The organism is Gemmatimonadota bacterium, from assembly GCA_009841265.1.
Lineage (GTDB): Bacteria > JAAXHH01 > JAAXHH01 > JAAXHH01 > JAAXHH01 > JAAXHH01.
Genome location: VXMB01000009.1, coordinates 1,412,216 through 1,469,886, shown reverse-complemented (window position 1 = coordinate 1,469,886; position 57,671 = coordinate 1,412,216). Strand labels below are relative to the sequence as shown.

Sequence of the window (57,671 nt, the reverse complement as noted above, 5' to 3'; positions counted from 1 at the left end):
ACGCATTGGCCGCAGTCCTTGTTGCGGCAGGTCTCGAGATCGATCTGCAACAGGCCCTGCTGGAGGACGGCCCGGTCTATGGAGGCTTTTTTTTCAGGCGTATCGATGAAAAGCAGGTTCGACATGGCCTGAATCACGCTGTTGTTAGCCTGCCGGCCGTATCCGGCGTACATTTCCCGGACGAGGTTCATCCGGTCCGACTGGCTGTCCCGGTCGGCCAGGGCATAGATGAATGGAAGAACCACGTCGACCATCATGCCCCGCTGGCGGTCGCGGCCGATCAGCGCTTTACGCGCCGTTCGCGAGGTCTCCCCGAACACCATGTGTTTCAGCCAGTAGTCGCCGGGCAGCGGCCGGATCATTTCCTCGAGCTTCCGCGCGGTCTGCCTCAGCAAGGCGACGGATCCCCGGTCGGCTCCGGCGGTCATCGGGCCGGCGATCAGCGTGTCCAGGCCATCCCGCAGGCCCGACGCGATAAAATAACTCATGGCGGCAAGCCGGACCGTGGGGAAGTTAAAGGGTCTCAGCCGGAAAAACAACCAGTCATGTTCCTGCATGGGACGGGCGGGAATGGACGGGCGGAAGGCTTCCCAGAGCGTTTCTATTTCCCTGACGTAGGGGTCGTCCGGGATTTCGCCGCCGTATGAGAGCCGCTGTGAGGGCAGCAGCCCGGCTGCCCCGAAAAGCAAGGCCTGCAGATCGATGATGCGATGGCCGCCTCCTGTGCCGATCAGGGCGCGGATCGTCGCCAGGGGCAGGCGTCGGGCAAGCGACTGGCAGGCATCGGTATTCTTCGTGTAACCCGCGGCTCGCATGGCGTACTCATAGAGCGTCTGTTCCGCAGAAACCTGTTTCATCCTCCCGGACATTTCCTCCGCCTTCTTCCGAAACCGATCGGATCCCTTCCGATCCAGCATCGCGTGAACGCGCTCGACCGACAGCAGTTTCATCAGGTTCTGGCAGGGGTAGCTGGCAGGGGCCGGGTCCTCCGTTTTTAACCGGTATTGTTTTTGTATCCGATCCAGGCCGTGCCTGAGGTGCTCGGATAACACCAGCGTGGGGACGTACTGCCCGTTCTGTTTCCTGACGGCCGGAAGCTTCTCGTCGTGCCACAGGACGACGTGCAGCATGACATTGTTGTAAAGCGGGTCGCTCGTATGGCCGTGCCGCCGCCAGTCGGCGGGTTTGATATGGATTTCCACGTCTCCCCTGAGGCGCTTCCCGGGTCCGAAGGACAGGACCGCCTGGAGGAAGTCGGGGCCGCTGTCGGGATTCAAGGTGCCGGGATGATGGACCCTGAGTGTCCGGCCGTCGGTGAGCCGGAGCCTTCCGGCCCGCCTGGCCCGCTCGGTCCGACCGGCCCGCCCCGTCCGCGACAGTCCCTTCTGCCACAGATGCCAGATGAGCGCTTCTGCGATATCCGAATCGGCGATTTGAAGCATACTACCTGTTTCAGCTTGTTCTTTCATGCCTGGTCTCTAACCCAATAGTCGGAAGAACATCATCAGTCTCGCATGCCGCATTCCGTAGGCGATGCGCGGCCCTTCGGTTGTCCTGGACATCAGACAAATGACACTGGTTTTTTCTGGCGATTGGGTTATAATCCGGTTTAAAGCCGGAAGGCGCCCCCGTTCATTCGAATCTCACGAGTCCGGTGACCGCGTGACCGCAGCCTATTCCATCCTGCAGATCATCAGCGTGCTGGTCTTCACCCTGTTGTTCGGGCTGTCGGCCATGTTGCTGTCCCCATTCAATCCATCGGGACGTCTGGTCCACTGGTTCGCCCGCTGGTGGGCGCGAACTCTGTTGTGGGTGGGCCGCGTGCCGGTCCGCCTCGAAGGGCTGGACAATATCCCAGGAGAGCAGCCGTGCGTGCTGGTCTCCAATCATGCGAGCGCGGCGGACATACCCATCCTGTTCGGTTCGCTGCCCATCCAGTTCAGGATCATCGCCAAGGATTCCCTATTCCACATACCAGTCCTGGGATGGTGCATGCGGCTGGCCGGCTACATCAGCATCAACCGCACCAATCCGAAGAAAGCCATGCGGAGTCTCAAGAAGGCGGCACGGCAGATCAGGGAAGGATTTCCAGCGGTGGTCTTCCCGGAAGGCACGAGAACGCGGACCGGCGAACTGCAGCCCTTCAAGGCCGGCGCTTTCCTGCTGGCCATAGAATCCGGCGTGCCCGTTGTGCCCGTGGGGATTTCCGGCAGCTTCGACATCCTCGTCCGCGGCAGTTTGAGAATCCGGCCGGACGCGCAGGTCGCCGTGCGCATCGGCAGGCCCATCGCGACCGAAGGCTATACGACGAAGGACCGGCGCGGGTTGGCCGAGCAGGCGAGGGAGGCCGTCGAAGAATGCCTGCGACGGGAAGGCCGGTAGGGATGGCGCGCCCGGCGGGTTCGGTTTTCAATGCAGGCAACGCGGTCCTGTTCGATCTCGATGACACCCTGGCCGACCGCGACCGGGCGCGCGACCGGTTCTTTTCGTTTCTGCTGGACACGTACTTCCCGGACCTGAAGCCGGAAGGAACCCGCTGGTCCGAGCGCATGGACATGCTGCGTGGCCTCGATCGGGGAGGCCGGGGCAGCAAGGCCGCGATCCACGACTATCTTTTCGGTGAGCGTCCTGTCATGCCGGCTACGTCCTTTGTCGAGCTGATGCGCAGCAGGCTCGCAACATACACCAGCTGGGCAGATGGAGCCGAGTCGCTGTTGAGATGCCTTCAGACCAGAAAGCACCCCATGGCCGTGGTCACCAATGGTTCTAAATCCCAGCGAGACAAAATCGAAGTCCTGGAAGCGTCGAGGTATTTCAAAGCGGTGCTCATTTCCGGGGAAGTGGGCATCGCCAAACCGGATCCCCGCATATTTCAGCAAGCGCTGTCCCGGTTGAACGCCGCGCCCGGCCAGTCCGTTTTCGTGGGGGACAGCATGGAGCACGATATAGCCGGCGCCAGGAACGCCGGGATGATGACGGTCTACATCAGGAAGGGAGAGGCGGAAGATCCCGATGACGCCTTGTGTGACCTGGTCGTTTCCGATCTCAGGGAACTGTCGGACCTGGTCATCGGTCTTGACGCCTGTAAATAAACCACCTTTGCAAGGAGCGAATTCAAAATGAGACGATCTCCCCTGACCTGGACACTGGTCCTTTGCATCGCCCTCTTCGTGCCCGGCTGCGCGGAAGATACCTCACCCGTAGAAGAGGCGGCGACGGCCTCGGATGCGGGCGCGACGTCCGGCACGGAAGTGGATGGCCTGCTGACGGATCACATGGCCGCCGAAGCCATGCTGACGGCGCACTTCGTGGCGGCCGCGGTAAAAGCGGGCATGAGTACGGAGGAGATTAACGGCGCACTGGCCTCGGTCGCCGATGCGTCCGCCATCAGTGAATTCTGGGTGAGCGACGAGACCGGCCAGGTGGTGTATACGAATATACCAGGAGTGGAGTTCGCATTCCCCACCGACCCGGACGACGAATCCCAGGCGGCGCCGTTCGCGGCGCTGCTGACCGGCAGCCAGTCTGTCGTCGACCAGGATTACATGCCCCGGGAACTGGACGGAATGGTCTTCAAGTACGTAGGCGCGGCCGGTGTGGACCAGGCGCGCATCGTGCAGGTAGGCGTTGCGGCGCCGGCGGATTCTGCCGCGCCCTGATCGATCGCGCGGGATCCATCCGGTCGCCGAACGATCGCCCTGGCGGTCCGGCTGGCCGGTGTTTCCTCCACTGAACGAACGGAACTATCGATGCACACCGTAACGGCAAGCGTCCACTACGAGATCACGCCGCCGTGGGCGATCCTCGAACGCAAGCTCATCGACACGATAGACGAAGCGGTCCATCCCTACATCGAGAAGTACACCCGTCCGGACGGGTCGCTGATCTGGGCGGATACCTGGTCCGGAAGCCGGGACGGGATGGATGATTTCTACGAAGCCTTCACGAATTTCGCCCAATGCTACAGCCTGGGTGGCGGCGACCATCTGCTGGAGGCGGCGGACCGGCACTGGGACGCCATCACCCGGCAGCTGACCCGCTTCGGGCGGATCTACCGGGAGTATGAACGGGGATACGACCAGTTTCACCAGAGCGAGAGCTATATCTACTTCTACCATCTCTGCCTTGCCGACCCCGTCAATCCCAAGCTACACGACCGCGCCCGGCGGTTCGCCGGCTTCTACCTGAACGAATTCCCCGACGCGATGAACTACGATCCGGTGCATCGCATCATCCGGGCGCCCCACAACGGCAGCGGCGGATCCGCCTGGGGGATGAGCGAGGACGACAGCGGGCTTACGTACAATCCCGGCGCCGGCATGCGGGTCTACGGCCTGCCGCTGAGCGACGTCCCGGGGATCACGCACGTGGACGAACTCCAGGACCCGGCGAAGGCACGGGCCATGGGCAGGGCCATGGCCGAGCGGTTCCGCGAAGGCGACGTGGGGAACAACCTGAGCGTCAACGGTCTCATCATGAACGCCTATCTGATGACCGGCGACGACAAGTACCGGGACTGGCTGCTGGAGTATACCGGTGCCTGGCTGGATCGAGCCAGGGAGAACGGCGGGCTCATGCCGGACAACGTGGGGCTGGACGGGCGCGTGGGAGCCCTGCACAACGGAAAATGGTACGGCGGCCTATACGGCTGGACGTGGCCCCACGGGTTCTACAACCTGGGGTTCGCCGCCATCACCGCGGCCAACAATGCCTATATGCTGACCGGCGACGCCGGCTGGTTCGACCTGCCGCGGGGCATGATCGACCGCGTGCTTGAGGCGGGGATCGACGCGGATTTCGACGAAATGGCGTCCCAGATCAGCATACGGGATCACTACATCGGCGTCGACCGCAGCCTCGGTCCCGACCGGCGGACCTTCCTCACGCCGTACCGCTACGGCGACCAGGGCTGGATGGACTACCAGCCCATGCCCGTGACCTATCCCCTGAACGTGTGGAACGTGTCGGAGGCCGAGGAGGACCGGGCACGCATGGATTTCCTGCGCGAGCGCAGCGGCTACGACTGGTCGGCCGTGGTGCCCTTCAGGGACAAGGGCGACATGCATCACGACGAGCCCTGGCTGCTCTACCTGCGGGGAGAGAATCCGGACTACCCTGAACGGATGCTGGCGGCCGCCCACGCCCTGGTCTGCCATCGGCTGGCGCAGATCCGCGCAGATGATTCGGACCTGGAAGCCGGGCCGGGCATTCATCTGTGGCAGCAGTTGCAGCCCGTGACCACCGAGGCCCTCGTGCAACTCACCATGGGATGTCCCCAGGTCATCTACTACGGCGGCATCCCCAACGCGCGGCTGCGCTACTATGACGCCGACCGCAAACGACCGGGGCTGCCGGCCGACACGGCCGCCCTCGTGGACCGGATCGAACCGTCCCGCGTGGGCGTGCACCTGGTCAACCTGCACCCCGCGGAAACCAGGCGGGTCATCCTGCAGGCCGGCGCCCTGTCCGAGCACGCCTTTCGCAGTGCTTCTTACGATGCGACCGACACGCCGTACCCCGGCGCCACGGGCGCCTACGCCGCGCCGAAGGCCTCGGTGAGCCACCCGTCGCTTCAGGTCGAAGATTCGCGTCTGCGCGTGGTGCTGCCGCCGGCCACCCGGATCCACCTGGACCTGGAGATGGCCCGGTACGTAAACCGGCCGCGGTACGAAACCGCCTGAGCAATCACCCGTTGAATTCGAACCGGCGGATGAGGTCCAGCTCCTCGGGGTCGAGCGGGGTGCCGTCGGGATGCATCATGTCGTGCTGCCAGACCGGCGGGGTGGGATCGCCCTGCTTCGACTCCCAGGCCAGGTAGGTCTGCGTCCTCCCCGCCACGAGTCCCCAGTTGTACCAGCCGATCCGGTTTTCCGCGAACACAGGGAGCATGTCCGCGAAGGTATTGCCGTGGTGCCGCCGCAGCCACTCGGTGCAGATCAAGGGCCGGCCGTGCGCACTGCACCGGGCGAGGCTGGGGCCGATGTCTCCGGCAGCCCCGTAGTAGTGGAAGGTGACGACGTCGGACAGCTCGAACAGCAATGCGGAGAGGTCATCTTCGAAGGCGTTCCAGGTCCACGGCCCCGTGGTGAGCGGCTGCATGGGGTCGGTGGAACGCGCCCAGGTGAAGGCGTCCTCGACGAGCGGCTGGCTCCGCAGGTCGTCGTCCGGTTCGTTGTACAGGTCCCATACCAACACGCGCGGGTCCGAACCGAAGCTGCCGACGATGTCCTTCACGTAGCGCTCGAGCCCCGGCCAGGCGTCCCGGTCGGCCAGGCGTTCGAACCCCGGACTCGGCACCCACTGGCTGTTGTGCACGCCGGGCACCGGGCCGTCCTGGGGTCCCAGGTAGGGATCGCGTCCCCCGAAGAAGCAATCGCAGAAGAGGATGACCATAGCGCTTACGCCGTGCCGCGACGCGATGGCCAGAAAGCGGTCCATCCGCTCCTTCAGACCTACGGGGTCGTCCTCCCAGACCAGGTATTGCACGAAGATCCGCACGCTGTTGTAGCCCGCCGCGGCAGCCCAGCCCAGTTCCTGGTCGATGGTTTCCGGGTCGAAAGTGGGCGCCTGCCACATCTCGGTCATGTTCACGGCCGTGCGCGGCAGGTAGTTGCAGCCGCGGATCACACCGGTGTCACGGTACCATGCGTGGGCTTTTTCAGGTGACCACTTATTCATGACATGCCTTTCCGGTTCATGCACGAACGTCGGGCTGCGCCTTCAGTCCGGAAGGTCTGCAAGGGACTTCAGAACGTCCGCGATCCGTCGAAGCGTCTGGGCCCGGTGGCTGATCCGGTTTTTCACTCCTGCGTCCAGTTCGGCGAAGGTGTTTTCGTAGCCCGCGGGCACGAACAGCGGATCGTAGCCGAATCCCGCGGCGCCCCGCGGCGCCTGAAGGATCCGGCCCTCGCAGGCCCCTTCCGCGGTCCAGGCGCGTCCGTCGGGAACCACGACCGCCATAACGCATCGAAACCGGGCCGTGCGTTCGGCGTCGGAAATCCCGTCCAGGGCGTCGAGCAAGCGCCGGATGTTGTCCAGGTCGGTGGCGTCCGTTCCGGCATACCGTGCCGAGTGGACGCCGGGCGCCCCGTCCAGGGCGTCCACCTCCAGGCCTGAATCGTCCGCCAGCGCGGTTCTTCCGGTGTACGACGAGACGGCCCGTGCCTTGATGAGGGCGTTCTCCTCGAAGGTGCTTCCCGTCTCTTCCGGTTCGGGACAGCCGGTAAAAAACGCGGCGGGCGCGACCCGCACGCCGGGGAGCAAAGCCTTGATCTCGGAGATCTTACCCGGGTTGCGCGTGGCAAGGACGAGGGTCATGTTCGTGGTCTAGTCCCGGGCCAACGCCTGTTTCTGAAGGTCGATCAACCGGTTTACGCCCTGTTTGCCGAGGTCGAGCATGGCGGCCAACTGGTCCGTTGAGAAGGGGTGGCGCTCGGCGGTGCCCTGGATTTCCACCAGGTCGCCGTCGCCGGTCATGACGAGGTTCATGTCGACGTCCGCCGTGGAGTCTTCGTCGTAGCACAGATCGAGCATGGACACGCCGCCGATGATGCCCACGCTGATGGCGGCGACCGCGTCACGGACGGGGTCGCGATCGATCAGCCCTCGCCGCGAAAGCCAGGACACCGCGTCGCGAAGCGCCACGTAACTGCCCGTGATCGACGCGGTCCGGGTTCCACCGTCGGCTTCGATGACGTCGCAATCGATGAGGATGGACCGTTCACCCAGGCCGTCCAGGTCGAATACGGCGCGGAGCGACCGCCCGATAAGCCGCTGGATCTCCTGCGTGCGACCGGAGACGCTGCCGCGCCGGCCGTCGCGGGACACCCGCGTGTTCGTGCTTCGCGGCAGCATGCCGTATTCCGCCGTGACCCAGCCTCTGCCGCTCCCTTTCAGAAAAGGCGGGACGCTCTCATCCACGCTCGCCGAACAAAGCACGGTCGTGCCGCCCATGGAAATCAGCGCGGATCCTTCAGCGTGCCGAAGGTAGTTGCGCCGGATATCGACGGGACGCAACTCGTCGGTCTCCCGGCCATCGATCCTGGACACAGGCGTCACGGCTACATCCTTTACTTTTGCGTGAATGCTTTTGCGTGGACGTACGGACGGTACCGTAGCACGGAGACCGCGCTACATGTTCTCTTCCTCTTCCGCGATGAGCGCGAGGGCGTCGCGGGGGTCTTCCGCGGCGATCAGCTGTTTTCGCAGGTTGTCGTGCCGAAGCAGGCGGGAAATATGGGCGAGCGCCCGGATATGGGGACCGGAGACGTTCAGGGGGGACACGAGCAGGAAGAAGAGGTAGACCGGCTGTTCGTCGAGGGACTGGAAATCGACGCCCTCCTTCTTGATCCCGAGCACCCCGACCAGCCTGTCGACGGCTTTGCACTTGCCGTGGGGAATGGCGACCCCCTTCCCGATCCCGGTGCTCATGATTTTCTCGCGTTCCAGGACGGCCTGGAGCACTTCCCGGTTGTCGCTGATACGGCCGGACGCGGTCAGTGCCGAGGCCAGTTCCTCGATCACTTCCTGTTTCTGCGTGGCCTTAAGGTTGACCAGGATAGCGTTTTCGTCCAACAGTTCCGTCAAGCTCATGCCGTGCTCCTGTATCCCGATCCTTCCCGAATAACGGAATCGCTTCAAAAACCTGTGTGATTCTATGTACCCGCCCCGGAATTGTCAATAACGATTTGGACGGCCTCCGGGTCCGGCGGTGAAGCGGACAATAAAAAAGCCGCCTGACCACGTCGTCAGACGGCTTCTTGTTCCCTGGCATTCTTCGGCAATGCGCCGGTTCAGCCGCCGGCCCGTTCCGCGAAACTGTCGGCCGTCATGTTGGCTGACTCGAGAAGCATTTTAAGATCATGCCATTTCTCGGCCGAATTCAGTTCATTCAATTGCACCGTCAGCGAGTCGGCAAATGCCGAGGCTTCCTGGGCGAGCGCACGGGCGGCCTGGCCGCGTCCCCGCTCGATGCTGCCCGAAATCTCCCCCCAGCGTTCCAGGAAAGCGGGCAGGGCTTCATCGACCTCGCGTCTGGTCAACTCCTTCTGTACTACGGATTCCTGGCTGGCCGATTCGACGAGCGCAATGGTGTTTTCGGCAGCGGTTTTCGCATCGCCGTATTCCTCCGCGGCCATGTGCGTCCGGGCCATTTCGAGCTCGGCGGCTGCCGCTTCGTATTCGGCCGGAGCGTACTTGTCGACCTCGGCTTCCATGGCGGCGGTAACTGCCCGCTCCGCTTCGTCCATGGCCTCGGTGGGCGGTCCCGCGCATGCAGCGGCCACGAAGAGGCATGCGACGACGCTCAGCGCGGTCAGAAAGGCCTGCTTGGACATGATAGAACCTCCTGTTCGAACCGGTAAATGAAGTATGTCGGATCGCTTGAATCGGTATCGAATTGACCGGGTAAGGCAATACTTCAGCAGTATAACTCAAATATAATAGAACGGTTCGAAAAGGTGTCCAGCAAAAAAGGCGTCAGGCACAAAAAACATGGCCTGCCAGGGGGATGAATCAGGTGGGCGGGGTCCGTGGTTGCCGGGTGCGCCGAGGGGGTGAACGGGGCCGTGATTACCCTTGACTTTCCGGCCTGCCGACCTTAGTGTGAAGGGTTCGATTCGGAAGCGGTCTCGTCCCGATGGACGGACTGTTGTGCAGCCGTCCATACGCCGAAAGGACCAACGCGAAGCATGGTGTCTGAAGACCTCCTCAGGAAGCAGTTGGATTTCGTGCTGCAGGATACCAGCTTCGACCTGGGCGAGAAATTCGAAGGCAAGGTCAGGGACAACTACCGGCTCAACGGGAAACGGATCATCGTGACCACCGATCGGATTTCCGCCTTCGACCGGGTGCTTTGCGCCCTTCCCTTCAAGGGCCAGGTCATCAACCAGACCGCGGTCTACTGGTTCGAACGGACCCGGCATATTATCGAGAACCACCTGATCGACGTGCCCGATCCGAACGTGCTCGTAGCCAGGGAATGCCAACTGATTCCGGTCGAGATGGTCGTCCGGGGGTATCTGACCGGCGTGACCACGACGTCGGCCTGGTACCACTATTCCCGGGGTAGCCGCGACTTCTGCGGCAACGCGCTGCCGGACGGCATGAAAAAGAACCAGGCCTTCGACCAGCCCATCATTACCCCTTCGACGAAGCCGGAGAAAGGCGCGCACGACGAGTCCATCTCGGCGGAAGAGGTGCTTCGCAGGGGCCTCGTGGACGAAGGCGCGTACCGGGAGATGGAAAGGGCGGCCCTGGCGCTTTTCGCCTTTGGGACCGAACGGGCGGCCGCCAACAACCTGATCCTGGTGGACACCAAGTACGAATTCGGCCTCTCCGAGGACCGGGTCGTGTTGATCGACGAGATTCACACCCCCGACTCTTCCAGATTCTGGATCAAGGATACCTATGAAGATCGATTCCGCCACGGCGAGGAACCGGAGAAGATGGACAAGGAATACGTCCGTGGATGGCTCGCTGACCGCGGTTTTCGCGGCGACGGTCCCATACCGCATATACCGGACGAGATCAGGATCGAAGCCGCCCGCCGTTACATTACAGCCTACGAGATGATCACCGCCAGGGCTTTCGAAGCCCGGAACGAGGATGTGTTGCAGCGGATCACCCACCGGCTGCGGAACCCCATGTAGCCGAACCGCTCTCGTATGCGCCTGCCAACCCTTCTGGACATCACGGAAGCATCCCCCGTCGTACAGCGGTATCTCGCGCTGGCCGCCGATGACGCCCGCACCGCGCGGGTGTCGGGGCTCGCCGGCTCTTCGCGGTCTCTGCTGCTCGCCCACGCGCACCGGAAACGGGGCGGCGCGACGCTGGTCATCGTGGAGGACACGGACGCCGCCGAGGAGATGTACGAGGATGTCTCCAGCCTGCTGGACCCCGATGACGTCGCGCTGTTTCCTCCGTGGGAGGTGCTGCCCTACGACCAGGTATCGCCGCCGGGGGACCTGTCGGGAAGGCGCCTGGGCGCGCTGCACGCCCTGATGAACAACCGGCCGCTGTTCGTCGTCGCGACGGTCCGGGCCGTCATGCAGCGCACCATGCCGCCGTCCGTGCTCGCCGGCGCCGTCCTCCAGGTCGCAGCGGGCGCCACCGTCCCCTTGAACGAACTTACCGCGAGGTGCAACCGGCTCGGTTACGAGCGGACGGACATGGTGCAGGCGCCGGGCCACTTCAGCGTGCGGGGAGGGATCGTCGACGTCTATCCTCACGGGATGGAACAGCCGTGCAGAATCGAGTTCTTCGGCGACGAGGTGGAATCGATCCGCCTGTTCGATATCTACACCCAGCGGTCTTCGCGGAACATCGACGAGATGACGGTGCTTCCGAACCGGGAAATGATCGACGATCCGGAAACGCGCGATGACGTGATACAACGGGTAGTGCGGGCCGGAGCATCGGTGTCGGTCGACGCGTCCGAACTGGTGGCACATATCGAGGACGGCGGCCTGTTCGAAGGCAGCGAACGCTACCTGCCCTACTTCCATCCCTCTGCCGCCACCATCATGAACTACCTGCCGGACCGTACGCTGATCGTCCGCTGCGAACCCGATGAACTGGCCCGCGAAGCCGAGTCGTTCGAGGCGGAATACGAAGACACCCACCTGCGGAGAACCGAGGCGGACGACCTGGTTCCCGGTCCGGAAGAAGCGATCCTGCGCTGGGCCGGCGTAATGGAGGAGTCGGTCTATTACGGCACGATGGACATGGTGCGCGGCACGCGGGCGGCCGAAGGGTGGCTCGCGGTCGGCTCCGAGGCCTCCGGCGTGTATCAGGGGGCGATGGACGTACTGAAGTCCCGGCTAAAGGAATGGAAGGCGGACAACGCCCGGGTCGTGGTGGTCTGCGACAACGAAGGACAGGCGGAGAGGCTGCGCGAGATCCTGGGCCCGGACGCTCCGGAGATCGACATGGCGGTCGGGCCGATGCACGCCGGGTTCATTTTGCCGGACCTGCCGCTCGTCGTGCTGACCGACGCGGAGATCTTCAACCGGTACCGGAGACGCCGCCGCAAGGTCTTCAAGGAAGGCGTGGTGATCGAGGATTTCACCAGCCTCAAAGAGGGGGACTTCGTCGTCCATATCGACCACGGTATCGGCCGGTACGTCGGGCTGAAACGCATAACAGTGGATGAACGGGAAAGGGACTGCCTGACCCTGATCTACGCCGGAGACGACCGGGTATTCATCCCCATCGAGCAGTTGCACCGGGTCCAGAAGTACGTCGGTTCTGACGGCGAGGCGCCCGCGCTGTCGAAACTGGGCGGGAAAGCCTGGGAACAGGCCAAGAAGCGTACGCGCAAGGCGGTCCGGGTGATCGCCGAAGACCTGGTCAAGCTCTATGCGGCCCGGCAGGCCAGCCCCGGGTTCGCCTTCTCGGCCGACACCCCCTGGCAGCGGGAAATGGAAGACTCCTTCATCTACGAAGATACGCCGGACCAGGAGCAGGCTTCCTCGGAAGTGAAGTCGGACATGGAGAAGGCGGTGCCCATGGACCGGCTGATCTGCGGCGACGTGGGCTACGGGAAGACCGAAGTGGCGATCCGCGCCGCGTTCAAGGCGGTGCTGGACGGGAAACAGGTCGCGGTACTGGCGCCGACCACCATCCTGGCGCAACAGCACCTGACCACCTTCACCGAGCGGCTCGCGGACTACCCGGTGAACATCCGCATGCTGAGCCGGTTCGTCCCGCCGAAGGAGCAGAAGGCCGTTGTCGCGGGGCTCAGGGAAGGCGATGTGGATATCGTCATCGGCACCCATCGGCTCATATCCGGCGACATCGACTTCAGCGACATGGGCCTGCTCGTGGTCGACGAGGAACAGCGGTTCGGCGTGGTCCACAAGGAACGGCTCAAGCAGCTGAAGACCTCCGTGGACGTCATGACCATGACCGCTACGCCCATCCCGCGGACGCTCCACATGTCGCTGGTCTCCGCCCGCGACATGTCCCTCATCACCACCCCGCCCAGGGATCGGCTGCCGGTGCACACCGAGGTGGTGCGCTTCAACGAGGAGGTGATCTGCGAGGCGATCATGCGGGAGGTGGACCGCGGCGGACAGGTCTTCTTCGTCCACAACCGGGTCCAGTCCATCGAGGCGGTCGCCGAGTTTCTCCGGCGCCTTCTGCCCCAGGTGTCTTTCGTCGTGGGCCACGGACAGATGCAGGAACGGGAACTGGAACAGGTCATGATCGATTTCCTGGACCGCAAGTACGACTGCCTCGTGTCCACCATGATCATCGAATCCGGGCTGGACATCCCCAGCGTGAATACCATCCTGGTAAACCGCGCGGACCGGTTCGGACTGGCCCAGCTGTACCAGCTCCGGGGACGCGTAGGGCGGTCCAATCACCGGGCCTACGCCTACCTGATGATACCCGCCGCCGGCACGGTGACCCCCGACGCCCGCAAGCGGTTGGCCGTGATCGCCGAGTATACCGCGCTCGGGTCGGGGTTCCACATCGCCATGCGGGACCTGGAGATCCGGGGCGCCGGTAACCTGCTGGGCACGGAGCAGCACGGGTTCATCTCCTCCATCGGTTTCGATCTGTACTGCCGTCTGTTGAAAGAGGCGATGCAGGACCTCAAGGGCGAGACGCGGGAAGAGGCGCCCGAAGCCGAAGTCGAACTGCAGGTAGGTGCTTTCATCCCGGATGACTATATCGCGGACCGGAAGCTCAAAGTCGGCTTCTACCAGCGGCTTTCCCGGGTGGAAGACGAGCAGGAGGTCGCCTCGCTGCGTGAAGAGATGCAGGACCGGTTCGGCCGGTTGCCCGATCCGGTGCGCGTCCTCTTCGACCTGGTTTCCATTCGGCAGATCGCGGCGAGGATCGGATTGCTGCAGCTCAGGGTGCGCGGGAGCGAGATGACCGTGGCCTATCGGGACGGTCTCTATCCATCGCGGGACCGTATCGCCCGGGTGACGGACGATCCCGCGCTGGACATCGAATTCCCCCACGGAGACGGTTTCCGGATCAGGGCCGGACTGACCGGCAAAACGGAAGCCGAACGGGTCGATCTGGCCAAAAACCTGTTGCTCAAACTCCTGTAATTGGTTTATGATACATGCCCGGTTGCCGAAGTTTGACCTGCCCGCTGGAGTAAGAATATCAGCATGAAATCCGCGGTCTGTTGTACCGTTATGCTGAACGTGGCGCTTGTCTTGACACAGTGCCAGTGCAGCTCGATTCCGGAAGACTCCGATTCGGTTGTCGCGAGGGTGAACCAGTCCACGCTGACGGTCGATGAACTGGATGCCGAACTGGAAGCCACGGCGTTGTTCGCCGCTACGCCCCAGATGAGAAAGGACCGGGTGTCCGACTGGGTCCGGACCGAGCTGCTCTACCAGGAAGCCCTGCGGCTGAATCTGGACAGCGACGTCAAGACGGTCCGGGACCTGGACAGGATGCGTCGGGAGCACCTGGCCAACGTCATGCTGGAACACATGGCCGCCGATTCGGCGATCGTGGTGTCCGACGAAGAGGTCGAGGCCTATTTCGAGGCCAATCGACAGGAATTCGTTTATCTCGAACCGGAACTCAGGGTCTCGGTGATCGTTCTACCGGACGTGACCACGGCCCGGCAGGTCCGTAACCAGTTGTCGCGCCGGAGCGCTACCTTCGAGGAACTGGCGCGGACGCGGTCCATTCACGTGTCTTCGGTCGATGGCGGGGACCTGGGTTTCCTGAAAAGGGCGGATATCAGCGACGTTTCGGTGCAGGAAATCGTCTTTTCCCTGAGTGCCGGCCAGGTTTCGCGGCCCGTACTTTCGGAAAACGGTTCGTTTATATTCAGGGTCGCGGAGCGTCGCGAAACCGGCACGCTGCCGCCGCTGGACGAGGTCCGCGGCGAGATCGTCAACCGGGTACTGCGGGACAAGCGCCGCGAACTGGTCAGGCGGTACGTCGATGCGTTGCGGCAATCGGCCGACGTGGAAATTCATGACGGGAACCTGATGCGGCCGGAACCCGGCGCGCCGTAGCACGGGCGCCGCAGACCGGGCGCCGCAGACCGGCACAGGAGGAGCATGACCTACCAATCGATCCCCCGGTATTACCCGCTGCTGCTGTTACTTGCACTGATTCTGGCGGGACGCCCGGTCCAGGGCCAGCAACTGGTGGACTACGTCGTCGCCGTCGTGGACAACGAGATCATCCTCTACTCCGACGTCCTCGAAGCGGTGAAGATGTACCGCATGCAGGAGACGGAGCAGGAGCCGGAAGACCTCCCGAACCAGTTGTTGAAGGGCATGATCGACACGCGCGTCGTGCTCGCGTATGCGCGCAGGGACAGCGTGCGGGTACCTGCTGAACAGGTAAACGGCGCGGTGCGCCAGATCATCGACCAGTACACGGAGGACCTTGGTTCCGAAGAAGCTCTGGAACAACTGGTTGCCAGATCGGGCATGACTTTGCGGGACTGGAACCGGCTGCTCCGGCGCCAGAAGGAGGAGGAGCTACTGCAGCGCAGGCTCGAGGAAGACCGCTTCGGTGAAGTCCGCGTTACCGGCCTGGAAGTGGCCCGGTACTACGAGACGTACTATGACAGCATACCGTCGAATCCCGTCCAGCTCGACCTGAGCCATATCATGATCACGTCACGCCCGAACCCGGAAGTCGTGGCCGCCATGAACGCGCGGATCGAGGAGATCCGGCGCCGCATAGCCGACGGCGAGGATTTCGGCGAGATGGCGCGGCGGTATTCGGAAGACCTGAACAGCGCCAGAAACGGCGGAGACCTGGGGTTCTTCAGCCGCGGCACGTTCATGGCCGATTTCGAAGAAGCGGCTTTCGCCCTGGAGACGGGCGGCGTCAGCCCCGCGGTGCAGACCGACGTGGGCCTGCATGTCATCAAGCTGGAGGAACGGAGGGACGACCAGATCCGCGTCCGGCACATACTGGTCCAGATCCCGAAGACGGATGACGACGATCATCGGGCGCTGGAGACGATTTCCATGCTGCGGCAGCGGATACTCGACGGCGACGAGACTTTTTCCGATGCCGCGGCGAAGTACTCGGAAGACCTGGCCTCCGCTTCCGAAGGCGGCCACATCGGGGAGTTCATGCTCGACCAGTTGCTGCCCCAGTACCAGGCCGCCCTCAACGCCGTCTCCATCGACGAGATGACCGAACCCATCAAAGTGGTGGACCAGGGCGCCGTCTCCTATCACATCATGCGGCTGAACGACAGGACCGGGGGCGACAAGTTCACCCTGGACGACCACTTTCAGGAAATCACGAATCTGGCCAAATTCGCCAAGTGGAGTGAGGAGAGGGAACGGTGGCTCAAGGATCTTCGCCGCGAGTTGTACATTGACGAGCGCGGCCTGGACACCCTGCCCTGAACGCCCTGCCCTGAACCGAGATCCGCAACGTACGTCTAACGTGTGACCAACCCGCGACATCCCGTGAGATGAGAGTAGATCTCTTTCTGAAACGGTCCCGCATCATCAAACAGCGGGACGCCGCCAAGAAGGCCTGTGACCGGGGTATGGTCACCATTTCCGGGAGGTCCGCGAAACCCGGCCATCAGGTCGCGGCGAAGGACATCGTCGTCGTGGCCTGGCCCGACAGAAGGCTGGAATTCGAAGTGTTGAACGTCCCGGAAGGCAACGTTTCGAAAGACCGGGCGCAATCCATGTATCACGTCCTCAGCGACGAACGCCTGAGCGATGACGTTTCAGGCTTCGAAGCTTGTTGATGAACGCCCGCCCGGACGCGAAATCCCTTGCGCATGCGCCACAGGAAAACCCACCCGGCTGATCCGGAGCTTCCCTACAACCAGTTGGCCCCGATATACGATCACGTGATGCGCCACGTGGACTACGATCGGTGGGCGGACTACATCCAGTCGATATTCGAACGGTTCGGGGCGACGCCGAAGGACATCCTTGAACTGGCCTGCGGTACCGGCGTCATGGCGTGTATCCTCGATGACCGCGGATACCGGATGACGGGCATGGACCGGTCGGAGAGCATGATCGCCGTCGCCAGGCAGAAAGCCCTGGACGGCCGCCGGTCCATCGCGTTCCAGGCCGGCGACATGGTAGACATGCCCGTTTCGGGAAGTTATGACGCGGTGTTGTGCCTGTACGACAGCATCAACTATATCATGGACGAAGCTGACATCGCCGCCATGATGAATGGGTTGCGCAGGATGCTGAACAACGGCGGCCTTTTCGTATTCGACGTCTGCACTGAAATCAACTCGCGCAGGTACTTCCATAACCAGGTCGACCAGGAAAGCAACGGGGATTACTCCTATGTCCGGCGCTGTGAGTATGTCCCCGAGTCGCGCGTGCAGGTCAATGAATTCCAGTTAACCTTCCACCGTGGCGGGAAGCGGTTTTCCACCCGGGAACGCCACGAACAGCGGATCTATCCCGTGGCCCGGTTGGCGGAGATCTGCCGGCAATCGGGCTATCAGGTACTCGGCGCATTCGACGGTTTCGGTTTCCAGGAAGCGTCGGAGCGGTCCAACAGGGTACACTACGTGGTCCGCCCAGACCGATGAACCGTCCATAATATGGCTTTCGATCGCGTTATAGGTCACGAGAAGCAGCGGCAACGGCTCATGGAGGCCGTAAAACAGGACCGCCTGGCCCACGGGTACCTGTTCTCCGGGCCGCCCGGCGTGGGCGCCGAGGCATTGGCCATCGAGCTCGCCTGCGCGGTCAACTGCGAATACGGGCCCGGGGAGCCCTGCGGTCAGCCTGGCCAGCCTGGTCAGCAAGATCAGCATGGCCCGCGCGGCCCGTGCCGCCATTGCCGGCGGATTCGCGCGCTCCAGCACCCCGATCTGCACCTCCTGATCCCCTCTTCATCCGCCTCGCCCCCGGATCGGTCTTCCGGCCAGCGCGGGGGCTCGTCCGGCCACGGCGAGGGCTCGTCCGGCCGCGCGAACGCCCGGGAGGAGCGGAGGCAGGGCCTGGCCGTCCGGCTGGCCGAAGACCCTTACGGCGCCCCGCCGTTCGGAATGAACGACATGCTTTCCGTGGAGGATGTCCGGTCGCTGCGCAGGGAAGCATCGGCCAAGCCCTACGAAGGACGGAGGAAGGTGGCGGTCATCGTCGCGGCGGACCGAATGAACGCCGCGGCCTCGAACGCGCTGCTCAAGACGCTCGAAGAGCCGCCGGGATCCCTGATGCTCATTCTGACCGCGTCCCGGTCCGGGAGGCTGCTGCCGACCATCGTGTCCCGTTGCCAACCCGTTTTTCTTACGCGGTTGCGGGAGGACGAGGTGAAATCGGCGTTGATCGAGCGGTACGACGTATCCCCGGAAGCAGCCGGGGAACTCGCGCGCAGGTCCGAAGGCCGCCTTTCCGAAGCGCTGACGGCCAGTTCGGAGCGGGGCTCGAAGATCCGCGAAGACGCCTTCGCCTTGCTTGAATGTATATACGACGGGACACCGCTGAGCCTGTTCGAGCAGGTGGAATCCCTCGCCGCGTCTCACCGTGAAGAACCGGTCGTGGAGAAGATACTCGACCATCTGCTATCCCTGTACCGCGACATGTTCGTCCTCTCCTCGGCGAACGGGTCCCCGACGCTTTCGAACGCGGACCGCACGGCGCCGCTGCGGGAACGGGCATCCGGATTGGACGCGGAGGAAATCGAAAAGGGAATCGCCGCCGTCGAGGAAGCCAGGCGGGACATCGCGCGCAACGCCCACGTCCAACTGGCCCTCCTCGTGCTCGTCCTCAGGCTCCGAATGAACCGTAGATACGCGGGTCCCCGGCAGGCGTCTACCACCCGGACGCCATCCCGCGAGAGACCATCCGAAGGAGCATCATCCCATCCCCTGCCCGCCGCAGATTGATCCGTTGACAAACCCCCTTCCACACCCTATCCTGATGCTGGAACAAAACCGGGTCCGTCAGGATTGATCTACCCGCGTCCGAGAGGTGGTCGTGGAAGAGAAAATACTCGTTACAGACGCGTTGCCCTACGCGAACGGCAAGCTGCACATCGGCCATATCGCCGGCGTCCATCTGCCCGGCAACATCTATGTTCGCTACCAGCGGCTGAAGGGCCGGGACGTCGTGCACGTCAGCGGATCGGACGACCACGGCGTGGCCATCACCCTGGCGGCCGAGAAGCAGGGGATCACGCCCAAGGAACTCGTGGACAAATACTATCCCGTCATCCGGGGCGCCCTTGAAGACTTCGGCATCGTCTACGACAATTTCTCCCAGACCTCCCGCCTGATCCATCACGAAACGGCCCGGGACTATTTCCGCCGCCTGGATGAGAAGGGCTGTTTCGACGTGCGCGAGGTCGACCAGATCTACTGTCCGGCAAACAACCGATTTCTGCCCGACCGCTACGTGGAGGGCACCTGTCCCCACTGCGGCTCCGACCGGGCCCGGGGAGACCAGTGCGAGGCCTGCGGCACCATCCTGGACGCCACGCAGTTGATCGATCCCCACAGCGACGTCTGCAAAGGACCCCTCGAGGTCAGACCGGCCAACCACTGGTATTTCAAGCTCGCCCGCATGTCCGCCCGGCTGCAGGCCTGGATCGATACGAAAACGCACTGGAAGGCCAACGTGCGCAACTACTGCCAGGGCTGGTTCAACGAAGGGCTGTCCGACCGGCCCATCTCCCGGGACCTGGATTGGGGCGTGGAGCTGCCGATCGAGGAAGCGGTGGGCAAGGTCATGTACGTCTGGTTCGAGAACACGCTGGGCTACGTGTCGTCCACCCGGGAATGGGCGGTGGCGCAGGGCGACCCCGACCGGTGGAAGGACTACTGGCTGAACCCGGACTGCAAGCTCGTCAATTTCCTCGGCAAGGACAACATCGTCTTTCACGCGATCCTCTGGCCGGCCATGATCATGGAGCACGGGGATTTCGTCCTGCCTTCGGAGATCCCGGCCAACGAGTTTCTCAACATCGAGGGTCAGAAGCTGTCCACGAGCCGGAACTGGGCGGTCTGGCTGGACGAGTACCTGGAGGACTTCCCGCCCGATCCGATGCGTTACTGCCTGGCGTCGATTTCCCCCGAGACCAAGGACTCCGATTTTACGTGGAAGGACTTCCAGGCGCGCAACAACAACGAACTGGCCGATATCTTCGGAAATTTCGTGAATAGGACGCTGACCTTCATCAACCGGTATTTCGACGGCGTGATCCCGGAACCGGGGACCTTTTCGCCGGAGGACCGGGAGATGCTGTCGTCGGTGGCCGGCGCCCCGGACCGTGTGGGCGCCTGTTTCGAATCGTTCCAGGTGCGGGGTGCCGTACGGGAGCTGATCGCCCTGGGAAACCAGTGCAACCGGTACTTCAACGACCAGGCGCCCTGGAACACGCGCAAGACCGACCGGGCGCGTTGCGCCGCCACGCTCCACGTGTGCATGCAGGCGGTGAGGGTACTCGCCGTGGTCATGTCTCCCATCCTGCCGTTCAGCGCGGAGCGGCTGTGGAAGATGGCGGGCCTGGAAGGACGCGTCGATGCGCAGATGTGGGACGAAATCGAAATCGATGCGTCGCTGTCCGGCCGCCCCATCGGCGATATCGAAATCCTGTTCCACAAGATCGAGGACGATACGATCGACGCGCAGATCGCAAGGCTGGGCCGGTCCGATGCCCGGAATGTCGACGGAACGAAATCCGTGGAAGCGGAACCCGCCGGGGCGGAACGAAAGGAACTCGTATCGATCGACGCGTTCCGTGAGATCGATTTGCGCATCGCGGACATCGTGGCGGCGGAACCGGTGCCCGGAACGGACCGGCTGCTCAGGCTGCAGCTGCGCATCGGCGCGGAGGAACGGCAGATCGTGTCCGGGATTGCCCCCGGGTATACGCCGGAGAAACTGGTCGGCCGGCAGATCGTGGTGGTGGCGAACCTGGAGCCCGCAACTATCCGCGGCGTGGAATCCAGGGGCATGCTGCTCGCGGCCGAAGACGACGACGGCGCCCCAATCCTCCTCGGTCCGGACGTCCGCGTCCAATCCGGTTCATCGGTTACCTGAAATCCGGCCACACGGAACGACGTCATACAATAACCTGCAACCAATCGCTGCCTTGCTGTTCGATACGCATACCCATCTCACGGACGAAGCATTCGACGACGACCGCGCCGACGTGATCCAACGGGCGCTGGACGCGGGCGTGGAACGCATGGTCGCCGTAGGGTACGATCTGGAGAGCAGCAGGGCCGCCGTGGCGCTCGCCGAAAACCGGGATTCCGTGTACGCCGCCGCGGGCATCCACCCCTGCCATGTCCACGAAGCGCGTGAAGAGGACTACCGGGAAATCGAGAAACTGCTGGAACATCCGTCCGTCATCGCCGTGGGTGAAACGGGCATCGACCTGCATTACGACCGGTCCACCTACCCGCTGCAGGAGACGTCGTTCAGAAGACACATGGAGTGGGGCGGAAGCACGGGACTGCCGGTTATCGTGCACGACCGGGACGCCCACGCCGAGGTCATGGCCATGCTGGACGAGTTTCCCGGCGACGAAACGACCGCGATCCTGCACTGCTTTACGGGGGACGTCGCCATGGCCGAGAGGGCTGTTTCCATGGGATGCTTCCTGGGGTTCGGCGGCATCGCGACGTTCAAGAATTCGACGGTGGGTGAGGTGGTCTCCGGGTTGCCGACGGAGTGCATCCTTGTCGAAACGGACGCACCCTATCTCGCGCCCGTACCCCACCGCGGACGCCGGAACGAACCATCATACCTCGTGAACACGGCCGAAGCGGTCGCCCGTCACCGGGCCGTTTCCGTGGATGAACTGGCGCGGACCACAACCCAGAACGCGAACAAGGTGTTTCGAATCCATTGAGAACGGTACTCGATCCTCCTGAAGACCTGCTGGCCAGCCTGCGCCGATCGGATTTTCGCCCATCCAGGTCGAGGGGTCAGCACTTTCTGAACGATACGTCCATCGCCCGCCGCATCATCGAATCGGCGGGGGTAACGAAGGATACGGCCGTACTTGAAATAGGTCCGGGGGCCGGCGCGTTGACACGCCACCTCGTCACCCAGGCCGGCGGCGTGACCGCCGTGGAAATCGATTCCAGGCTGGCGGAAGTCCTCCAGGAAGCCTACGGCCGATACGACCACCTGACCATCGTGAACGGGGACGTGCTCGATCTGAACCTGCCCGATCTGATGGGGAAGTATGGCGAGCCCGGGTTCGTGCTCGTGGCCAATCTGCCCTACGGGATTACGGGTCCCGTCCTCAACCGGCTGATCGCCCATCGCGGAAAGATCAGGTGCGCGGTCATCATGGTTCAGCACGAAGTGGGCGGACGCCTGACGGCACAGCCGGGTACGAAGGCCTACGGCGCGATCACCGCCATCATGGCGTACCACTACGCCGTGGAATCGCTGTTTCGGGTGGGCGGCGACCGGTTCGTTCCCCGTCCGGCCGTGGATTCGGTCGTACTCCGGTTGACGCCCCATGAACGGCCGCCCGTTACGGTCGGGGACGCCGGCTTGCTGAACGACGTGATCAAGGCGTCCTTTCAACATCGGCGCAAGATGCTCCACCACGCGATGAATCGCCTGGTTCCCGGTTCCGCCGGCTATCTTTCGGATCATACCGGCATCGACCTGAAACGCCGCGGTGAAACCCTGGACCTGAACGAGTTCGCGGTGCTTGCCGACGCGCTTCGGGCGTTCCGGGACCACCACCAAGACGACTGCTGACGGACCGCACTATGCGCTTTCGCTTTTCACATTCGGCCAGAACGCGGATGTCTATTAGAAAGAGCCAGCACCGGTCGTACGTCCTGTACGCCGGCCTCGGAACGGCCGCGGTCGTGCTGCTGGCCCTCGCCGTGTGGATCATGCTGTATGAAAACCAGGCCAGGAAGGTCGTGGACTGGCTGCTGGACCGGCCCATCCCGGTTGCCGTGCCCGAGCTCAAACGGACAACCGCCTGGAAAACGGACCAGCAGGCGTTTCACGCGATGGAAGCGGCCCTGTACGGCGCGTTCATGAATCTGCAGGTCACACCGGACCGAATACGGGATACCGCGCCGCGCACTGCGACGGCCACGGGCCGTTGGAGGTCCCTGGAACGAAGGATCATCGTTTCGGGTGCCTATTCGATTACCGAATGCAATCTCGAGATCGCCAGGGCGGTCGTCCGGGCGGGTGGAAAGGTCTCCCGCGCGGAGGAACGGGCCAGGACAGGGGAGTTGCTGCTCGAAATCACCTTCGATGGCGACGTAACCCATCGCCTCAATATAACCCGCGATCAGGCTGTGCACCGTAAAACGGGTCGTCTTGCCGTCGTGATCGCCTATACGGACGGCGATCAGCGGGGTGTGGTCGAGGAACTCTCCGAATTCACCCGGCCCCTCACTTTCGCCCTGTTTCCCTGGGCAGACGGCGCAAAAGCAATGGCCGCCGAACTTACGCGCGGCGATCACGAGGTGATGGCGCTGCTGCCCGTTCAACCGGCGTCTGACGCCGCCGGTCTGCCCCGCAGGAGATCCGTGTCACCCACGCACTCGGAGCTGACCAACCGCCGCGTCGTGGAAGACGCCCTCGCCACCCTACCCGAGGCCCAGGGCGTCCTTCGTTATCCTGCCGGCCGCATGGGAAATGAAGCCGAGGTGCTGGCCCCCGTACTGGACGAACTGGGCAAGCGGAACCTGTACTACCTGGACAATCCGGGCGGACCGGGCAGCTCGGAGGATCGGGGCGGGGGAAGCGGCCGGCTTCGGGCCTGGGGCGTGCTCGACCCTTTGTACAACCCCGTAATCATATCCATGAACCTGGACCGCGCGTCGCTATCGGCCCTGGACGACACCCGCGCCGTCGTCGTCGCCGATGCCAGCCCCCACTCCCTTCAGGTGCTGATGGACCGGATGAGGTATCTTGAAATTAGAGGGATTGAGTTCGTTCGGGTTTCCGACCTCGTGGACAACTGACACCGGAGATTACCCATGGTAAAACTGAGTGTATGCGTAGACCAGGTCGCCGCCCTGCGGAATATCGTGAAACGGGGGGAACCCGATCCCATGACCGCGGTCATGATGTCCCAGGTGAGCGGAGCGGACGCCGTAACGATTTCGTGGGCTGCCGACGATTCGCTCTACCTGGGCGGGGAATATGACATCATCCGGCAGCTCGTGCACACGCACCTTAACCTGATCGCGCCGCCGGACCTGGATGTCCTGCGTAGTATCTTGACGATTTCGCCCGATATGGTTACTCTTGTTCCCGAGGGCTACGGGCACACCGGCCTGAACAACGACTGGTCCGATTCGTCATGGCCCGAAGGTGATTCCCTGGAACGGCCGGTGGAACGCATGCTGAAGGCCCTGCAGGAAGAAGGGATCCTGACGAGCATATTGATCACGCCCACCGCTTCGCACGTCCGGCAATGCGCCGAATTCAAGGCAGACTACGTCCACCTTGACGCAAGCCGGTTCGTACAGGCCGCCGACCCCGAAGAGAAGGGCCGGATGTTCCAGGAAATCGCCGGAACGGCCAGGACCGCGGCCCGGTTGAACATGGGCGTTTCCCTGGGACGGGGCGTCGATTACCGGACGGCGGCGGATCTGGCGGGTATCGCAGAGGTGGAGGAAATGGTGGTGGGCTACGCCGTGGCCGTGCGGGCGATGACCATCGGGTTCGAGCAAGCCGTCCGCGACCTGGTCGGCATCATCCGCCACGCTCCGAGGTCCCAGGCAGACTGGTAACGCGACCAACCGCGCCGCACTCGGAAGCGGTCCCGAAAGGAACAGTACCATTCACAAGCGCATTTCATTCCTGGTGTTTCTCGCCGTCACCCTGCTAGGCGCGGTCCTGGTCTCTCCGACCATCAGGCTGTGGTTTTCGTCTCCCGAGTCCATCGAAGCGCTTGCGCCCGAAGAAAGGAAAGCGCTTTACAGCCAATCCACGGTACCGGGCTTCGATCTGGCCGGCGGTTACCGTCTCGCCGTAAGCATGGACCTGTCCCGGTTCACGGAACGGGGCAGGGCCCGGGCGGTGGAAGGCCTGGTCGAGAACTGGCGGAGGCGCCTGAACGCCTTCGGGATCACCGAACCCGTCATTACCGCGCGGGAGAACGACACGTTCGAAATCGTCGTTCCCCAGAGTGCGGACACCGGTCTCGTAAGCAGGATTATCCGGGAATCGGGCGAGATCACACTGCATTTGTTCAAGGACGGCGCGGAAGTGCAGTCGTTGCGGCAACGCATTGACGATGCGCTTCGTGAGCGGGCCTCGGCCCTCACAGCCGCGACCGCGTCCGCCGGAAATGGCGGCCAGGAATCGGCGATACCAGTAGGACCGGAATCGGCCGGATCCGGGGGATCGGCATCGGCCGGACCAGGGGAATTCAGCGCGCTGCTTGCAAGCATTACGGCGGAGGAAGAGATCGGGGACATCGCGGTCCGGGAAGACAACCTGGATGCCGTAAAGGCCATACTGGCCGATTCAACGGTACAGGCCGGCATTCGGGCCTTCAACCTGGCCAATCCGCCCGCCGGCGCCTTCTCATGGGCTTCCGTACCGGTGGAACGCGGAGGCAGGCTGTTCCATCCGCTCTACTTCATCAACCAGGATGTCGACCTCAACGTGCAGCCGGTGGCGTCGGCCGTGGTCAGCGACGCTTCTGTAACGGCGAACCGGGGCGCATACGCGGTACGCCTGTTCCTGCAGGACGAGGGCAGGGAGAGTCTGGCCAACCTGTCCAGCGCCAACGCGGGCAACCGCGTGGCCATCAAGATGAACGGCCAGGTGTACGTAACGTTGAATATACAGGGCAGAATACCCGACGGACGTATAGAAGTACCCGGCGGAGACTCGCTGGAAGAGGCCCGCGCCCTGGCGGTCATCCTGGAATCCGAGTCGCCGCCGCTGGACTTGGCGCTCCTGGATCAGGCAGAGGATGCGCCCTCGCCGCTCGGTGAAGCGGCCGCGGAAAGCGCGGCCGGCGCCGGCGCGATCGGTCTCGGACTGCTTTGCGCATTGTTCGTTATCCGGTACCGGGCGGCCGGCCTGCTTTTCGTCACGGGGATGCTGCACTACCTGATCATGACCGGAGCGGTGCTGAGGCTGTGGAACATCGCCGGGATTGCGCCGTATTTCACGCTCGCCGGCGCGGTGGGTTTGCTCGGAGCGGTCCTCGTCTTCGCATCCGTGCATCTCTGGATCTTCGAATACCTTCGGGCGGAATCCGGAACGGAATCTTCGGTCCGCCAGGACGTCATGGGCTCGCTCGAGAAGATCAGGCCGGTCCTGGTCTGGACCCATGTCATGCTGCTGCTCGTATCGGTGAGCCTGGTCGTAGTCGGCACCGACGCCGTCGTCAATTTCGGCCTTGTGCTGTTTTCCGGTGCGGCCGGCAGCCTGCTCACCTGTATGTGCTGGACGAACATGCTGCTGTCCTCCCTGGTGGCGGACTGGCAGATCAGGAAGTTGAGTGTATGATGGGAAACGGACTCACCGAACTGTATGGTAATCTGATCGACCGACCGGGTGTCGTATATGCCTTCGCCGCCATACTGGCCGCGGCGGGGATTGCCGCAACGGCGATGAAGACGGAACACGCCGTCGACGATGGCCTGGTAGCGCTGTTATTGTCCGGCGACATGCTCTTCGGCCTGTTCGTAACCATGCTGATCGTACTGGTCATCGTCGGCGCCCGGATCGACGACCGGCCGGGCAAATGCATCGCGCTGACCCTCGGCGTACTGGCGGCCGGAAGTATCGTGCGGATGCTGCTCCCCTTTGCCCTTTCGATCGGCTGGCTGGCGGAATGGAACGGGGTCATGATCGGCATCATCATCATCACCCTCTACCTTTCGCTCCGCATAGGCGCCCGATTCGCCGTGACGGCCATGGGTTGCGCACTTTACACCATGTTCGTCACGGCGGGGATAACCCTTGGCCTGGCAGATCGGATTACGGTACCGGGCATACTGGCGCTTACGGCCGTGGGAACGCTGGCGGTGGTAATGTCCTTTCTCGGTTACAGCCTGGTCAGAAGCCGGATTGAATCCGCTCGTCGGGAACCGGTCAGCCATTCCGTGCGTACCGGTATGGTGCAGGCCATGCCCTTTCTGGCGCTGGCTGGCCTGGCCGTGCTGTTGATCGCCGCCCCGCTGGCCGTCTTCACGGACGGTCCCCTGCGTGATTTCGGCCTGTACCTGATGGTCGGCGGTCCGATCGGCGCTTGCGCCGCGTTGATGTCCGCGATTCCGCTCGCCGCGATGACCCGGAACGTCCAGTTCGAGGCCGGTCCACCCGCACGGCGCGGGGGCCGCCGGCAGCGGTAGGCGTCCGTAAATGGGCCCGCCGGACTATTTCCCCAGGCCGCCTGGAGTAACATGGCCGACCAGCCCAACATCCTCCTTATCCTGTCCGACCAGATGGTCGCCGCTTTGACCGGAGCCTATGGTCATCCCGTCGTACGGACCCCCAACCTGGACCGCATGGTGGAATCCGGCGTGCGTTACGACGCCGCCTACACTCCTTTTCCCCTCTGTGCGCCCGGCCGGGCCTGCCTGATGACGGGAAGGCACGCATCGGAAATCTGCGCATGGGACAACGGCGCATTGCTGGCCGCGGACCAGCCGACCTTTGCCCACTACCTGGCCCGCGCGGGTTACGATACCGTGCTGTCCGGCAAGATGCACTTCATCGGTCCGGACCAGCTGCACGGATTCAGGATGCGGCTGACGACCGACATCTATTCCTCCGATTTCGACTGGGTCAAGCCGGAGTGGATCCACCTGAAGGAGACCGGGGGCGAGGACTGCGAGCGCGTGATGGCCAACCGTCCGTCCTACAACGCGGCGGGTTACACGGGCGACGGCGTGCGCATAGGCGTCTGGCACAACGCCCTCAGCTACGACGAGGAAACGCATTTCCGCGCGGTCGAGTACCTGCGGTCCAGGAAGCCGGGCGGGGGAGGAGAACCGTTCCTGCTATGCGCGTCCTATCACCATCCCCACGAACCATTTTGGCCGCCCGAGTCCTACTGGGCGCGGTACGAAGGTTCGGACATCGAGCTGCCCGGGTTTCCGGCCGACCTGGATGAACGCCATTCCATGATGGACCGGAACCTGAACGCCTATCACGGTACCGGCCGTTACGACCTGCGGGACGAAGAGGGCCTCTACCGGCTTCGCCGCGCCTACTACGCGCTGGTGAGTTACATGGACGACAAGGTCGGCGGCCTGCTGGATACCCTGGACGAGACCGGCCTCGCGGAAAACACGGTGGTGGTATTCGCCAGCGATCACGGCGACATGTTGTGCGAACGCGGCATGGTGCAGAAGCGGTGTTTCTACGAGTGGTCCTGCCGGGTGCCCCTCATCGTTCGCTACCCGGACGGCTGGCGGGCAGGGACGACCTGCGCCGATCCCCTGTCCCTGATCGATCTGCTGCCGACCTTCTGCGACCTCGCGGGCGTCGAGGACCGGCTTCCCCACGACGGTGAAAGCCTGGTCTCGTCCTCCGTGGACGAAACGGACCGCGTGGTTTTTGCCCAGGCCCACGAGGCCGTGGGCATGCCCTGCATCATGGCGCGGCAGGGACGGTACAAGTACCATTACATCCATGGGTACGCGCCACGCCTTTTTGACCTGGAAGACGATCCGGGCGAATGGCATGATCTCTCCGGCGATGACGCGCACCGCCATGTGGAATCCCGGTTACGCGACCGGATCCTCGAACGCTTCGATCCGGATACCATCGCGGATGCCAACCTGTCCAGCCTGTACCGGCGGCGTCTCATCCGGGACACCATGGCGCGTCACGGACGGACGTGGAGCCACGATCCGGAATTCGATCACCGGCGCGGCGCCTTGAACCAGTACGTGCCGCCGTCCGGACAACCGTGAAACCCGTAACCAGCCCAACTTAACGGGCGGGCGATCCCCAGGGAGGCAGTCCATGCTGCGCGCAGGCTTTATCGGCGCCGGGGGCCGTTCCCAGAGCGCGCACTATCCGGCGGTCACCCGGTTGACGGACGTCGAGATGACCGCCGTGTGCGAACTGGACGAGACGCGCCTGGCGCAGGTCACCGAACGCTACGACTTTCCTCATGTCTATACGGACCACCGCGCCATGCTTGCAGAAGTGGAGCTGGACGTGGTCTACTGCGTGATGCACGAGAAGTGGCTGTTCCAACCCGCCATGGACTGCTTGCGCGCAGGCAAGCACATCTTCATCGAGAAACCTCCCGGGAAGAACAGCGCTGAAACGCGGCAGCTGCTGGACGCCGCCGTGGAGCGGGACGTGTACGCCATGGTGGGCTATCAACGACGGTACACCACGGTGGTCCGCGAGGCCATGCGCCGCATACGCGCGAGGGGACCGGTCTCCCATGCCGTGACGACCTTCAACAAGAAAATGCTGCTCGACAGGCCGGAGTACACGACGACGCTGTGGAACGACGTGACCCACGTGGTGGACCTGCTGCGGTACATGGTGGGCAGCGAACCCGTCGAGGTCACCCGTTACCGTGACAAGTTCGATTCGGTCGACTGGAACCACTACACGGCGCTCGTCCGTTTTGCCAGCGGGGCCACGGGCGTCGTCTTCGGAAACCGGGCCTCCGGCGGCCGTGTGTTGAGTGCGGAACTGCACGGCGTGGGCATCGGCTGCTACATGAAGCTGCCCGAGGAAATCGACATCCGGGAGGACGATCGGCAGACCGTACTGCAGGGCTGGGAGATCAACGGCGACGACCCGGAAGATGTACCCCGTTACGAGGGTGCGCTCGCCATGCACGAGCATTTCGTGGAATCCGTACGCAACCGGACCATCCCCGTCAGCGATCTTCGGGACGTCATACATACCATCCGGCTCGTGGACTGGATCGAAACGGGACAGTGCCCCGACTAGCCGCCAGACCGCTTACATCATGGAACGGCTCAATTTCCCGGAATACGGATTCGAAATCGATTCGGATGAAGCGGGCCGCAGGATCATTTTCGACCCGATCCGGCGCAGGTTCGTCCGGCTGACGCCCGAGGAGTGGGTCCGGCAGCACCTGGTGAGGTACCTGGTGGAGGACCGGGGCTTTCCCGCGGGCTTTGCCGCCGTGGAAAAGGGATTTCAGTACGCCGGAACGGCCGTACGCGCCGACGTGATCATGCACGACCTGAAGGGACAGCCGGTGCTCATGGGCGAATGCAAGGCGCCGGACGTCCGGGTGACCGAAGCGGTGTTCGAGCAGCTGGCCCGGTACAATTCGGTCATCAACGCCCGGTTCCTGGTGGCCACCAACGGCAAGTCGCACTTCTGCTGCGAGCATAAGACCGGCGGGGGGTATGCCTTTCTGCCGGAGCTGCCTGAATTCGAGCGTGCCGGAGAAGCCTGAGGAGTTCGAACGTGCCGGAAGGACTGAAACTGGTCGCGAGGGAGACGCTGGAACAGCGGGTTGAAGCCCTGGAACAGGACGGCTATGTCTATTTTTCAAGTGCGCTTGCAGATGATGAAGTTGTCGAACTGCGCGATGCCATGGACCGGATGGAAGCGCGGCCCGAAGAGTTCGACCGGCACGCGAACCCAGATTCCCACGGTTTTCTCAACAAGTCCATCAACAACGTGTTTAACCGGGACCCTGTGTTTCTGTCCTGTCTGGACCGCCCGGAGGTCATAGACGTGGTCGAAGCCGCCCATGGACCGGACTGTCACGTTATCGGCATGACGGCGTGGATGACAGGCCCGGGCCGGCCGGACCAGGGCATCCACGTGGACTGGCAGCCGCTGGAGCTGCCGGAGGACGTCATGGACGATCCCCGTGTCCATGTGCCGGTGTACATCTCCACGGCCCACTTCTATCTCGACGATATCTACGAGGAACTTGGCCCCACGCAGTTCATTCCCGGCAGCCACCGTGCGGGCCGCCGCCCGTCCAATGGCGAATCCACCTGGCGCGGAGTCCAACCTCGGAGCATCCTCTGCTCGGCCGGTGACGCCGTCCTGTTCCGCTGCGAAGTCTGGCACCGGGGGACGGCGAACACGAGCGACCGGGTGCGCTACCTGCTCCAGGTCCACTACGCACAGCGCATGATCACGCAGAAGTTTCCGCCCTACCTGAACCGATTCCAGTTCGACCCGGATATACTCTCCCGCGCCTCGGACCGCCAGCGCCGGCTGTTGGGTGAGCATGAACCGAGCAATTACGACTAGCTCCGCACGGCCCCGCGGAAACGTGAGCCCGTCAGGACGGCATGCCCAACGACGAAACACACATCAACGCTCCCATTAAGGAGGACATAAAATGATATACGCCAGGTTTACCCTCGTTATGGTGCTTACCATTCTTTACGTTCTTCCGGCTGCCGCCCAGACGCGGGAAGAAGGCCCGTGGTGGCCTCATCCCATCTGGGGCAAGGACGACCAGTCGGGCGGTTCCAACTGGATCACGCCGGAGAAGGTGCTGAAGGCCCTGACCCTGGTCAAGACGGGACAGATCTACGAAATCGGCCAGGTTTACAGCGCCGACATGCCCCTCTTCGGCCAGCGAACTTATTCCCTGGTGCTGCCCGGTTCTCCCACGGGCGAGCCCATGGGGACGAACAACCTGATCTATTACGACGAGTTCCTGGTGGCCGAAATCGGTCAGGTCGGCACGCAGTTCGACGGACCGGGCCATATCGGTGAGCGGATGACCATGGCGGACGGAACGGAGAAGGACGTTTTCTACAACGGATACACCAATGAGGAAATCAAGGGACCTTACGGCCTCGTGAAGCTGGGCGTCGAGCACGTGGGACCCTTCATCACCCGCGGCATCCTGGTCGATGTGGCCGCCTACAAGGGCGTGGAATCCCTCGATCACGGCTACGAGGTCACCGTGGAGGACGTGGAAGGCGCGCTGGAGCGTCAGGGTATCGCGATGGACAGTCTCGAGCCGGGCGACGCCTACTTCTTCCGATACGGATGGGCCCGCCACTGGAACGACCCCGGAACGTACAACGCCAGTCCGCCGGGCATTGGAATGGCCGTCGCCCGCTGGGTGGTGGAAAAGCAGGCTTCCATGATCGGTTCGGACCAGTGGACCACCGAAGTCGTGCCCAATCCGGATATCGGCAAGGCCTTTCCCGTGCACCAGGAACTCATCACCCGGAACGGCGTCTGGAACCTCGAGAACATGAACTTTGACGAACTTTCAGGGGACGGTGTCTACGAGTTCCTCTTCATTCACACGCCCATACGCTTCAAGGGGGCGACGGGATCGCCGGCCCGACCGATCGCGATCCGGTAAGATTAGAATACGATGAAAGGAGCAGGTCATGGCAACATTCGAAGGTAAAGCGGTGATCGTGACCGGCGGCGCAAAAGGCATCGGAGGAGGCATCGTCCGCGCCTTTGCCGGTGAGGGAGCCCATGTCCTGTGCGCCGACATCGACGATGCCGCCGGCGCGGAGATCGGCGCCGAGAACGACAACATCCGCTACGTCCATGCCGACGTGACCACGAGCGAGGTGTGCCGGTCCCTGGTGGAAACGGCGACGGATTCCTGGGGCGGGGTGGACATCCTCTGCAATAACGTGGGGATCCAGCCCACCACGAGCTACCTGCCCGCCCATGAGCTTTCAGAGGAGCAGTGGGACCGGATCATTGATGTGAACCTCAAAAGCCGGTTCCTGATGGTGAAGTACTGCGTGCCGGTGATGAAAGCGCGGGGCGGCGGCGTAATCATCAACACGGCCAGCGTGCAGGGACTGCAGTCGGCCAAGGGCATCTCGGCCTACGCGGCGAGCAAGGGGGGCGACCTGTCGCTGGTGCGCCAACTGGCCCTGGATTACGCGGAGGACAACATCCGCGTGGTGGCGGTCAACCCGGGCACCATCGAAACACCGCTCCTGCAGGAAGCCATCGATTCAATCGGCGGTGACGAGGACGAAATACGGACGGATATGGCCTCCCGACACGCAGTGAACCGTCTGGGCAGTCCGGAAGATATCGCCAACGCGGTGCTCTTCCTCGCGAGCGACCGGGCTTCCTTCATCACAGGAGAATGGGTGAACGTGGATGGCGGATTGATGGCGCGGGGGGCATGGGCTTAGGCGGAATTCTACGGTTATGGTGGCGCACCCGAACTAACGCAGACTATATCCCGATCTCTCGTCAGGTCTGTTTATTTCATACGAGAAACCCGCAAATGACAGCGACTATTGAAATTGATGTAGTTGTTTCAGATGCGGACGTGAAACCTCGATCTGAGCGTCGTGATCGTTTCGACCGTATGGTAAACACACCTGAACGCCGGGAGGATTTGAAATGAGCGTCGAGTTGATCGGGATAATCAGTGTAGGCGTTGCCCTGGCAGGACTTATTCTCGCGTCCAGGCGAGAGATCAATCTTCGTCTTGTCGCTTTGGAGCAGGGCCAGGCAGACCTGAGAGAACGTATGGCAAGGGTGGAGGGAATCCTGGAAGGCCTGGTCTTGCGCCGATCAGACAAGACCGAAAGCTAGGCCGGCTCGTCGCTGTCCTTCGACTTGAAGATGCGCAGCAGCCGGTTGAGCGGATCGTAGAATTCGCCGACGACCCGTTCCTTCAGGGGAATGATGGCGTTGTCCGTGATGGTGATTTCTTCGGGGCAGACGTGGGTGCAGCACTTGGTGATGTTGCAGTAGCCGATGCCCTGGTCTTCCTTGAGGTCGCCGAGCCGGTCCTCGGTGTCGAGGGGATGCATCTCCAGGGCGGCGTTGTGCACCATGAGGCGAGGCCCGATGAACTCCTCGTGCAGGTCGTGTTCCCGCAACACGTGGCAGACGTCCTGGCAGAGAAAGCACTCGATGCACTTGCGGAACTCCTGCACCCGCTCGATGTCGTCCTGGTCCATGCGCCAGGTGCCGTCCTCGGCGTCGGGCTTGCGAGGCCTGAAGGGCTTGATCTTCATCTTGGCCTCGAAGTTCCAGGATACGTCCGTCACCAGGTCGCGGATGGTCGGGAAGGCCTTCATCGGCTCGATGGTGATGGTTTCGTCCTCGGGCAGGTCGCTCATGCGCGTCATGCACATCAGCTTGGGATGGCCGTTGACCTCGGCGGAACAGGAGCCGCACTTGCCGGCCTTGCAGTTCCAGCGGACCGCCAGGTCGGGGGCCGACTCCGCCTGGATCTGGTGCACCGCGTCCAGTACGACCATGCCCTCGTCGATCTCGGTGGAATAGTCTTCGAACCCGCCGCTCTCGCCATCGCCCCGCCAGATTCGGAAGTTGGCCGTCGCCATTATCTGTTCTCCTCGATGATCGCTGCCAGGTCCTCCCGGAGCGGTGTGACCGGAACGCGGTTGATCACCATCTCGCCGTCGGCGCCTTTATGCTGGGTGATGTTGAGGCTGCCGAAGGCTTCGTCCTTATCTTCGTAGTCTTCCCGGAAGTGCGCGCCGCGGCTTTCCTTCCTTTCCAGCGCGGCCCGCGCCACCGCCTCCGAGACGATCAGCAGAAACTTCAGATCCAGCGCGGTGTGCCATCCCGGGTTGTATTCGCGGTTGCCGACTACGGAGACTTTACCGGCCCTCTGACGCAGATCTTCGACGACCTCGAGTGCCCGTTGCATGTCGCCCTCGTTGCGCACGATGCCGACGAGTTCCTGCATCCGTTCCTGCAGTTCGTATTGAATCTCGAAGGGGTTCTCGCCGCTTTGCTCGCGGTCGAAGGGCGCCAGGGTCTCGCCAACGGCTGCCTCGACCTGGCCGTCGTCGATCGCGCCGTTGCCGTGCTCACGTGCGTACTCCGCGGCGTACTTGCCGGCACGCTGGCCGAAGACCAGCAGGTCGGAGAGCGAATTGCCGCCCAGCCGGTTGGCCCCGTGCAGGCCCGCCGCGCATTCTCCGGCGGCGAATAGGCCGGGCACGGTCGACATCTGCGTGTCGGCGTCCACGAGCACGCCGCCCATCACGTAGTGTGTTGTCGGCCCGACTTCCATGGCCTCCTTCGTAATGTCGATGTCGGCGAGTTGCTTGAACTGGTGGTACATGCTGGGCAGTTTGCGCTTGATATGTTCTTCGGCGTTGGAAAGCTTCTCCCTGATCCACGAAATGTCGAGGTAGACCCCGTCGTGGGGCGATCCGCGGCCCTCCCGGATTTCCCGGACGATGCAGCGGGCTACGTGGTCTCGCGTCAGCAGTTCAGGCGGCCGGCGGGCTTCCTTGTCCCCCTGCGTATAGATCCAGCCCTCTTCGGGGTTGTCCGCCGTCGAGTTCTTGTAGAGGTCGGGGATGTCGTCGAACATGAAACGGTTGCCTTCGCTGTTCGTCAGGATGCCGCCCTCGCCGCGGACGCCCTCTGTCACCAGGATGCCCCGCACGCTCGGCGGCCAGACCATGCCCGTCGGGTGAAACTGCACGAACTCCATGTCCAGCAGCGCGGCCCCGGCGTCGTAGGCCAGGCCGTGGCCGTCCCCCGTATATTCCCAGCTGTTGCTCGTGATCTTGAAGGCTCGGCCGATGCCGCCCGTGGCCAGGATGACCGCTTTCGCGTGGAAAACCCGGAACCGTCCCCGCTCCCGGTCGTATCCGAAGGCGCCCACGACCCGGTCGCCGTCCTTCAACAGGGCGACGATGGCGTGTTCCATGTACACTTCCATGCCCTGGTGGATCCCGTAGTCCTGGAGGGTGCGGATCATCTCCAGGCCGGTGCGGTCGCCCACGTGCGCAAGGCGCGGATATTTGTGGCCGCCGAAGTTGCGCTGCAGGATGCGGCCGTCGGCCGTCCGGTCGAACAGGGCGCCCCAGGCTTCCAACTCCCGAACGCGGTCCGGCGCTTCCCTTGCGTGCAGCTCGGCCATACGCCAGTTGCTCAGGTACTGTCCGCCCCGCATCGTATCGGCGAAGTGGACGCTCCAGCCGTCCCGGTCGTCCACGTTGGCCAGCGCCGCGGCCACGCCCCCTTCGGCCATGACCGTATGGGCCTTGCCCAGCAGGGACTTGCAAACCAATCCCACCGATACCCCGGTGGCCGAGGCTTCAATGGCCGCCCGGAGTCCGGCGCCGCCGGCGCCGATCACCAGCACGTCATGTTCGTGGCTCTGGTATTCCGCCATTAAAGGATTCTCCAATCCGTCCACACGCCCATGGCCACCAGGCGTACGTATACATCCGCGAAAGCAACCCAGACAAGACTGAGCCAGGCCCAGTTCATGTGTCCTCTGTTCAGGCACGAAACGCAATTATAACCCGCGTGTCGCACGGGCGCTTTCGAAAGGAGGTCCAGGTTGCCGCCGATCAGGTGGCGCAGCGAGTGGCAGCCGAACTGGTAGCCACCCAGAAGGATGACGTTCAGGGTCAACACCAGGGTGCCGATCCCGATGCCGAAGGTCGTCTCACCGGTCGCCGCGTCCGTGAACCACAGGGCCTTCCAGGCGTCGTGAGCCAGGAAGATCCAGATGATGAACACCGCGTAGAGAAAGTACCGGTGAATGTTCTGGAGGATGAGCGGAAAGGACTGTTCGCCCCGGTATTTCTTTCTCGGTTCGGAAACGCTGCAGGAAGGCGGGTCGGCCCAGAAGGCCTTGTAGTACGCCCCCCGGTAGTAGTAGCAGGTGATGCGGAATCCGGCAGGCGCCCAGAGGATCAGGAAGGCCGGTGAGAACGGGAGCATGGCCGGCCACCATTCGGGCCTGGGACCGAACAGCGCATGGGACGAACTGCCGAAGATTTCGGGCGAATAGAAGGGCGAAAGATAGGGCCCCCAGGCGTAGAACTCGCCCTGAAAGGCCGCCCACGTGGAGTAGACGACGAAGGCGGAGAATACGCCCAATGTCACCAACTGCTGCACCCACCAGGCGTCTCTGCGGCGCGTCTGGCCGAAACCGCTGGCCTTCAGCGAAACACCGGTTGTCGACATAGGTTATCCTCTTGAAACCAGATCGTTAATCGGCCGGATTTCACAGACAAAACACATTAGCGCAAAGTAGATGATGAGCGGCCGCAAGGCAATAGAAAAAAACGGGCCTGCGTGCCATGGCCGCGAGGCCCATCCCGGTGGTTTACGACCGCATATTCCCGCATAAATCAATAGCCGAAACCGGCGGTAGGGGGATATATTGAAAACCCGTATTCGCGACGCCGTGCCAGCACGCCATGGGTAACGATTCACCCCGCAGATTTGGAATCAACATCCCCAGATGTCGACCGATTCAAACCAGGTTTCACCCTCCAACCAAACCGTGAACGGCCTGACCCCCAGGGTGCTCATCCTGGGCAGCGCGCTCGCCGTGTTCATCGCGATCTGGACGCCCCACACCAATTACGTCATGCACGGCCCGAGGCTCACCCTGAGCCATCTCTCGATCGCGGCGCTGGTTTCCTTCCTCGTCGTGATCTTCTGCGTGCAGATCCCCCTGCGCAGGTGGCGACCCGAACGGGCGTTTTCCGCGGGTGAACTGGCCGTGCTCTTCGTCTTCTGCCTGGTCTCGTCGACAATACCGGGCAAGGCCTTCGTGGACTACTTCGTCGGCATCCTCGCGTCGCCGTTCTACTACGCCACGCCGGAGAACCGATGGGCGGACACTTTCTTTCCCCATCTGCCGGGCTGGCTGGTCGTCCGGGACGATCTCGGGGCCGCGACGGGGTTCTACGAAGGCGCCAGCCAGAGCGTCCTGCTGTGGGTCGACTGGATCGTTCCCCTCTTCTGGTGGATGTGCATGCTGGCGGCGCTGTTCCTGGTCATGGCCTGTATTGCGGTGATTTTCCGCCGTCAGTGGGTCGAGCACGAGCGGCTGTCCTTCCCCGCGGTCCAGATTCCGTCGATGCTGATCGCGGGGACGACCCGGGGTGGCATCATGCCGGCATTCATGGCGAACCGGTACTTCCAGGTGGGATTCGGGGTCACCTTCGCCCTGCTGGCCTGGAACTGCCTGGCCTATTTCGGTTACGTACCGGCCATACCCGTCGGCGCGCCCTTCCGAACGCAGATCCAACTGGCGCAGTCCGTTCCCGAGACCCAGGTGCAGTTCAATCTCTTCATGATGTGTTTCGCCTACTTCGCCGACCTCAAGGTGCTCTTCAGCATATGGTTCTTCCACCTCCTCGCGTTGCTGGAAATCAGCCTGCTCAACCAGCTGGGCGTATCGGCGTCGGGTATGGCCGGCGGCTCCGGGTTCATCGTAAAGACCCAGCATTTCGGCGGGTTCTGGGTATTCGTGCTCTGGGGCCTGTGGATCGGCAGGCATCACCTGAAGGCCGTGTGGCGCAAGGCTTTGGGCCGTGCGCCGGAACTCGACGATTCCATGGAATTGCTGTCCTACCGCACGGCATTGCTTGGACTGGCGGGCGGCTTGTGCTACCTGCTGTTCTGGTTGAACCGCATGGGCATGTCGGTCGACGTGGCGGTGCTCTTCCTCGCGATCACCCTGGCGCTGTACATCGGCGTCACCCGCATCGTCGCCGAGACCGGGTTGGTCTTTCTCGACCTCCCGGTCAATTCGAACGAAATGACGGTGGGCGTCATCGGATCGACCAACCTCTCGCCCTCGAATCTCACGGCCCTGGGACTCACCCACGCCGTCTCTCACAACCACCGGGGCATCGGTCTTTCTTCCCTGATACACGGCCTGAAGGTATCCGAAGGGTTTACCCGGTCCAGAAAGGGTCTGTTTGCCGCGGTAGGCGCGGTGCTGGTACTGACCTTCATCGTCACGAACGGCTATACGATCTACGCCGGGGCCTCCGGGACGGGCGCCCATGATTTCGCGCCGCTCCGGGCCGAGGGTTTCTACGACCAGTTGGCCACGTGGTTCAACAATCCCTACACCCTGTCCTACGAGGAGATCTATTTCCTGCTCCTGGGCGCTGGGATCACCACGGGTCTCCTGTTCATGCAGTACCGCTTCCCCGGCTGGCCCTTCCATCCCATCGGCTACGTCGTAGCCTACGCGGACATCATCAACTTCGAAATCACGTCGATCTTCACGATCTGGCTGATCAAGGTGCTGTTGCTGCGCCTGGGCGGCTTCGAAATGTACCGGAGGATGCAGCCGGCGGTGATCGGCGTGCTGCTGGGTTACGCGGTGGGCGTGACCCTCTCCCTGGTCGTCGATGTCATCTGGTTCCCGGGCCAGGGACACAACGTGCACAACTGGTAGGCCTGCCGGAGTGGTCGTCCCCACGCGACCGTCCAGGGCGGCCGTCGCGGGCAGCCTAGAAGATCTCGGTGATGTGCGGCGTGTCCGGGAAGTAAATCGTATCGACGATATAGGCGGCCAGGACCCCGGCCACGTAACCGACGAGGATACCCAGGAAAAGCGGTTGCGCTTTCCGGTACAGCCGGACGCCGCCGATGCGGAGCAGGATGACCTGGACGAGCCACGCGACGAAGAGGGTGAAGGTAAGCCCCCGTATAGGCCCCGAAGCGCCGATGGCGAAACCGATGGGATTGAGCGGCCACCAGTAGAAGAGGTACCTGCCCAGGGCAAGGAGGCTGCTTACGGCCATGCCGACCGTGAGAAACAGGATTTCGAGGGCGGTGACCTGCGTGGCGTTCTTCATCCACTTCACCACCAGGTCGAAGAACAGGTTCCCCGTGTTCCTCAGATTGATATGCAGGTTGTCCGCACCCTCCGCGTACCCGGAGTAGACGACGTATCCTGTCGAGATCGCCGTCCCGCTGACGAACGCGAGCATCACGAGCAGGAACAGACGTCCTCGGTTCTCCCCGAGATAGTTCCGCCAGAAAGCGACGTGTGAAAGCCCCACCATCGTAAATGTCCGCCAGTTCCGCGCGAAGACGTTGGTCAGTCCGAGACCGGTCAGCGTCGACCCGGACAGGTTGGCCGAGCCCACCATCCCCACCGTGAAGGCGTGGGCGTTGATCGGCAGGTCGAGGTTGATCAGGCCCGCTTCGGCGAGGATGCGCGCGATGCCGAAATAGAATACCAGCAGGAGGAACAGGAAGAGCAGGGCGACGGGGACGGAGAATCCGATGGCGTGCAGCCAGGCGGTCATGAAGAGCAAGCCCAGTACCAGGCCGATGACCGCCGTGCGGTAGGAGAACATTTCGTTCTCGTCGCACAGGTCGCTTTTCCTGCCGAGGGACTTCCGAAGGACGTTCCCCATGTGTTTCCTGGCCATCCAGACGCTGATCAGGGCGAACATGATCAGTCCGCCGCAGAACTGGATGGCCACCAGGCCGCGGGGCACGATCGTCTCGGCAGGCGAAACCACGCCGAAACGGTTGAGCAGACCGGTTTCCAGGATGCCCAGCACCTGGAAGAACCAGACGCTGAAGAGGATCTCGACATTGACGAAGAAGGCGAAACACAGCACGTAGGGCACGAGCCGGATGGCGATGGGCGGGTAGGCCGGGTCGATGACCACGTTGAATACCGGACCGGGAAGGGGGATGTGGGGCAGCACGCCCCAGAAGCCGATGATGTTCCAGGTCATGACGGCCAGGCTGGCCGCGAAGCCGACCTGGAACAGCCGGTTACCGAAGAGGGCCGGCCACCTCCCGGACGGCCCGGACGCGCCTTGATCGGTCTCGAGCAGGCGGAGCACCACCTCGCCCATGGGAAACTGAAGCCGTTCGTGTTCCACCCACTGCTTCCGGAAGATCACGACCAGGCAGGCGCCGATGAAGAGCAGCGCGCCCAGGGCCGACATCCACCAGAAGAGCGGGATGACCCAGTCCTGCCACGGAATCGGCATTCCGGACGGCCGTCCCGCAAAGAAATCGGAAACCTGCCCCTTGTCGTTGGGAATGACCGTCCATTCCGGCAGGTAGGCGAAGAAGTGCGCCTCCCACTGGTTCTCCGGACTGGCGAAGTAGTGCGGCGCGGTGATGACGCTGATGAGATAGCGGACCATCCCCCAGTCGGGCACCATGGCCGCGATCAGTCCCATGGCGAAGATGACCAGGAGTTCCGGCCTCGTGAGCGCGGCGTCCCGGTTTATGGCGCGGATCAGTACGTTCGGAAGAAGGACCAGGAAGACGAAGGGAACGACCAGGCACAGCGGCATCTGGGGGAAGGTCAGATAGTTGTAATTCAACTGCGCCGAGGCGTGCTGTCCCCAGAAGGCGACGAAACAGGCGAAGGCCAGACCCAGTCCGGCCGTTTTAAGGGATATGGGTTTCGTGGTCAGCTTGGTCATGCCTGGTCAAGCCCGGCCGAGCCCGATCCGGCCTGGTCGCGCCCACTTTGGTCTGGTCGCGCCCGCTCGCGCCGGAAGTCACTCCTTGATGGAGGCCGTGCCGCGCTTGAGCCAGAATCCACCGTCTACGCGCAAGACTTCCCCGGTGATGTAGTCCGCGGCGTCGGAACACAGAAAAGTGGCGGCCTTTCCCAGGTCCTCGATCCTGCCCATCCGGCCCCAGGGAAGCCGCCTGCCGCCTTCCTCGAGTTCCTGCTCCGTGGAGTACTGCCGCTCGCCCGGCGTGTCGGTCCACCCGGGTTCGATCACATTCACGCGGATGCGGTGCTCCAGCAGTTCCAGGGCGATGATGGCCGCCATGTGGTTCATCCCGGCCTTGGCCGAAGAGTAGGCGAGCGAAGTGGGGAAAGGCAGGAAGGACATGACCGAACTGATGAAGAGGATGCTGCCGCCCTTCCCTCCGGCCACCATCTTCCGGGCGCCGGACTGGGCCATGTGGAAGGCGCCGAAGAGGCTGACATCGTAGGTTTTCCGCAGTTCATCCACGTCCATCTCGAGAAAGGGCTCCCGCGTCGAATAGTAGGCATTGGCCACGACAATATCGGGTCCGCCGAGCTCCTCGGCTGTCTGTTCCACCATCTCGTCCACCGCGGACCGGTCCGACGCGTCCGCGCCGATGACGACCGCACGCCGCCCCATGGCCCGGATTTCGTCCGCGACTTCCTCGCCGTCGTCCCGGTGGCGGAAGTAGTTGACGGCGATGTCCGCCCCGGTGCGGGCCATTTCCAGTGCGATGCCTTTGCCGATCCCGCGGGAGGAACCGCTGATCAGGGCCGTTTTACCTGTAAGGTCGATCATGGTACCCTCGCATCGATATAGGTGGTGAACGGAAGCTGGGTCAAAGTCCCATGGCCGTCATGTTGCGGAAGCTGATGGCGATGCTGTCGAAGGGATCGCCGGCGCAGGTATCCTGCTCGACCACGTACCACTGGGCCCCGGCGGTCTCGCAGGCGGTGACGATACCGGGCCAGTTCATGTTCCCCTCGCCGATCTCGGCCATCATCTGCTCCCTGCCCGACACGCCCAGATCTTTGAAGTGGATGACCGGGCACCGGTTGCTTACCCGTTCGATCCAGTGGATCGGGTCGCCCCCGCCGTACTGGATCCAGTAGGTGTCGATCTCGAAGCACAGGGCGGGATCGCTGTCCTCCACCAGGATGGCCAGGCCCGTCCGTCCACCCACGCGCACGAGTTCCGTATGGTGATTATGGTAGCTGAAGGACATGCCGGCTTTCTTCAACCTGAGCGCGACGGCCGACGCGTCCGCCGCGAACCGGGAGAACCCGTCCGGGTCGTCCCAGTAGGACCGCGGCATGGACCCGACGGCAATATGCTCGCAACCCCAGAGGCGGTGCTCCTCGATCACTTTGTTCGGTTCGTCCTGCAGCCTTTCGAAGGGCACGTGCGTGGCGCAGACGCGCAGGCCGGCGTCCCGGATCATGCTGCCGAGCTCTGCGGGGTCGACGGGACCGAGGGCCGAAAGCTGAATGTGATCATAGCCGATGGACTTGACTTTCTTCAGGGTGTCCGCGATGTCGGCCGGCGTCTGCACGAAGTCGCGCAACGTATAGAGCGTAACGGCGATTTTGCTTGCAGCCATCGAGGTCTCCTTCACGATTTCAGTTGTTCGAAAGCAGGCGAGTCGTCATCCCAGTCGCCGCCGACGGGTCGCAGTTGACCGGCACCGGAGACCTGCCTGGACCAGCCGTCCCGGTCCGGGTCGGCATAGCGTTCGAACCAGCCCTCCAACTCGCCGCGCAGCGACCGGCGCCTGCCGGCGTAACCGGCATCGTCCGCGAGATTCGCCCGTTCGTCAGGATCGTTTTCCAGGTCGTACAGTTCATTGGGTCCGTCGGGATACCGGTGCACGTATTTCCACGATTCGGAGCGGATCATGCGCGTGCCGCCGTATTCGTCGAATACCACGACGTGGTCCCGGCCGGTATCGGTCGCGTTGCCCCGGGCCGCCTGGTCATCCGGGCCGGCGTCGGACGTCTCAGCACGGGCTGGCCGGGCCGCCCCGCACATCCAGGCGTCCAGGTAGTTACGCCCCGGCAGGTTGCGTTCCCAGGGCACGGGCAGTTCCAGGTAGGACAGGAGCGTGGGCATGAAATCGTAGGCGCTGATCATCGCCTGCTGCACGGCGCCTTCGGGCAGGCGCCCGGGTTGACTTACGAGCGCAGGCACCAGGATGGAGTTCTCGTACATGTTCAGCGGGCTGGTTCCGTTGCCCTTGCCCCAGAACCCGTGGTGTCCGAGGCTGAAACCGTTGTCGCTCAGGAAGACCACCAGGGTGTCTTCGCGGATGCCGTGATGATCGAGCCGGTCCAGCAAACGGCCTACGTCGAGGTCCATGGCCGTGACGGCCGCGAAGTAGCCCTTCAGGCTTTCCCGGTCACCCATGCATTCGCGGGTCAGGCCGCCTGCCCAGGGGTGGACGGGCTCCTGGGGGCAGGAGTCGAAAGGGCAGTCATCGTAGGAATCTACAATATCCTGCGGATGCCCCGTCCACGGACTGTGCGGCGCGGTGTAGTGGACGCTCAGGTAGAACGGATCATCCTGGTTGGCGTGGCGGTCGATGAAGGCCAGCGCATCGTCGGTAATGACGTTCGTGACATACCCCGGTTCGGTGACCGGGACGCCGTTCCGGACCATAGGCGCATCATTGTAGGGACCGCCGCCGAACTGGTGGGTGAACCAGTGGGAGAACCCGTGCTGGGGCAGGGTGCTGTTCCCCAGGTGCCATTTGCCGCTGAGGCCGCATCGCCATCCGTGGGCCGCGAGCACATCGGTATACGCCGTTTCTCCCTCGAGGTAGGAAGCCGCGTCCTCGCCGACATTGCCTCCCCTGATCCAGTCGTGCACGCCATGCTGGGAGGGGATCCGGCCGGTCAGCAGCGTCGCGCGGCTGGGGGAGCAGACGGGCGTGGCCACGAAGAACCGATCGAAGCGAACCCCGGTCTCCGCGATCCGGTCGATGTGCGGCGTGCGGATTTCCCCGTTGCCGTAACAGCCCGCCGCCCAGACGCCCTGGTCGTCGGTAAGGATGCAGAGCACGTTCGGTCGCGATGATGCCATGGTGGGCCTCGGGATCGGGTGGTTACCCGGCATGTGATCGGAAGGTGCGGGTTTAAGACGGTTGAAACGGCAAATTAGTGCGCCGCCGGTGGAATGTCACGGACATTATAAATCACCCAATTCGCGTTTGCCATGCATCCGGCCCATCCCGTATATTGTCCCCCGCATAGCAGGCGGGGCGGAGGACGCGGGACGAGCGTGTGGGGAGTCGTTATGATACGTACGGGCATCGTGGGCTACGGACTGGCGGGACGGCTTTTCCACGCCTACCTGGTTTCGCGGACCGAGGGGTTGAAACTCGCCGCCGTGGCCAGCCGGGACCCTGAACGCCGGGCACAGGCGCATCGGGACGGGTCCGTGGATACATATGAGACCCTGACCGATCTCCTGGCAGACGACGGCATCCAGCTGATCATCCTGGCCACGCCTCACCATACCCACGCTTCCCTGGCCATCGAAGCCATGGAGGCCGGTAGACACGTGGTCGTCGACAAGGTCATGTGCATGTCGGCCGCCGAAGCCGGGGAAATGATCGCGGTCAGCCGGCGTCGCGGGGTCATGCTGAGTGTCTTCCACAACCGCCGCTGGGACTGGGGCTATCTGACCGTGCGCAAGGCCGTGGACGACGGCCTGCTTGGCGAACCCTTCCTGGTCGAAAGAGCGGTGCACAGGTTCCGGGCATCCAGGGGCTGGCGGACCAGCCGGGCGGACAGCGGAGGGCTGCTTTACGACTGGGGCGCCCACCTGGTCGACCAGGGGCTGCAGCTGCTGGCCGGCCGTCCCGAGGCGGTCTACTGCAATGGCCACAAACGCCTGTGGGAAGGGGACATAGAAGATCATGTCACCTGCACGCTGTATTTCGAAACGGGTACTGAATACAGGATGGAAATCAGCAATCTGTCGCATATATCCAAGCCCCACTGGTACGTGCTGGGTACTCGAGGATCCCTCGTGAAGACGGGACTCGATCCCCAGGAGGACTGGATGAAGAAGGGCAGGATCGAGGACGCGGTGGAGGCACCCGAAGACCATGTCCGGGTGGTCACGGAGCGGGACGGTGGGGTAGAGGAGTTGATCCTGGATCCGGTGAAAGGAAGTTGGGTGGACTACTATCGAAACATCTCGGCCGTGCTGACCGAAGGCGCCGAAATGGCCGTCCAGCCCCGCGAAATGCTGGAGCTGATGAAGGTACTGGATGCTGCCACGGAATCCCTGGAAACCGGCCGCGTCGTTTCGATGAGCTGGGGTTCGGCGGGAATTCGCAACCCAGGCGAGTAATTCGCAACCCAGGCGAGTAATATGCAACCCAGGCGAATGGTAATTCTCACCGAGGGCCAGCTGGGCACGTTCTCCTCCAAGACGGCCGCGTCCCTGGTCCGCTACAAGTCCGATGAGACCGTGGCGGTGCTCGACAGCGTGCACGCCGGCAGGAAACTCGAAGACGTGCTCGAGGTGGGTACGGGCATCCCGATCGTGGCGACGCTGAGAGAGGCGATGGCCTTCGAACCGACCTCGCTGGTCATCGGCATCGCGACGCCCGGGGGCGTTCTGCCCGATGCCTGGCGGGAAATCATCCACGAGGCCATCGAGCACGGGCTCGAGGTGGTAAACGGGCTGCATACTTTTCTCAACGAGGACGAGGGGTTCGCCCGGCATGCTGAACAGAAAGGCGTGCGGCTGTGGGACGTGCGGCAGCCACCCGGAGACCTGGATGTGGGGCGGCACCAGGTCCACGGTCTCCCCAACCTGCGTGTACTGACCGTCGGCGCCGACTCCAGCATCGGCAAGAAGATCGCCGCGATCGAAATCGACCGCGCGGCCCGCGAGGCAGGCTGGGACGCCGAGTTCGTGGCCACCGGGCAGACCGGCATCATGATCGCCGGATCGGGCATCGCGGTGGATACCGTGGCGGCGGACTACATATCGGGCGCGGCGGAAAGACTCGTAATGGAACGCAAGCACCGGGAACTGCTGGTCATCGAAGGGCAGGGCACGATTCTGCATCCTTCCTATTCGGGCGTATCGCTCGGTCTGCTTCACGGCGCGGCGCCGCAGGCCCTGGTACTGTGCCACCAGCCGGGCAGGGACGTGATGCGCAACCTACCCGTGGTCGTGCCGTCCTACGCGGAGATGATTACCGCCCACGAGACCATTGCCCGGCCCCTGTTCCCCTGCCGGGTCGTCGCCGTGTCGCTCAACTGCATCGGAATGTCTCTGGACGATGCCGGGCGGGAAGTGGACCGGGTCGAAGGAGAGACCGGGCTTCCGGCGACGGACTGCGTGAAATTCGGTTGCGGTCCCATACTCGAGGCGCTTGCGCCACTGAGGCCCGCGACCGGGAATACCCCATGACCAGACCAGTGAGGGGAAGATGAAAATCCGAATACTGTCCGCCGAAGAGGCCGGGTCGAGCATCCTGCGGCGGCGTCCGCTGAACGAGGCCATGCACTCGCCGGAAATCGAAGCACGGAACCAGGAACTGTTCGGCGAGCCCCTGACGGCGGAACAGGCGGTAGCCCGCATCATCGACGACGTCAGAGACAACGGGGATGATGCGATCAGGAAGTACGCCCGGCTGCTGGACGGAAGTGCCCCGGGCGCCTTCGAGGTCCCCCGGTCCGAAATCGACGAGGCGGCCGAATCGCTGCCTTCCGGGTTGCGCGATGCCCTGGAGACCGCGGCCGGCCGTATACGGACTTTTCACGCGCGGCAGCCGGCCGGGTCCTGGACGCACTGGGACGAAGAGGGCGGTACCGGCCAGATCGTCCGGCCGCTGGACCGGGTGGGCGTGTACGTACCCGGAGGAGGCCCGGCCTATCCTTCCTCGCTTCTGATGGCCGTGATCCCGGCTCGGGTCGCGAGCGTCCGGGAGGTCGTCGTGGTCACGCCGCCCGGCAGGGACGGCGCGGTGCCGCCCGCCGTGCTGGCCGCGGCTTCCGTGGCAGGCGCGGACAAGGTCTACCGTATCGGCGGCGCCCAGGCGATCGCGGCGATGGCCCATGGCACCGCGACCGTTCCACGTGTCGACAAGATCGTGGGTCCGGGAAACGTCTTCGTGACACTGGCCAAGCGCCAGGTGTACGGGATCGTGGATATCGACCAGCTCGCGGGCCCCACCGAGACTCTGCTCATCGCCGACGAGACGGCCAGTCCGGACCTCGCGGCGGCCGACCTGCTGGCGCAGGCCGAGCACGATTCGATGGCGAGCGCCATATTGATCACGCCGTCGTCGACGCTGGCTCTGGCGGTGCAACAGGCCGTGGAGGAACAGCTGGCCGAACTGGACCGGGCGGACACCATCCGTTCATCCCTGGCTCAGCACGGAGGGATCGTACTCGTAACGGATCTGAAAGAGGCGGTCGAACTGGCTAACAGCTACGCACCGGAGCACCTGTGTCTGCTGGTGGCAGATCCCTGGCCGCTGTTGGACGGCATTCAAAACGCCGGGGGGATCTTCGTGGGAGAACATTCCTCCGAGGCCCTGGGCGACTACGTCACCGGTCCCAGCCACGTCATGCCCACCGGGGGCAGCGCCCGGTTCCATTCTCCCTTGAGCGTCCGCGATTTCCTGAAGATCACCAGCCTCTTCGCGGTCAACGAAGAGGCGGAGAAACGCCTGGGGCCGGCCGCGATTCGGCTAGCGGAGGCCGAAGGCCTGTCGGCCCATGCCATGGCCATTCGACGGCGGCTTTCGAAAGACCGGAACGGGGACTGACTGCTCCGCCCGGCGGCCGATCCTCGAACCCCGGCGGGCCGATCCGAAAGGCTACCTGCCGACCTCGGCAAGCGACGCCCGGGCCGCCTGGGCCAGGAACCCCATGTCGCTTCCGAGGGTGATCCACTGGAAGCCCTCCGCGATCCGCTTCCGGTTGGCCTCCATCGAGATGAACGCGAATCCACCGGGCACGCCGAGTTCCTTTCCCCGGTCCATGATTCCCTTGATGACCTTCTCCATCTCCGGGTGCGTCGGCTGGCCCACGTAGCCATGAGAGGCCGCGAGGTCGTTCGGTCCGACCAGGAAAGCGTCGACACCGGGCGTGGTGAGTATGTCTTCGAGGTTCTCCACGGCCTCGACGGTTTCGATCTGGACCATGATGAAGGTTTCTTCGTTGGCGGTCCGGAGGTATTCGGCCAGGTCCAGACCGGCGGTATTGAGGAAGCGGGCGCCCATCCCGCGGATGCCCATGGGCGGATACTTGGCTGCGCGGACGGCGTACTCCGCCTGCTCCCGGTTGTTGACCCAGGGAATGATCAGGCCTTCCGCCCCGATGTCCAGCGCCTTCTTGATATGCACCATGTCGTTCCACGGTACGCGGACGAGCGGGGTGACGTCCCGGCCCCGGGTCGCCTGGATCATGGGATGAAGGATCTCGGTATTCAGCGGGCCGTGTTCGCCATCGAACCAGATCCAGTCGAAGGCCAGGTTAGACACCAGCTCCACGATGTCGTTACTGGGGGTGCCGACGGATACGCCGTAGGTCACTTCGCCGTTACGCAGCTTCTCTTTCAGCTTGTTTCTCATGGGTTCTCCCGCGGGGAAATACGTGATAGGGAAGGTGGTTATCTCGTAGGATTTCACGATTGATTCGCTACGTTTTAATAAGTATATTGAAACCCGTCGTGCATGGAAAACAGAAATGCCCAAGGGGCTTTCGAACCGTCGTCTAGGACCGGGGCCTCCTGGTCCGAAAGAAGGGGTAGATATCATGGCTGGTATAACACCCAGCAGGCGATTTTCAGTGCCCGTTGCGTTCACTGCTTTCATCATCCTTGCCGTTGCGGCCCTGGCAATCCACGGGCAGCAGATACCGTACGCACCGACACCCGAAGGCGAGATACCCGAAGCCATTCTCGGCGAGGCCGGCGCGCCCCGCGGAGGCGACCTGGCCTATTTCGATGAAGACCAGGCGACCAGGGGTTATCTAGCCGAACCGGAAGGCCCGGGTCCCCGGGGCGCCGTCATCCTGATCCACGAATGGAACGGGCTGGTCGATCGCGTCAGGCAAGTGGCCGACGCGCTGGCCGCGGAGGGCTACGTGGCCCTGGCGGCCGACCTGTATTCGGGCCGAACGGGGAGCAACCGGGATGAGAACATGGCGCTCGTGCGGGAAACGCTGGACGACATGGACAAGATCATCCGCAACCTGGATGCGGCGGCGGCCTACCTGCGCGGAAGGCCGGACGTGAACGGCAAGATCGGCGCCATGGGCTGGTGCTACGGCGGCGGGGTCGCGCTGAGCTACGCCCTGGGCGGCGAGAACCATGACGCTACCGCCATCTTCTACGGACGCCTGCTCGACGATCCCGAACGGCTCAGCGCCATACACCACGAGATTTACGGCACCTTCGCCGGACTCGACCGCGGCCCCTCCCCCGAACAGGTGGAAGGCTTCGTCGCCGCGCTCCGCCAGGCCGGCGTGGAGAACGACGTGCACATCTACGACGACGTCAACCACGGGTTCTGGCTGTACGTGGAGCGCGATCCGAAGAACGAGGAACCCGCGCTGGACGCCTGGGAGCGGCTGAAGGCCTATCTCAAGCGGACCATCGGAAGCGATTGATGGATGCATTCGAACAGGCCCTCGCCGAAATCGACACCTTCGGCTTCACCCTGTTGCCCGAGGTGCTGGCGGCGTCCCAGGTGCGCACGCTTCGCGAGTCATTGATCCGCGTCGCTGCGGCGCACGGCGAGGCCGGTTACGAGAACCGCGGGGGCACGTCGCTGCTGGTGCGGAACCTGCCCGGCCTGGATCCGGTGTTCCTCCAGATCGTCGATCACCCCGTTGTCCTGCCTATCCTGGAACGGGTGCTGGACAAGACCCTCGTGCTGGGCAGCCTGAGCTCCCGCATCGTGCGGCCGGGGGACGGTTACCAGGACTTCCACAGCGATATACCGCAGCACATGCTGAACCCGGTTTCCCCAGTGATGATGAACACCATCTGGATGCTCGACGAATTCGACGCGGAGATCGGCGGGACGCGCATCGTTCCCGGTTCACACAAAAGCGGGTGGGCCGGTCCGCCGGAGGGCATGGAGGTGCCGCATGTGTACCAGCCCGAGGCTCCCGCGGGCAGCGTGCTGATCTTCAACGGCCAGTGCTGGCACGGCGGAGGAGCGAATACCACCGACCGCAACCGCCACGCCCTTTTCGGACACTACCGCAAGTCCATGCTCCTTTTCCAGCTCGATCCCCACGACGGTTTTCGGGACGAGTGGTTTGAAGGGCTTTCGCCCCGGCAGAAGCAGCTTATGCGTATGCAGAAGGGTGTCGGTGCCCGCCACGCGGCGGACGACCATCTGTTGTAGACGACCATGCATAAATAGTTCTGCCGGCCGGCCACACACCGCACGGCCATCCGCGCACGGCCCGTCCGGTTGTGTGCCGCCACGTCAGGGAACGCCCGCAGAATCAACGAAACCCGTCAGAACGACGTTGTTGATACTGTGAATATACCCCCCAATTTCCTTCCTAGATACTTTGAATATATCTTCATAGGTATTTGTTAGTTGGACATACTTTTCTTATTTTAAAAGTGTTCCAATTTGATCAGTAAGCGGACAGGTCCTGGCTGCCCCGTGAAAGCCGCTCACGCGTGGCAACGCTTGAAAGCACTCCTGATCGGATTCAGCCAAGACAAGTCTCGGGGATCTTCTCTCCCAAGCATTGATCATCAAGAATTGATCATGATGTAGATGGAGAATGCCCTGATGTCATCTAATAGACATCATGTCCATCGTTTCATATTGCCGGGGATTCTAATCGTCCTGTTTTGGTCGCTATCCACCTGCGGCCAGGACAATCCGACAAGTTCTCCCGTAGCATCGCGGATCGTCATAGCGCCATCGGCGTTGACGCTGTCGTCGGTGGGACAGACGGATCAGCTCCTGGCCAGCGTACGGGATCAGCAGGACCGTCCGATCAGAGGCGCTTCGGTACAGTGGTCGAGCAGTAACAGCTCGGTGGCCACAGTGAGCGCAACCGGCCTGGTGACGGCGGTTTCCGCGGGTACGGCCATGATCACGGCGCGATCGGGGGCGGTGTCGCAGTCGATCCGTGTGACGGTGATGGAGTGGGCGCGCGCCGTTACGCTTTCTCCATCCTCGGCCGAGCTGGCGCCGGGCGACACCCTGCGCTTCGTGGCATCGGCGGTTTACGCCGACGGGCGCGCGGTGGCGGAAGCGACGTTTACCTGGAGGTCCAGCAACGTGTCCGTGGCGACGGTGGACACATCGGGCCTGGTGACGGCGATTTCCGCGGGTAAGGCCACCATCACGTCCGCTTTCCGCGGGGTATATGCCACGGCCGCGATCACGGTCTCGAATCTGGTGCCGACGCGCATCGACGTTACGCCTGCCCTCGTCACCTTTACGTCCCTTGGCGAGACGGCGCAACTTGCGGCCGTGGTAGTGGATCAGCATGGCCGTCCACTTGCGGATGCCGCGGTGCAGTGGTGGACCAGCAACAGCTATATAGCCACGGTGAGCGCGACCGGCCTGGTTACGGCGGCTGGCGAGGGCGCGGCCGAGATCACGGCGCGTTCGGGGGCGGTCTCGGCGACGATCCACGTGTCGATAATGCAGCGGGTGCGCGCTATCACGCTGTCCCCCTCCTCGGCCGCAATGGCGACGGGAGACACCCTTCGATTAGCGGCATCGGCCATAGACTTCAACGACCACACGGTGGCGGACGCCGCGTATGTCTGGACGTCCAGTAACGAGGGTGTGGCCGCGGTGGACGTTTCCGGCCTGGTTACGGCTGTATCCCCGGGTACGGCAGACATTTCGGCCGCTTTCCGCGGGTTGTCCGCCTTCGCCTCGATCACGGTGAGCATTCCCGACAGGATAGAACTGGTGGCGCTGTACCACGCCACGGACGGCCCGCACTGGACGCAAGCCGGGGGCTGGCTCGGCGACGGACCCCTGGATGGGTGGCACGGGGTGACGACCGACGGCTCGGGCCTGGTGATCGCCCTGAGCCTGGACGGCAACAACCTGTCGGGCGCGCTTCCCGCCGAGTTGGGCGATCTGGACCGCCTCTCGCGGCTGGACGTAAGTCACAACCCCTTGGAGGGCGTGATCCCTGCGTCCTTGATCCGCCTCGGCCTCGAGGTCCTGGACCTGGAAGACACGGGGCTGTGCGCGCCGTCGACCACCGAATACGAGGCGTGGCTGGAGGGAATAGGAGAACGGACCGGTATCGCCTGGTGCGAGAACCCGGACCGGGACATATTGATCGCGTTGTACCACGCCATGGACGGTCCGAATTGGCGACGCCAGTCGGGGTGGCTCACCGATGCGCCTCTGAACCAGTGGTTCGGGGTGACGACGGACCGCCACGGGCGCGTGATCGGGTTGAATGTAAACGACGGCGGGCTGATAAACAACTTAAAAGGTCAGCTTCCTCCCGAACTGGGCAACCTTTCAAGCCTACAGTTCCTGGATATCAGCTTCAACCAGCTTACCGGCCCGATCCCTCCCGAACTGGGCAACCTCTCCAATCTACAGACACTGGAACTGTACGGCAACCAGCTAAGTGGCTCGATCCCTTCCGAGTTGGTCAACCTGTCCAATCTGCGCGCCTTGTACCTCTACAACAACCAGCTGAGCGGCGCGCTGCCTTCCGATCTGGGTGGGCTTGCCAGGCTGGACACCTTGTCTCTTTCCGGGAATCATCTGAGCGGCGCAATCCCCCCCGAACTGGGCAATCTGTCCAATCTGCGTGTGTTACGTGTTTACGACAACCAGTTGAGCGGCGCGCTTCCACCCGAGATAGCCAACCTAAAGCGCCTGGAGGAACTGAATCTACATGAAAACGCCCTGAGCGGCCCGATTCCCCCCGAACTGGGCAATTTGTCCAGCCTAAGAGATCTGTTCCTCGGCAGCAATCAGCTAACGGGGCCAATCCCTCCGGAACTGGCCAACCTTTCACGCCTAACGCATCTGTATCTTGACCAGAATCAGCTTACGGGATCTGTCCCTTCCGATCTGGCCGACCTGTCCAGTCTGGAGGACCTGAATCTTTCCCTCAACGAACTGAGCGGGGGGATCCCGTCATGGCTGGGCGATCTCACTCTACTCGGAGCGCTGGTCCTCCATGGCAATCAGTTTACCGGCCAGATTCCTCCCGATCTGGGTAAACTGACCTCCCTTCATAACCTGCGGCTTCATGACAATGATCTGAGTGGCGGTCTACCTCATGAGTTGGGCAACCTGTCCAACCTCTGGGCTCTGACGGCATCGTCGAACCGGCTGACGGGCGCCGTTCCCCTTTCGCTTTCCAGCCTGCATGGCCTTCGTATTCTACATCTGGAAGACACGGGGCTCTGCGTCTTTTCGAACGCGGCCTTCGAGGCATGGCTCGATGGCGTGGAGGAAAAGCGCGTTCCGGATCCGTGCACGGATCCGGACCGGGACGTGCTGGCCGTTCTGTACCACGCCGCTGGTGGCCCGAACTGGCATCGGCGGTCCGGGTGGCTCGGCGATGGACCCTTGAACGGGTGGCAGGGGGTGACGACCGATAGCTTCGGCCGAGTGATCGGTCTGACGTTGGAAGGAAACAACCTGTCTGGTGCGCTCCCCGCCGAGGTTGGCGCATTGGACGCGCTGACGGGATTGTCTCTGGGCGATAACGCACTGTCGGGTCCTCTGCCGCAGTCCCTGGGCAACCTCGTCCTGCTCGAACATCTGGACCTCGGCGGCAATCCGCTTACCGGTCCCGTACCGCTGTCGCTATCGGGCCTGGAGCACCTTGAACTCCTTCATCTGGACGGTACGGCGCTTTGCGTGCTTTCGGACGCGGACTTTCAGGCGTGGCTGGAGGACATTGATGATGTCCGCGTGTCCGCCTGCGCTTCTGGTGGGGACCGGGATGTTCTGACTACCCTGTACCACGCGCTGGGCGGTCCGGGCTGGAGGAGCGACGAAGGCTGGCTGAGCGATTTGCCTTTTGATGGATGGCACGGCATTCAGGGCAGTGGCCTCCACGTGGTGGAACTATCTCTTCCCGGAAACAATCTATCGGGCCGTATACCCGCGATCATCGGCTCCCTTTCGGGGCTCGAGACGCTGCGTCTGGACGACAATCAGCTGTCGGGTCCATTGCCTTCCGCGCTGGGGGAATTGTCCGACCTGCGGCATTTGATCCTCCACCGCAATGAGGACCTCACCGGCCCGCTACCGCATTCGCTCACGGGCCTCGACTTGGAGACGCTGCGCCTGGACAATACGGGGCTGTGCGCGCCGCGGGACCCGGCATTCGAGGCGTGGCTGGCGGGGATCGCGGATCGGCGCGTGGCGCCGTGCTTGTATGACATGGAAGCGCGGGCGTACCTGGCCCAGGCGGTACAGTCGCTGGACTTCCCGGTGCCCCTGGTGGCGGGCGAGCGTGCCTTCCTGCGCGTGTTCGTGACGAAAGGAACCCAGGACGGAGCGACGATGCCGCCGGTCCGGGCGACCTTCTACCATGGCGGCACGCCCGTGCACACCGTGGAAATCCCCGCGCAGGATACGATGTTGCCTGCTGAGATTGACGAGGGGTCGCTCTCCTCATCGGCCAACGCGGAGGTGCCTGCCCGGGTCGTGGCGCCGGGTCTGGAGATGGTGATCGAAATCGCGCCGTACGGCGCGGCTGATTTCTCGGGCGGCGCGGGGCTGCGCCTGCCCGAAACGGGCCGAACGGCCGTGGAGGTGAAGGAGATGCCTCCCCTCGACCTGACGATAGTGCCCTTCCTGTGGACCGAGTACCCGGACCGCACGATCCTGAGCCGTACCGGGGGACTTGCCGCCGGGGACGATCTTTTCTGGCAGACGCGCGATCTCCTGCCGGTGGGCGACTTCAACGTTACGGTGCGCGATTTCGCATGGTCCTCGGTGGATCCGGTGTTCGAGAACATCCCTGAGATCGTTGGCGAGACTAGGGCGATCCGTGCGCTGGACGGAGCGGACGGCCATTACATGGGCGTGCTCAGGGATCGGGGTGGAGGCCAGGCCAGTTTGTCCGGCAGGGTGAGCGTCGTGCCGCTGGAGGGGAGTGTTATCGCCCACGAGTTGGGCCATAACATGAGTCTCAGGCATGCGCCCTGTGTACCGTTTTTAGGAGGAATATTCGGCGGTCCAGGAGGCGTTGACCCTCTTTATCCCTACCCGCATGGCAGGATCGGCTCGTGGGGCTACAATATGTGGAGTCACGACATTGGATACATACGTTCCCCGGATAACGACATGCTGGTCCCTCCCGAGATCTCAGATCTGATGGGTTACTGCGACCCTGTCTGGATCAGCGATTATCACTTCACCAAGGCGCTCAAGTACCGTCATACCGTGGAAACGGACGATGTTATGGCATCGGCGTCGCCGCGGGCGGCGGCCGATCCTGGTTACGAACGGGCGCTCCTGCTCTGGGGTAGTAGAGACGAAAGCGGCGGCCTCGAGCTCATGCCGGCCTTCGTGGTGGACGCGGCGCCATTCGTGCCGGCAGGAGGCGGTCCGTACCGGCTTACGGGCGAGGATGGGGGAGGGCGCGCACTGTTTACCGTGCGCTTCACCATGGGCGAGGTCGCCCACGGCGAGGGCGGTGCCTTTGCCTTCGTGGTCCCGGCGCCGGCCTCGTGGGCGTCGCGCCTGGCGCGGATCACGCTTGCCGGGCCCGAAGGCCGGGTGTCGATAGACGCGGCGGGTGATCGCGCCGCGGCGCTGCTCCGTGATCGCCTCACCGGCCGAGTGCGGGGGCTACTTCGCGAAGTGTCGTCTGCGTCGATGATGCCGGGTGGGACGGGCGCGCGCGTCCTGCCGCCCGAACCCGGCCTCGAGATCGAGATCAGCCGCGGCATACCCGAGAGGTACGCGTGGTAGAAGGCAGAGCCGGGCCGCCTGGCAAGGCTTTCGATTACAGCGCGGACAGTGGCTATACCTGGGATTACTCAAAGTGACGATGTATCGATTATTCAAACTAAATTGCATATAAAACTGTTGACAAATTACAATTCAACTAATAGCATGATATTGCAGGAATAAAAAAGCCCCCCCAGTAGAAGTATCTTCTCGATTCGAATTCACCACCTCCCCTTATTCGTCAATGAAGCGGCGATCAATGAACGCCCAGGCTGATCGGGGGATACCCCTTTGCGTCGCTTTGGTTTAGCAAAAGCACTCTACCAAGTTCTCCTGACCTCCGTCCTGTGCGTCGGATGGTCGATGGATACCCGTGCGGACGACGACAACGGGTGCGCCACTCCTCTAGTAGCGTCAGGACCCAAAGCGACCTTTGCAATTAAAACAAACGATTCTGTGTCGTTGAACGTATCCGGATACTTCAGCGGTGGTTGCGGCAGCGTCAGTTACTCGGCAGACGATGCGAGTGCGGGCGGGGGTGTCACGGCCAGTATGTCGGGTAGCAGTTTGACGGTGAGTGCAGGATCTACATTGGTGTCTTCCGGTAAAGTGATCGTGACGGCGGAAGACGATAGCACGACCGCTTCATGGGACTTCAATTTCAGCGTCTATAATACGAACCCGCCCGCGGATATCAATCTTAGCGTCTCGCCGACCACGATATCCGAGAACGCCGGCGCCAAGTGGGTGACGGTGACGGCCGGTTTTACCGGTATCTGGTGCTTCAGCGGGAGCCAGACGGTGAGCGTTTCTGTGGGTAAAAGCGGTGGCGTCAGCACAGCAGTGTCGACCACGTCGTTCAACATAACAATCCCCAAACTTACTCCCAGCGCCAGTACTTCTTCGATCCTCAAAGTGACGCCGTCGAACGACAACGTAGACACCAGCAATTCCACGGTCAGGCTGAGCGGCACCGCGACGAACATGACCGTTTATCCGGCTACGATCACGATCACCGATGACGACACACGGGGCGTATTGTTCGAATCTATCCCGAGTAGTTTGCCGGAGAACGGCGGTACGGACACCTACAAGGTGTGGCTAGCGACGAAACCTACGGCCAAGGTGACGGTGAGTGCGTCATCGGGCGACACCGACGCCATGACGGTAAGTCCTGCATCGTTAACCTTTACAACATCAAATTGGGCCACCAAGCAGACGGTGACGTTGACAGGTGTGGACGACGACATAGACAACGCCAACGACCGGAGGAACACTACCCTATCGCATGGAGTTAACGGCGGGAACTACAGCAGCGTGACCGTCGCCGACAAGACCATCGCGATCATCGACGACGACGAGCCGGAGGTATGGTTCGAGTCGATCCCGAGCAGTTTGTCGGAGAACGGCGGCACGGACACCTACAAGGTGCGGCTGTCCTTGCGACCTACGGCCACGGTGACGGTGAGTCCCTCTTCAAGCGACACCGACGCCATGACGGTAAGTCCTGCATCGTTAACCTTTACAACATCAAATTGGGCCACCAAGCAGACGGTGACGTTGACAGGTGTGGACGACGACATAGACAACGCCAACGACCGGAGGAACACTACCCTATCGCATGGAGTTAACGGCGGGAACTACAGCAGCGTGACCGTCGCCGAC

At 63.0% G+C, this 57,671-nt stretch carries 45 protein-coding genes and 1 pseudogene (2 of these 46 running past the window's edge); 32 read left to right on the top strand and 14 right to left on the bottom strand.

Annotated features, from left to right (window positions below):
* Nucleotides 1-1,469 carry the 5' portion of a DUF2851 family protein gene (locus F4X08_11200; protein ID MYD26366.1) on the bottom strand. 34 nt of this gene lie to the left of the window's left edge, so the window shows 1,469 of its 1,503 coding nt (coding positions 1-1,469); its start codon is at nucleotides 1,467-1,469; its stop codon lies off the left edge, out of view.
* A gap of 64 nt (nucleotides 1,470-1,533) precedes the next feature.
* Here F4X08_11200 and F4X08_11195 point away from each other — a divergent pair, with 64 nt between their 5' ends.
* From F4X08_11195 to F4X08_11180, 4 genes are all read left to right on the top strand, one after another.
* Nucleotides 1,534-2,382: a 1-acyl-sn-glycerol-3-phosphate acyltransferase gene (locus F4X08_11195; GenBank protein ID MYD26365.1), complete on the top strand. Its 849-nt coding sequence runs from the start codon at nucleotides 1,534-1,536 to the stop codon at nucleotides 2,380-2,382.
* Complete coding sequence (locus F4X08_11190; GenBank protein MYD26364.1) at nucleotides 2,358-3,092, top strand: HAD family hydrolase; 735 nt, start codon at nucleotides 2,358-2,360, stop codon at nucleotides 3,090-3,092. Before F4X08_11195 ends, F4X08_11190 begins: the two co-directional genes overlap by 25 nt.
* Before the next feature lie 27 nt (nucleotides 3,093-3,119).
* A complete protein-coding gene (locus tag F4X08_11185) occupies nucleotides 3,120-3,659 on the top strand; it encodes a hypothetical protein (GenBank protein ID MYD26363.1) in 540 nt (179 codons plus the stop codon).
* A gap of 90 nt (nucleotides 3,660-3,749) precedes the next feature.
* Nucleotides 3,750-5,681 carry a hypothetical protein gene (locus F4X08_11180; GenBank protein MYD26362.1) on the top strand — a complete coding sequence of 644 codons (1,932 nt, stop codon included), beginning with the start codon at nucleotides 3,750-3,752 and terminating at the stop codon, nucleotides 5,679-5,681.
* Between the two features lie 4 nt (nucleotides 5,682-5,685).
* Here the strand turns inward: F4X08_11180 and F4X08_11175 are convergent, their stop codons facing one another.
* From F4X08_11175 to F4X08_11155, 5 genes are all read right to left on the bottom strand, one after another.
* A complete protein-coding gene (locus F4X08_11175; GenBank protein MYD26361.1) occupies nucleotides 5,686-6,678 on the bottom strand; it encodes a glycoside hydrolase family 5 protein in 993 nt (330 codons plus the stop codon).
* Nucleotides 6,679-6,720: 42 nt separating this feature from the next.
* Nucleotides 6,721-7,317: an XTP/dITP diphosphatase gene (locus tag F4X08_11170; GenBank protein MYD26360.1), complete on the bottom strand. Its 597-nt coding sequence runs from the start codon at nucleotides 7,315-7,317 to the stop codon at nucleotides 6,721-6,723.
* Between the two features lie 9 nt (nucleotides 7,318-7,326).
* Entirely contained in the window at nucleotides 7,327-8,049 is a 723-nt protein-coding gene (gene rph / locus F4X08_11165; GenBank protein ID MYD26359.1) for a ribonuclease PH, read from the bottom strand.
* A gap of 81 nt (nucleotides 8,050-8,130) precedes the next feature.
* Complete coding sequence (locus F4X08_11160; GenBank protein MYD26358.1) at nucleotides 8,131-8,592, bottom strand: PTS sugar transporter subunit IIA; 462 nt, start codon at nucleotides 8,590-8,592, stop codon at nucleotides 8,131-8,133.
* A gap of 200 nt (nucleotides 8,593-8,792) precedes the next feature.
* On the bottom strand, nucleotides 8,793-9,335 hold the full coding sequence (locus F4X08_11155) for a DUF4398 domain-containing protein (protein MYD26357.1): 543 nt from the start codon (nucleotides 9,333-9,335) through the stop codon (nucleotides 8,793-8,795).
* Between the two features lie 354 nt (nucleotides 9,336-9,689).
* On the opposite strand from F4X08_11155, the gene F4X08_11150 reads away from it, so the two are divergent.
* From F4X08_11150 to F4X08_11055, 20 genes are all read left to right on the top strand, one after another.
* Complete coding sequence (locus F4X08_11150; GenBank protein ID MYD26356.1) at nucleotides 9,690-10,649, top strand: phosphoribosylaminoimidazolesuccinocarboxamide synthase; 960 nt, start codon at nucleotides 9,690-9,692, stop codon at nucleotides 10,647-10,649.
* A gap of 15 nt (nucleotides 10,650-10,664) precedes the next feature.
* Nucleotides 10,665-14,066: a transcription-repair coupling factor gene (gene mfd, locus F4X08_11145; GenBank protein ID MYD26355.1), complete on the top strand. Its 3,402-nt coding sequence runs from the start codon at nucleotides 10,665-10,667 to the stop codon at nucleotides 14,064-14,066.
* Nucleotides 14,067-14,129: 63 nt separating this feature from the next.
* Complete coding sequence (locus tag F4X08_11140) at nucleotides 14,130-14,996, top strand: hypothetical protein (GenBank protein MYD26354.1); 867 nt, start codon at nucleotides 14,130-14,132, stop codon at nucleotides 14,994-14,996.
* A 45-nt stretch (nucleotides 14,997-15,041) separates the two neighbouring features.
* Nucleotides 15,042-16,358 carry a hypothetical protein gene (locus tag F4X08_11135; GenBank protein MYD26353.1) on the top strand — a complete coding sequence of 439 codons (1,317 nt, stop codon included), beginning with the start codon at nucleotides 15,042-15,044 and terminating at the stop codon, nucleotides 16,356-16,358.
* A 68-nt stretch (nucleotides 16,359-16,426) separates the two neighbouring features.
* A complete protein-coding gene (locus F4X08_11130; GenBank protein MYD26352.1) occupies nucleotides 16,427-16,714 on the top strand; it encodes an RNA-binding S4 domain-containing protein in 288 nt (95 codons plus the stop codon).
* Between the two features lie 33 nt (nucleotides 16,715-16,747).
* Nucleotides 16,748-17,527, top strand: coding sequence for a class I SAM-dependent methyltransferase (locus tag F4X08_11125; protein ID MYD26351.1), 780 nt, complete (start codon nucleotides 16,748-16,750; stop codon nucleotides 17,525-17,527).
* Between the two features lie 12 nt (nucleotides 17,528-17,539).
* The gene (locus F4X08_11120; protein MYD26350.1) at nucleotides 17,540-18,829 is read left to right on the top strand and encodes a hypothetical protein; all 1,290 of its coding nucleotides are present in this window, start codon (nucleotides 17,540-17,542) and stop codon (nucleotides 18,827-18,829) included.
* An 85-nt stretch (nucleotides 18,830-18,914) separates the two neighbouring features.
* Nucleotides 18,915-20,984: a methionine--tRNA ligase gene (gene metG, locus F4X08_11115; GenBank protein ID MYD26349.1), complete on the top strand. Its 2,070-nt coding sequence runs from the start codon at nucleotides 18,915-18,917 to the stop codon at nucleotides 20,982-20,984.
* The gene (locus F4X08_11110; GenBank protein MYD26348.1) at nucleotides 20,800-21,801 is read left to right on the top strand and encodes a TatD family deoxyribonuclease; all 1,002 of its coding nucleotides are present in this window, start codon (nucleotides 20,800-20,802) and stop codon (nucleotides 21,799-21,801) included. The genes metG and F4X08_11110 overlap by 185 nt, the downstream gene beginning before the upstream one ends.
* Entirely contained in the window at nucleotides 21,798-22,670 is an 873-nt protein-coding gene (gene rsmA, locus F4X08_11105; GenBank protein ID MYD26347.1) for a ribosomal RNA small subunit methyltransferase A, read from the top strand. Before F4X08_11110 ends, rsmA begins: the two co-directional genes overlap by 4 nt.
* Before the next feature lie 11 nt (nucleotides 22,671-22,681).
* Nucleotides 22,682-23,902, top strand: coding sequence for a hypothetical protein (locus F4X08_11100; GenBank protein MYD26346.1), 1,221 nt, complete (start codon nucleotides 22,682-22,684; stop codon nucleotides 23,900-23,902).
* Between the two features lie 15 nt (nucleotides 23,903-23,917).
* Nucleotides 23,918-24,676, top strand: coding sequence for a pyridoxine 5'-phosphate synthase (locus F4X08_11095; GenBank protein MYD26345.1), 759 nt, complete (start codon nucleotides 23,918-23,920; stop codon nucleotides 24,674-24,676).
* Nucleotides 24,677-24,749: 73 nt separating this feature from the next.
* Nucleotides 24,750-26,411, top strand: a complete 1,662-nt coding sequence (locus F4X08_11090) for a hypothetical protein (protein ID MYD26344.1) — start codon at nucleotides 24,750-24,752, stop codon at nucleotides 26,409-26,411.
* Nucleotides 26,408-27,259, top strand: coding sequence for a hypothetical protein (locus F4X08_11085; GenBank protein MYD26343.1), 852 nt, complete (start codon nucleotides 26,408-26,410; stop codon nucleotides 27,257-27,259). Before F4X08_11090 ends, F4X08_11085 begins: the two co-directional genes overlap by 4 nt.
* 51 nt (nucleotides 27,260-27,310) lie before the next feature.
* Nucleotides 27,311-28,828: a sulfatase-like hydrolase/transferase gene (locus F4X08_11080; protein ID MYD26342.1), complete on the top strand. Its 1,518-nt coding sequence runs from the start codon at nucleotides 27,311-27,313 to the stop codon at nucleotides 28,826-28,828.
* Between the two features lie 52 nt (nucleotides 28,829-28,880).
* A complete protein-coding gene (locus tag F4X08_11075) occupies nucleotides 28,881-29,834 on the top strand; it encodes a Gfo/Idh/MocA family oxidoreductase (protein ID MYD26341.1) in 954 nt (317 codons plus the stop codon).
* Nucleotides 29,686-30,312 (top strand): type I restriction enzyme HsdR N-terminal domain-containing protein, encoded by a 627-nt coding sequence (locus F4X08_11070; GenBank protein MYD26340.1) that lies wholly within the window; start codon nucleotides 29,686-29,688, stop codon nucleotides 30,310-30,312. The genes F4X08_11075 and F4X08_11070 overlap by 149 nt, the downstream gene beginning before the upstream one ends.
* A 23-nt stretch (nucleotides 30,313-30,335) precedes the next feature.
* Nucleotides 30,336-31,127 (top strand): phytanoyl-CoA dioxygenase family protein, encoded by a 792-nt coding sequence (locus tag F4X08_11065; GenBank protein ID MYD26339.1) that lies wholly within the window; start codon nucleotides 30,336-30,338, stop codon nucleotides 31,125-31,127.
* A gap of 91 nt (nucleotides 31,128-31,218) precedes the next feature.
* Nucleotides 31,219-32,205: a cyclase family protein gene (locus F4X08_11060; protein MYD26338.1), complete on the top strand. Its 987-nt coding sequence runs from the start codon at nucleotides 31,219-31,221 to the stop codon at nucleotides 32,203-32,205.
* Between the two features lie 28 nt (nucleotides 32,206-32,233).
* Nucleotides 32,234-33,010, top strand: coding sequence for an SDR family oxidoreductase (locus tag F4X08_11055; GenBank protein MYD26337.1), 777 nt, complete (start codon nucleotides 32,234-32,236; stop codon nucleotides 33,008-33,010).
* Between the two features lie 405 nt (nucleotides 33,011-33,415).
* Here F4X08_11055 and F4X08_11050 read toward each other — a convergent pair whose 3' ends face one another.
* Genes F4X08_11050 through F4X08_11040 form a run of 3 tightly spaced genes read right to left on the bottom strand, consistent with a single transcriptional unit; the run spans nucleotide 33,416 to nucleotide 36,794 of the window.
* Complete coding sequence (locus tag F4X08_11050) at nucleotides 33,416-34,177, bottom strand: succinate dehydrogenase/fumarate reductase iron-sulfur subunit (GenBank protein ID MYD26336.1); 762 nt, start codon at nucleotides 34,175-34,177, stop codon at nucleotides 33,416-33,418.
* Nucleotides 34,177-35,991: a fumarate reductase/succinate dehydrogenase flavoprotein subunit gene (locus F4X08_11045; GenBank protein ID MYD26335.1), complete on the bottom strand. Its 1,815-nt coding sequence runs from the start codon at nucleotides 35,989-35,991 to the stop codon at nucleotides 34,177-34,179. Before F4X08_11045 ends, F4X08_11050 begins: the two co-directional genes overlap by 1 nt.
* A complete protein-coding gene (locus tag F4X08_11040) occupies nucleotides 35,991-36,794 on the bottom strand; it encodes a succinate dehydrogenase (GenBank protein ID MYD26334.1) in 804 nt (267 codons plus the stop codon). The genes F4X08_11045 and F4X08_11040 overlap by 1 nt, the downstream gene beginning before the upstream one ends.
* A 280-nt stretch (nucleotides 36,795-37,074) precedes the next feature.
* On the opposite strand from F4X08_11040, the gene F4X08_11035 reads away from it, so the two are divergent.
* Complete coding sequence (locus F4X08_11035) at nucleotides 37,075-39,033, top strand: hypothetical protein (GenBank protein ID MYD26333.1); 1,959 nt, start codon at nucleotides 37,075-37,077, stop codon at nucleotides 39,031-39,033.
* 55 nt (nucleotides 39,034-39,088) lie between these two features.
* On the opposite strand, the gene F4X08_11030 is transcribed toward F4X08_11035, so the two are convergent.
* The 4 genes from F4X08_11030 to F4X08_11015 all read right to left on the bottom strand — a co-directional run bounded on the left by F4X08_11030 (nucleotide 39,089) and on the right by F4X08_11015 (nucleotide 44,176).
* Nucleotides 39,089-41,038 carry a hypothetical protein gene (locus tag F4X08_11030; GenBank protein MYD26332.1) on the bottom strand — a complete coding sequence of 650 codons (1,950 nt, stop codon included), beginning with the start codon at nucleotides 41,036-41,038 and terminating at the stop codon, nucleotides 39,089-39,091.
* 78 nt (nucleotides 41,039-41,116) lie between these two features.
* A complete protein-coding gene (locus F4X08_11025) occupies nucleotides 41,117-41,893 on the bottom strand; it encodes an SDR family oxidoreductase (GenBank protein MYD26331.1) in 777 nt (258 codons plus the stop codon).
* Between the two features lie 43 nt (nucleotides 41,894-41,936).
* Nucleotides 41,937-42,698 carry a sugar phosphate isomerase/epimerase gene (locus F4X08_11020; GenBank protein MYD26330.1) on the bottom strand — a complete coding sequence of 254 codons (762 nt, stop codon included), beginning with the start codon at nucleotides 42,696-42,698 and terminating at the stop codon, nucleotides 41,937-41,939.
* An 11-nt stretch (nucleotides 42,699-42,709) separates the two neighbouring features.
* Nucleotides 42,710-44,176 carry a sulfatase-like hydrolase/transferase gene (locus tag F4X08_11015; GenBank protein ID MYD26329.1) on the bottom strand — a complete coding sequence of 489 codons (1,467 nt, stop codon included), beginning with the start codon at nucleotides 44,174-44,176 and terminating at the stop codon, nucleotides 42,710-42,712.
* A 132-nt stretch (nucleotides 44,177-44,308) separates the two neighbouring features.
* Between F4X08_11015 and F4X08_11010 the strand changes: the two genes are divergently transcribed.
* From F4X08_11010 to hisD, 3 genes are read left to right on the top strand one after another with little or no spacing between them, the layout of a single operon-like run.
* Entirely contained in the window at nucleotides 44,309-45,454 is a 1,146-nt protein-coding gene (locus tag F4X08_11010; GenBank protein MYD26328.1) for a dehydrogenase, read from the top strand.
* Nucleotides 45,455-45,475: 21 nt separating this feature from the next.
* Nucleotides 45,476-46,528, top strand: coding sequence for a DUF1611 domain-containing protein (locus F4X08_11005; GenBank protein MYD26327.1), 1,053 nt, complete (start codon nucleotides 45,476-45,478; stop codon nucleotides 46,526-46,528).
* Between the two features lie 25 nt (nucleotides 46,529-46,553).
* On the top strand, nucleotides 46,554-47,891 hold the full coding sequence (gene hisD / locus F4X08_11000) for a histidinol dehydrogenase (GenBank protein MYD26326.1): 1,338 nt from the start codon (nucleotides 46,554-46,556) through the stop codon (nucleotides 47,889-47,891).
* Nucleotides 47,892-47,942: 51 nt separating this feature from the next.
* On the opposite strand, the gene F4X08_10995 is transcribed toward hisD, so the two are convergent.
* Complete coding sequence (locus F4X08_10995) at nucleotides 47,943-49,025, bottom strand: hypothetical protein (protein ID MYD26325.1); 1,083 nt, start codon at nucleotides 49,023-49,025, stop codon at nucleotides 47,943-47,945.
* On the opposite strand from F4X08_10995, the gene F4X08_10990 reads away from it, so the two are divergent.
* From F4X08_10990 to F4X08_10975, 4 genes and pseudogenes are all read left to right on the top strand, one after another.
* The gene (locus F4X08_10990) at nucleotides 48,814-49,737 is read left to right on the top strand and encodes a dienelactone hydrolase family protein (protein ID MYD26324.1); all 924 of its coding nucleotides are present in this window, start codon (nucleotides 48,814-48,816) and stop codon (nucleotides 49,735-49,737) included. The genes F4X08_10995 and F4X08_10990 overlap by 212 nt on opposite strands.
* The gene (locus F4X08_10985) at nucleotides 49,737-50,483 is read left to right on the top strand and encodes a phytanoyl-CoA dioxygenase family protein (protein ID MYD26323.1); all 747 of its coding nucleotides are present in this window, start codon (nucleotides 49,737-49,739) and stop codon (nucleotides 50,481-50,483) included. Before F4X08_10990 ends, F4X08_10985 begins: the two co-directional genes overlap by 1 nt.
* A 387-nt stretch (nucleotides 50,484-50,870) precedes the next feature.
* Nucleotides 50,871-56,027, top strand: a complete 5,157-nt coding sequence (locus F4X08_10980) for a hypothetical protein (protein MYD26322.1) — start codon at nucleotides 50,871-50,873, stop codon at nucleotides 56,025-56,027.
* Between the two features lie 342 nt (nucleotides 56,028-56,369).
* Nucleotides 56,370-57,671 (top strand): annotated as a pseudogene (locus F4X08_10975) (hypothetical protein); it runs 6,951 nt beyond the window's last position.

Bases quoted from the DNA above. Each gene is read 5' to 3' on its own strand.
- F4X08_11195 (MYD26365.1), top strand. From the start codon at position 1,534: ATGCGCGGCCCTTCGGTTGTCCTGGACATCAGACAAATGACACTGGTT.
- F4X08_11190 (MYD26364.1), top strand. From the start codon at position 2,358: ATGCCTGCGACGGGAAGGCCGGTAGGGATGGCGCGCCCGGCGGGTTCG.
- F4X08_11185 (MYD26363.1), top strand. From the start codon at position 3,120: ATGAGACGATCTCCCCTGACCTGGACACTGGTCCTTTGCATCGCCCTC.
- F4X08_11180 (MYD26362.1), top strand. From the start codon at position 3,750: ATGCACACCGTAACGGCAAGCGTCCACTACGAGATCACGCCGCCGTGG.
- F4X08_11175 (MYD26361.1), bottom strand. From the start codon at position 6,678: ATGAATAAGTGGTCACCTGAAAAAGCCCACGCATGGTACCGTGACACC.
- F4X08_11170 (MYD26360.1), bottom strand. From the start codon at position 7,317: ATGACCCTCGTCCTTGCCACGCGCAACCCGGGTAAGATCTCCGAGATC.
- F4X08_11160 (MYD26358.1), bottom strand. From the start codon at position 8,592: ATGAGCTTGACGGAACTGTTGGACGAAAACGCTATCCTGGTCAACCTT.
- F4X08_11155 (MYD26357.1), bottom strand. From the start codon at position 9,335: ATGTCCAAGCAGGCCTTTCTGACCGCGCTGAGCGTCGTCGCATGCCTC.
- F4X08_11150 (MYD26356.1), top strand. From the start codon at position 9,690: ATGGTGTCTGAAGACCTCCTCAGGAAGCAGTTGGATTTCGTGCTGCAG.
- mfd (MYD26355.1), top strand. From the start codon at position 10,665: ATGCGCCTGCCAACCCTTCTGGACATCACGGAAGCATCCCCCGTCGTA.
- F4X08_11140 (MYD26354.1), top strand. From the start codon at position 14,130: ATGAAATCCGCGGTCTGTTGTACCGTTATGCTGAACGTGGCGCTTGTC.
- F4X08_11135 (MYD26353.1), top strand. From the start codon at position 15,042: ATGACCTACCAATCGATCCCCCGGTATTACCCGCTGCTGCTGTTACTT.
- F4X08_11130 (MYD26352.1), top strand. From the start codon at position 16,427: ATGAGAGTAGATCTCTTTCTGAAACGGTCCCGCATCATCAAACAGCGG.
- F4X08_11125 (MYD26351.1), top strand. From the start codon at position 16,748: ATGCGCCACAGGAAAACCCACCCGGCTGATCCGGAGCTTCCCTACAAC.
- F4X08_11120 (MYD26350.1), top strand. From the start codon at position 17,540: ATGGCTTTCGATCGCGTTATAGGTCACGAGAAGCAGCGGCAACGGCTC.
- F4X08_11100 (MYD26346.1), top strand. From the start codon at position 22,682: ATGCGCTTTCGCTTTTCACATTCGGCCAGAACGCGGATGTCTATTAGA.
- F4X08_11095 (MYD26345.1), top strand. From the start codon at position 23,918: ATGGTAAAACTGAGTGTATGCGTAGACCAGGTCGCCGCCCTGCGGAAT.
- F4X08_11085 (MYD26343.1), top strand. From the start codon at position 26,408: ATGATGGGAAACGGACTCACCGAACTGTATGGTAATCTGATCGACCGA.
- F4X08_11080 (MYD26342.1), top strand. From the start codon at position 27,311: ATGGCCGACCAGCCCAACATCCTCCTTATCCTGTCCGACCAGATGGTC.
- F4X08_11075 (MYD26341.1), top strand. From the start codon at position 28,881: ATGCTGCGCGCAGGCTTTATCGGCGCCGGGGGCCGTTCCCAGAGCGCG.
- F4X08_11070 (MYD26340.1), top strand. From the start codon at position 29,686: ATGTACCCCGTTACGAGGGTGCGCTCGCCATGCACGAGCATTTCGTGG.
- F4X08_11060 (MYD26338.1), top strand. From the start codon at position 31,219: ATGATATACGCCAGGTTTACCCTCGTTATGGTGCTTACCATTCTTTAC.
- F4X08_11055 (MYD26337.1), top strand. From the start codon at position 32,234: ATGGCAACATTCGAAGGTAAAGCGGTGATCGTGACCGGCGGCGCAAAA.
- F4X08_11050 (MYD26336.1), bottom strand. From the start codon at position 34,177: ATGGCGACGGCCAACTTCCGAATCTGGCGGGGCGATGGCGAGAGCGGC.
- F4X08_11045 (MYD26335.1), bottom strand. From the start codon at position 35,991: ATGGCGGAATACCAGAGCCACGAACATGACGTGCTGGTGATCGGCGCC.
- F4X08_11040 (MYD26334.1), bottom strand. From the start codon at position 36,794: ATGTCGACAACCGGTGTTTCGCTGAAGGCCAGCGGTTTCGGCCAGACG.
- F4X08_11035 (MYD26333.1), top strand. From the start codon at position 37,075: ATGTCGACCGATTCAAACCAGGTTTCACCCTCCAACCAAACCGTGAAC.
- F4X08_11030 (MYD26332.1), bottom strand. From the start codon at position 41,038: ATGACCAAGCTGACCACGAAACCCATATCCCTTAAAACGGCCGGACTG.
- F4X08_11020 (MYD26330.1), bottom strand. From the start codon at position 42,698: ATGGCTGCAAGCAAAATCGCCGTTACGCTCTATACGTTGCGCGACTTC.
- F4X08_11015 (MYD26329.1), bottom strand. From the start codon at position 44,176: ATGGCATCATCGCGACCGAACGTGCTCTGCATCCTTACCGACGACCAG.
- F4X08_11010 (MYD26328.1), top strand. From the start codon at position 44,309: ATGCATCCGGCCCATCCCGTATATTGTCCCCCGCATAGCAGGCGGGGC.
- F4X08_11005 (MYD26327.1), top strand. From the start codon at position 45,476: ATGCAACCCAGGCGAATGGTAATTCTCACCGAGGGCCAGCTGGGCACG.
- F4X08_10990 (MYD26324.1), top strand. From the start codon at position 48,814: ATGCCCAAGGGGCTTTCGAACCGTCGTCTAGGACCGGGGCCTCCTGGT.
- F4X08_10995 (MYD26325.1), bottom strand. From the start codon at position 49,025: ATGGCTTCGGGTATCTCGCCTTCGGGTGTCGGTGCGTACGGTATCTGC.
- F4X08_10985 (MYD26323.1), top strand. From the start codon at position 49,737: ATGGATGCATTCGAACAGGCCCTCGCCGAAATCGACACCTTCGGCTTC.
- F4X08_10980 (MYD26322.1), top strand. From the start codon at position 50,871: ATGGAGAATGCCCTGATGTCATCTAATAGACATCATGTCCATCGTTTC.